We start from the raw sequence: 57671 nt of genomic DNA, 5'->3' as shown, positions 1-57671 counted from the left end.
CAGGCGATGTCGTCAATTATCAAACGGTAGGGGCCGATTTGCTTGAAATAGAACTTTTTCAGAGCAAAGCGATTGATGCTGAATTTGAGGTAGCAAGATTTAACGGTCGAATTGAACGAGACTGGTGGCTAACCTCATTTTCCGGTTTAACCCGAGGACACCGACACTATGGGATATCGGATCCTGACCGGTTAGATGCGAATCTTGCGTTGCAAGGCCAGGAGCAACAAAGTGTTGCTCATCAAATTGCTAAAGGCGCAAATACCGGTAACCTGCTGCACGATATTCTCGAAACGATAGAGTTTTCGGCACCTGACTGGCGCTGGGTTGAGACTCGCTTGCAGCACAGTAAAATCAGCGAGAGTGAACAACAAATCCAACAAATTTGTGATTGGCTGGATCAATGCTTACAACAACCATTGATTTTGTCTAACGGAAGTAGATGTTCATTATCCGCTCTAACGTCACGACAAACGTTAAAGGAGCTGGAATTTTATTTTCCCGTAAATCATATTCAACCCCGAGTGCTTAATGATTATCTGGCAAGATTTCGCAAGGCGCTAAATCCTGAAAACCCAGTGCAATTGCAAATACCCACTAAGGGCGATATTCAAGGAATGATGCATGGATTTATTGATTTAGTCTTTGAGCATGATGGAAAATACTACGTGTGTGATTACAAATCGTCATACCTGGGGAGTTCGTTAACGGACTATCAAGCCAATAAGTTACAACAACACATGTTTGAAAACTTCTACGATCTACAAGCATTAATTTACTCTCTGGCGCTGCATCGTTACTTGAAAACGCGTGTAAACGATTATTGTTTTGAACGTCATTTTGGTGGCGCGGTATATCTGTATCTGCGCGGGATGGGCCAGGCAAAATTGAATCCGCAACAGGGACCGAACCTTGCACCCGGCTCTGATACTGTCACCGCTAACACCGAATCTAGCACCGAATCTAACACCGAATCTAGCACCGAATCTAGCGCAAACTGTCACTCTAACAAAGCCAGCGCGCAATATGGGGTGTATTATCACGGCTTGTCTCGATCCTGGCTTGAAGCGCTGGACCGGTTAATTGACGGCGAACAAGATTTTGACTTCGAGGGGCAATCATCATGAATCAAGACGCTTTCTCCGGATTGACACGGGCACAGTCGGAAGATAAACGCGATGAATTATCTCAGGCAACTCAAGCAAATCCATTGGACCAGGAAATTGCGGTAATCTTAAATCAGCTCCCTGAACTACAAAGCGTGCAAAATCAACTCGCAGAAATCGAGGCGATTGATTACTTTATTGCCCGGGAAATGGTATGCGCATTGGTAAATGTGCCAGACGCCAAAATTTTAGCCTTTAGTGAGATACAAATTGCAACGTTATTTCATTTATTTATGGCGCTATCGCAGGCACAACGTCATGGCCATACGTGTTTACAATTATCGTTACTCAGTGCACAGCACTGGTTCGTCAGTTCCACTGACGGAGAGCAAGAACAACAGTATGATGGCTATGTGTTTCCAGATTTTAATACGTTATTACGATTAGTTAATGTATTACCGATATCTGCGGATAACGACGCTATGGTTGTGTTTGACAATGACAGTTTGTATTTGCGTCGATATTGGCTGTTTGAAAGAGAACTCGCGGATGCTATTACGCAACGAGTAGCGAATGCAAATGAGATTATAGAGAGTCAAATAAATGACCAAAAACAGCGATTAACTCAGCTGTTTCCAGAGTCATTGCAAAATGATATTGACTGGCAAAAGGTCGCAGTGGCGAATGCACTGAACAAGTCTTTTAGTATTATCGCCGGCGGTCCTGGTACCGGGAAAACCTATACCGTGACCAAATTGATCGCTGCGTTACTGATGCAAGCAGATAAAACCTTAGATATACAGCTCGTTGCTCCGACAGGAAAAGCCGCACAACGATTAAGTGAGTCGATTAGCGCCGCAGTTGAGAGCTTTCGTAAAAGCCAACTCATTGAAGAACAAATACTGAATCAGATACCAACCATCGGACTAACCTTGCATCGACTTTTGGGTGTTATCCCAAACAGCCCGAATTTTCGTCACGACAAACAAAATTTATTGCATTGTGACGTTGTGATTGTCGATGAGGTCTCGATGGTCGATTTACCGCTGATGACCCGACTGTTTCGAGCACTGCCTACAACATGTAAAGTTGTCTTGCTCGGTGATTGCCAACAGTTACCTTCGGTGGAGACTGGCAGCGTACTGGCGGATTTGGCACCCCATAAAACGACGCGTTTTTCGACGGGCAATGGACAGTATCTGGCGCAAGTTTGTGCGGAGTCTTTTGGTTCTGAAGTGATTAGCTTGAACGAATCAGCTTGTGACTATCTGACTTATTTAACCCAGTCTCGGCGCTTTACCGGCAGTGGCGGGATCGGTCTTTTGGCGAAGGCTATTATTGCTGGTGACAGTCTGCAGGCTTGGCAATTGTTAGCAAATAATACTGAGCAATTACGGTTAAGCAAAGAATCTTCATTAGCCAGTTACCTAGTGCAATTAACCAATCAGCATTATTTACCGGTATTTCAGTCGGATAATTTGCAGCAAGCCTATCAGGCGTTTCAGCAGTTTCGGATTTTGAGCCCTTGCAAAAGCGGCGAAGGGGGCGTGGAAAGCATTAATGAACAGGTTGAAAAAGAACTTCAAAGTAAGGGATTTATCCACTTCTCCCAGGCTCTTTATCGAGGCCGGCCAATCATGATCACTCAAAATCACTATAAGTTACAGTTGTTTAATGGTGATATTGGGATGTTGTGGCCTGATCAGGATGGTAACTTAAAAGCGTACTTTCCAAGTGGTGACGGGTTTAGACAGGTATCCATTCCGAGATTGCCTCCATTTGAAACTGTCTATGCAATGACGATCCACAAAACCCAGGGCTCCGAATTCGATCAGGTCGCTATGGTGATTCCGCAACAGGGGAGCGCAAAGCTTTTGACCCGTGAACTCTTATATACAGGTTTAACCAGAGCAAAGTCGCACTTTCAGCTGTTCTCTCGCAAAAAGGAGTTTACGGAAGGTGTTAACAAGCAGGTTCGACGTTGTTCCGGGCTTGAACAAAGGATGCTCTAGTTGCAATTGTATGGATTTTTTACAGTATTCGTTGTTGTTATGCTTTTATTTATCAATGTGAAACATTCGCTTGTGTTGCCATGGTCTGACGAAATTCAACAAGTTAGCTAGGCCATGGTCAATGTTGTTTCAAAAAATGGGTGGCTTGAGCCGATTATGATTGCTTCACTCTAGCAATTTCTTCACTACACTTAATTGAACAAAATTCAGTAAAACCTTGGTCTGTTAATTCAAGCAGGGCAACTCTAAACCGTTTTGGGTAATCCATTCCCGTATAGTCAGAGGGCGTTTTATGGCCAGTATTTCCTATCTTTTAGACGACTGGGTAGTATATCCCGAGAAGTCGTTGATCGAAAAAGATGGGGAGGTGATCCACCTTGAACCAAAAGTTATGGAGGTTTTAGTTTATTTGCTGGAAAATTGCAATCGCGTAGTATCGAGAGAAGAATTAAATGAAAAAGTATGGAAATCTCGCTATACCTCAGATGATGTGATTACCAGAGCGATATCGGTATTACGCAAAAAATTACACGATCAGGGTAAAGTACACCAATACATTAAAACCATTCCCAAACACGGCTATCTGCTCGATTATACGCCTTCGAGAAATGAACAGCATTTACCGTCTTTAGATGAACCGCCAGCCGACTTTATTACCGTCAAATTTAAAAAGCTTTATGTTTTTATTGGTCTATTGGCTCTGATATTGACCAGCTTGGCTTGGTTTATTTTTCATGACCAAGGTTCTAGAACCGATCCAGTTAAACTTAGGATCGATAATTTTACTGCCAGCGACAATCTTGATGAAAGCATTTTAGTCGCGAAATCTTTAACCCAGCAATTAATCACCACCTTAGGCAATTCTGAGCATGTTCAGGTAAGTTTAAATAATCAGTTTATTGATGCTGAAGCGGTAAATTTTGACTATTTTGTTGGCGGTGCGGTGCGTCGTATTAATCAGGATTTTCAGGTCAGTGTCCATTTCGCTAATGCCAAAGAAGGTGAAGTGATTTGGAGTCAAACCTTTGCCGGTAATGTAGCCGACTGGCACCTATTAGTGAATAGTGTTGCTAATACACTGGACTATTTTATTGAGGTGGTAGATCGCGATGGTCTGGATCTGGATGAGATGTCCATTGAAAGTATGCAAACTGCTTTGCTTATCCACCAGGCCAGGCAACTACGAATGGTTAGTAGTCAAGAAAATTACCTGCTTGCGATCCAGCTTCTTGAAAATGGTGTACGGACGTATCCTCAGTCAGAGCAATTGCCCGTAGAACTGGGGATTGCGTATTATCGAGCCGCAATATTTTTCGATAACCCCGAGTATTTTGTCAAAATGCGCAGCCTTTGGGGCAATGGAAAACAAGACGATATTCGCCTCGAAATGGCATTTGTTCAAGGACTGTATCGACACGCCAATGGTGAATTGACCTTGGAGCAAGTCATCCAAGTCGCGGAACAATCTGCCAGCAGTATGGCGTCTCAGCCAGAATATCACAGCTATCTAGCGTCTTTTTATATGAAGAATGAACAATACCGAAAAGCGCAACGACATTTACAACAAGCGCTTAAACTTGCTCCGGGTTTTTCCGTTGCGACATTCTACTATGCGAAGTTACAAAGCATAATGGGACAAAATCAATCTGCCATTGATACCTTAACCACTTATCTAAATTTCAATGGACAAGATTATAGTGCCAGATACCTTCTTGCCTGGTTACTTGTTGAAACAGGGCGATTTTCAGAAGCAATTAATTTCCTTAATCAAAGCGTGATTAAGGATGACAGTAAAGAACTCAAGGTATTGCTCGCACAAAGCTATTTCTATTTGGATATGCCGTTAGTGGCAAAACAACACTATCAACAATTGCTAAGGCAATCGGATGCGATAACCAGTGCGCAGATTGAATGTCAATTAGCAATTGTCCTTAATCAGGGTGGGGAAGCAGCGTGTGTGTTGGCAAATTCGCCGCACACAGCGCTAATTTTTGGGCGCTATCAGATGCTCCTGGGAAATAATAAACAGGCTTTAGAAATTTATCAGCAGTTCTTTTCTGGTCAACAACCTTCACAAACCACAATGAGACTGATGGACTGGGTGGATTACGTTTGGTTACTGTTCAAAACTGGCGACGTTGATAAGGCGCAAGGTTTTGCTCGTCAACTTTTAGAGAATACTTCGGAACAACAGATCATTGGGTATGACGGTAAAGGGGTGAGCGATGTGGTTTTATTGCTTGTTCTGCAGGATGTTGATGCAGCAATTGCTGCATTTGATAATGCGATTGCAGAAGGTTGGCTACATTTGCATAAATGGCAGTATGGCGGTGTTCATCCAGCGTTAGCAACGATTAAATCGAAAAAACGCTATCAGGAAGGCGTCGCATACATAGAACAATTATTGGAAAGACAAAAGCAACAGTTGCTAACAAAGAAAAGCAACAACCCTTAGGCTGCTGCTTAATTTTCTTCTATCCTATTCATTCTCAATCCTAATCCGCTTTCAATCGAGATTAATAATTCACGTGGATTTTGTCTTGAGATTGCAATGCGACATCTTCAATGCTGACATCTTCTAAGCTTTCATTCAGACGTTCCGCGGTTCTGTAGGCACCGTGAGTCGCTGCAAAATCGGGAATATTCTCACCATTACATACAACCTTTAAAGCAACCGTTTGGGTTTTTAAACGATACTCCTTCATGGTTTTGTTAAAGCGTACCAGGTTATTAGATTCTGCAGAACGACATACGTCAATTAATGCGGTTTCCATATAAGAAGACATAGCATCGGCTGAAGCTGTAGTCGGTGCGATTGCCAGGCCACAAACTGCCACGACTGCGGCCATTGTTGCTGGCACTTTAAGTGATAATTTATTCATCTGTTGTTACCTCAATTAGCAGTTAACCAAGCGTTCTTACTTGATGTGTCGTGCTTTCGACTCTTTAAGTTAAGGATATTTGCCTATAAAAAACCTGAGGAAAAGCTGAGGAATGTCTGTTTTATATCTCTATGAAAGGCGAGTTATCAATGAGTTAGAGTTTAAATTATGAAAGTTCTTAGGAAATAGCGAGGATCGACAAGGTTTACCCCTTAACGACAAGTCTCTCATTAACCTGGGTTTAACACATTGCATAAATATGCTAGTTTGATGCAATATAGAATTTGCAGTTTGTCGTTCTTTGACGTTCGACAATTAGCAGAACTTATTGGCTGAAAACGTTGTCCGTGAACGGTTGATAGTTCGATAGATTTGCAACAATACGCTGGGGCTTGGAATAATTCGATATTCCGCCCCCGAATTAAAGCCATAACAAGAGTTGTTTGTCATGTTTCGAAAAGTTATTTCTCCCATGTTTTTCACTTTATCTTCTGCTTCATTATCAATAATTATGGGATTGTGCTTTGCGCATGCCGCAAATTCTGAGCCAACAACGCCATTTGCCATTGCCATTCATGGCGGCGCCGGAACCATTGACAAAGGTAATTTCACACCTGATCAGGAAGCTGCTTATCGAGCCAAACTCAAAGAAGCCATTGATCGTGGTTACTTGGTTTTAGAAAAAGGCGGTAACAGCACCGACGCAGTCATTGCTGCGATCCAAATTCTCGAAGCGAGCGAGTTTTTTAATGCGGGTATTGGTTCCGTGTATACCTATGATGGAGAGCACGAACTTGATGCTTCGATTATGGATGGTGAAACGTTGGACGCCGGAGCCGTTTCCGGAGTGAAACATGTTGCCAGTCCAATTGCATTGGCGCGCGCCGTGAAAGATCATTCACCGCATGTGATGTTAAGTGGAGTCGGTGCGGAAGAATTTGCCAAACAACAAGAATTACCCATGGTAGAAAATCATTATTTTGACACCCCACATCGAAAGCTGCAATTGGATAAGGCAAAACAAAAACTGCGCCAATCTGAGCAGATATCGGACATGAAATCGGCATATAACGCTCTGGATAGCAATTTCAAATATGGTACCGTTGGCGCGGTAGCGGTAGATAAATATGGTAATCTGGCGGCGGGTACGTCCACCGGAGGCATGACTGCAAAACGTTTTGGACGGGTTGGCGATGCACCCATTATCGGTGCTGGGACTTATGCCAACAATCAATCTTGTGCAGTGTCAGCGACAGGTCACGGTGAGTATTTTATCCGTTATCATGTGGCAGCGGATATCTGTGCACGTATGCAGTACCAAAATATTCCTTTGCAACAGGCCGCTGAAACCGTAGTCAATCAAGTATTGGTAGATGCTGGTGGGAGTGGTGGAGTTATCGCGATGGATGTCAAAGGCAATATTTCAATGCCATTTAATTCTAAAGGTATGTACCGAGGTTATCGAAAACAAGGTGAAGCGACTTACGTGGCAATTTTTGCATCGGAGTAGTGTTTTGCCTGAGCGCGATTATGTGCGCGACTACGTGCGTGATTAAGTAGATGGCTGGATTGCCAATTTTGTGATTTTTCAGCTAACCTTAACGTTATAGAAGACAACGAGTTTTCTCGTTTACGCAATAGGGCAAAGCGATGGAATCACTTCAAGTTAAAGATTACATGAATTTGTATCCGGTCACATTTACTGCTGACATGGCGGTAGAAGAGGCGTCTCTTCGGTTCTTGAAAACAAAGCAAATCGGTGGTCCTGTTATTGATAACAATGGACAATTGATTGGATTTTTATCGGAATCCGATGTACTGGCCAAGATGCTGCAAACGAGTTATTACGCGGAGCACATGGCCGATGTTAGCGAATTGATGCGAACCGAAGTTCTGACGATGAAACCTTATACGAGCATCGTCGAATTAGCGCAGACCATGCTTTTGCAAAAGCCCAAGGTGTATCCTGTCACCGATGACGATGGCAATCTGTTAGGTACGATTTCACGTAATGACGTTCTTAGAGCCATAGATTTGCATATTCGTTCCAGTTTCCATGAATCAACCTGGCAGCCCAAAGAAAACCAAATTCAACGCTAGATTGTCAGACACTACAAAACTTATCACCCAGCAACGCATTGGTTTTTGGTGTCTTGTTGTACTGATTTTACTTTTTTGAAGTGGTAAGATAACGCAACTTTTTTGTCTTTCTGTTCAGGTTTTTTATCTCCGTGTCATCCCCAACCGCCACTGACTGTTACGCTTTGCTTAACCAAACCCGCCTATGTGATAAATTTTTGCTTAAGCGCCGCTTGCAGGGCATCAATAAAATCACCAATGACGATAAACAACAAAAAGCGCTAGTAAAAATCGACCAGGCGATTTCTGAGTCGATAGCGATGAAGCAGCGTCTAATTGCGCAGCGCCCAAAGGTGACGTACCCCAACGGCCTTCCCGTCAGTGAACACGTTGATGAAATCAAACAAGCAATTGCCAATAACCCTGTTGTAATTATCGCCGGCGAAACGGGCTCAGGTAAAACCACCCAAATTCCTAAGATATGCTTAGAGCTAGGGCGCGGTGTCGAAGGGATGATTGGACATACCCAACCAAGGAGGATTGCGGCGAGAACCGTTGCCAATCGTATTGCCGAGGAACTGCAATCTAAGCTTGGTGATGTGGTCGGTTATAAAGTTCGATTTACCGATCAAGTGAGTGATCGCAGTTATATTAAATTAATGACCGATGGTATTTTGTTGGCGGAAATGCAAAAAGATCGATTATTACGTCAATATGACACCATCATTATCGATGAAGCCCATGAGCGTAGCTTAAACATTGATTTTATTCTCGGTTATCTCAAACAAGTATTGGCAAAACGTCCCGATTTAAAAGTCATTATTACCTCCGCGACGATTGACCCGGTCAGGTTTTCAAAACACTTTGATAATGCACCAGTCATTGAAGTTTCAGGTCGCACGTATCCGGTAGATATTCACTACCAACCACTGTCTGAGCAATACGATTACATTGGTGGCATTATTCGCGCTGTCGAAGACTTACAGCAACTGCCACCGGGCGATATTCTGGTATTTTTAAACGGTGAACGAGAAATTCGCGACGCCGCTGCGGCCCTGGAAAAAGAGCAATTTCGCGACACCAATATTCTGCCGTTATTTTCGCGGTTAACCGTTGCCGAGCAAAACAAAATATTTGCGCCCCATCGTGGTACCAACGTCGTGCTTTCTACGAATGTCGCAGAGACGTCTTTGACGGTACCTGGCATACGTTATGTTATCGATACGGGCACCGCAAGGATATCTCGCTACAGTTATCGAACCAAAGTCCAACGATTGCCGATTGAACCGATTTCCCAGGCAAGCGCAAATCAACGCTCTGGACGCTGTGGTCGTGTTGCTAAAGGCGTTTGTATTCGATTGTATTCAGAAGAAGATTTTCTGTCTCGCCCTGAATTTACCGACCCAGAAATATTAAGAACTAATTTGGCTACGGTGATTTTGCAAATGTTGGCGCTTGATTTAGGCAGTATTGCCGATTTTCCATTTGTACAACCACCGGATCAACGCAATATTAATGACGGCATGCGTTTGTTACTGGAATTAAATGCCGTTAAAGAGTCCAAATCCGGTCCGGTAAAATTAACGCCTGAAGGACGTAATCTCGCGCGTCTGCCAATTGATCCTCGTCTGGCGAAAATGCTGATGACCGCCAGTGAATTTGGCTGTGGCCAGGAGTTAGCGATTATTACCGCAGGGCTGACAATTCAGGACCCGCGTGAGCGACCGATGGAAAAACAACAAGCGGCAGACCAGTTTCATAACCGCTTTAAAGACAAAACATCGGATTTTATCAGCCTGTTAAATCTCTGGGTTTATATCCAACAACAGCAAAAAAGTCTGAGCAACAATCAGTTTCGAAACATGTGTAAAAAACAGTACCTGTCCTATTTGCGCATCCGTGAGTGGCAGGACATCGTTTCCCAGCTCCGTTTGAGTTGTAAAGAGCAGGGCATTGTGTTGTCACAATTCACACCTTCAGTAAAAATTGCCGATGATAGTGGACAACTCACTCTCGAGATTGGCAATCATGACTCAATTCACCAGGCGATATTGTCTGGTTTGCTAAGTCATCTTGGTAACCTTGATGAAAATAGAGAATACATAGGCGCGCGTAATTCTCGTTTTTCCATTTTTCCCGGTTCTGGATTAGCAAAGAAAACACCGAAATGGGTTATGGCAGCGGAACTTGTTGAAACCAGTCGTTTGTTTGCGAGATTTTGTGCCCGAATTGATGTTGACTGGGTTGAACCCTTAGCAAAACATTTGGTAAAACGAACGTATCTCGAGCCTCATTGGGAGAAAAAGCAAGGTGCCGTGATGGCATTTGAACAGGTGAGTTTGTACGGCTTAGTGATTGTCGCCAAGCGCAAAGTGAACTACAGCAAAGTTGATCCACAAACCTGTCGACTACTGTTTGCCAGGCACGCACTAGTGTTAGGTGAAAGCTCGATTAACGAAGGTTTTTTGGCCAAAAATAGAAAGATGATTGAAGAAATCATCGATATGGAAGATAAGTCGCGTCGACGCGAATTTCTTGTAGATGAAGAGCAATTGGTGGACTTTTACTTACAAAAGCTGCCAGAAGCCATTTGCGATCAGGCAAGTTTTCTAAATTGGTGGAAAAAAACGAAGCGGCAAACGCCTGAACTACTCACTATGAGTAAACAAGATGCGCTGCAAGATGATCGGGATGATATTAATGTTCAGGATTACCCAACTATTTGGCGTCAGGAAAACTTGAGTTTGCCGATAAGCTACCATTTTGATCCAGGTAGCATTGATGATGGCGTGACTATCAATATCCCAATCTCAGTACTGAATCAAATACAGGATGTTGATTTTGATTGGTTGATACCGGCTTTACGCTTGGAAAAAATTACTGCCCTTCTCAGGGGATTGCCGAAACAAGTAAGAAAGAATTTTGTACCGGCACCCAATTATGCTCAGGCATGTTTTAACGCGATATCCCCAGGTGAATTGTCGTTAACACAAGCAATGGCCAAACAGCTATTGAAAATGAGTGGAATGCGCATTGAACCTGAGTTATGGAATGATAGTGAATTGGCAGCACATTTAAAAATGAATTTTAAAGTGGTCAATGAAAAAGGCAAGTTGCTGGGACAAAGTCGAGATATTGTGCAATTAAAGGAGCAATTGCAATCTCAAGTGAAAAAATCGATAAAAGCGGTTGCCGATAAAGGGATAGAAAAACAGCACCTTACAGACTGGAGTTTTGGTCGCTTACCGAAAAGTTATCAAAAGAATACGGCGAATATTACTATTCAGGCTTTTCCTGCGTTAGTCGATCAGGGCAAAGACGTTTCCATAGAACTTTTCGAGACCGAGCAACAAGCGACGGAAAGTATGATTAAAGGCGTCACGCGATTGGTGTTATTAAGTATTCCTTCACCCATTAAATACTTAGAACAAAAACTGCCTAATAAATCCAAGTTAGGGCTTTATTTTAATCCCTTCGGCAAAATTTCCGACCTTTTAGTCGATTGCATTCACGCCAGCGCGCGGTCGATAATCTCGAAGCAAGGTGAGCTACCTTATGATGAAACTCGTTTTTCAGAAACAAGAGACAAGGTAAGGGCCGACATTTCAGATACGGTTTTGCATAGTGCGATTAAGCTTGAACAGATTTTGTCTTTGCATCATCAAATCCAAAAACAGCTTAAGGGAAACCTAGGGTTCGCGGCGATTCAATCCCACGGTGATATTAAAGAGCAGTTAGCTCAGTTGGTTTTTAAAGGTTTTGTGACGGATTGTGGCATCGATAAATTAGATGATGTTCTTCGCTACCTCAAAGGTATCATACGACGTTTGGAAAAATTGCCGATAGATCCTAACCAAGATCGATTGAAAATGTTGGAAGTAGAAAAATCGCAAGCGATGGTGAAAAATTTGCTTGAGCAAAGTCGCAATGGAGCATCGGAAGTCGATATTCACCAACTCAAGTGGATGGTAGAAGAGTTTAGGATTTCTCTGTTTGCACAAAATCTTGGTACTGCTTATCCGATTTCCTTAAAAAGAATTAAAAATCATATCGCAGAACTAAACCGCAGCTAAGTAAGAGCTAAACAACAATTAATTCCTGGCAAGCTATAGACTGCGCGGACAGCGGTTTTGGTTAGGGTTACGATTGAATCTGTTTAGTTGTAAGAGTTTCGCGTGAAGTTTTTGACAAAAGATCTGAACCTACCTATAACAAAGGAGAAAGTTATCGGTTATGTTTCCGGTAATGAAGTCTACAACAAGGACTATGGCGTGAGTGCAATCCAGGAAAAAAGAGCAAACTATCGAAATCTGCTCAACAAACCGATTCAATTGATTCTTGATGATGAAGAAGATGCGGTGAAAGTGCAGGGCACTTGTGTGGATGTCAGTGATGGTGGCATGGCCGTTGAATTAATGCATCCGGTGGCCACAGGGACTTTGATCCGAGTTGAAAACGAGTTTGATTTACAAAGTGAATTAGCCGTTTGCCTCGAGCAAGGTAAAGTGATTCGCTGCCAAACGCAGCCAGATGAACGATACCTGCTCGCAATTAGTTGGTTACAAGACGATTTTTAGTCACCCGAAACCGGTTAATCCATATAACAAACCAGACCTTTCAAATAATACCCTTCCGGAAAGTTGGTAGCTATGGGGTGATCACTCGCCTGTTGCAACCTTTCAATGATCCTTGCCTGACGTTTTGCATCTAGGGCTGCATCCGCGACCACCTTTTGAAATAGGTTCGCTTCCATTAGCCCAGAGCAGGAAAATGTCAGGAGAATGCCATTAGGGTTGAGTAACTGCATCGCTAACATATTGATATCTTTGTACCCTCTACAAGCACCATTGAGTTGTGCTTTGGATTCCGCAAATTTTGGCGGGTCGAGAATTATCATATCAAAACGCGTACCTTGCTCTCGATATTTGCGCAGTAATTTGAAAACGTCCGCTTGAACATGATCTACGACTTCCTCAGAAATTCCATTAAGTCGAAGATTTTCTTTACTAAGCTCGATTGCAGTTTCGGAAACGTCGACATTGGTGACCTTTTTGGCCCCCTGTTTAGCGCAATGTAATGAAAATGTCCCTGTATAGGAAAAACAGTTTAATATGGTTTTATCTTTTGCGTACCGACCTGCAGCAATCCGTGAATCGCGTTGATCAAGGTAAAAGCCGGTTTTATGGCCGGTGTCGACATTCACTTGAATTTGTACGTCGTGTTCGGTAATGGTGGCGATGGACGATTCATCCGCGGGAGATTTTATCCAACCGCGAGTAAGCTCTAATCCTTCCTTCTTTCGAACCTCTACATCACTGCGATCATAAATACTGTGTGTAGGAAAAAGAGTTTCCAGAGCTTTTAATATTAAGTGACGGTTAAACTCTGCACCGGCACTAAGTAATTGGCAACTAATAATAGAATCATAGATATCAATTGTAACTCCGGGTAATCCGTCAGATTCACCGGCAATTAATCGATATCCAGTCAGGTTAGCGGCTTTGATCGTATGTTGTCTAAGTTGTAACGCTGACGTCATTTTATCGAGGAAGAATTGATCATTTACCTCCTCCTTCTGAATAAAGCTCCAGACTCGGATTCTTATTTGTGAATCCGGTGAAAAAGCGCCTTTTGCCAGCCATTTACCTTGGCTATCAAACACATCGACTGTCTCTCCAGAGATAGGTTTTCCGATCACTTTCTTAATTGCTTTGGAAAATATCCACGGGTGACGACGTAAAAGCGATTTTTCTCTTCCTGGGTTTAACAAAACTCGTGCAGACATACTATATTCTTAAATGAGTAAAAGAGTACTGATTGTAAGCAATGGTAGCTAGCTAAACAATGAATTATGCCAATCGACTTTACGAAATAATCTTTAAGAATGGTTTATTTCTAGAATCGAATTGGTAATCGGACGCAATCGGACGAAAATAACAAATAACTAAGGTACAGATATGAAAGTTTGCTATATAGCGACCGTAACGGGCCTTGTTCAAGGCGTTTATTTTCGAGCAGCCGCCCAAAATATGGCCATAGACTTAGGACTTAGTGGCTACGCACATAATCAGGAAGATGGCAGCTTGGAAGTGATGGTGTGTGGGCCCGAAGAAAACGCTCAAAAAATGCTTGCGTGGTTAGAGCAAGGACCGGAGGAAGCAGAAGTTGAAAGTGTAGAGGCCGAATCTACGCATGCCAGGGATATCAATCATTTTTCGATTGGTTAATATTAGAAAATGCCGAAGCACCAGCTTTGGCATTTTAGTATCTATCGAAAATCTAATCTAGCGCTTGGTTTGTCGAGGGCTTGTTCTGGACAGTCTGGAATGAGACGGCCTAGTGTCGCTTAATCGTCGACTTTTACAAACCGGGGTTGCTCTAAACCTTCGTTCTCAACTTTTTCAATAAACATTGAAAGAGGTCGGATCCACACACTCATATCACCGTATAGCGTCTTGTAAACAACAAATTCTTCTTCTGTTTCACTATGCTTGGCTACATGCAGAACTTGATAAAAGGGCCCTTTGTAATGTTGATATTTTCCGATGGGGATAGACATGGGAATGTTCCTAAATTTCAAAGACTAGAACTTTGTCAGACAATTGAGATTTACACAAGTTGAAACAAGGGTTTTTGATAAAAGCTTTAAGGATGATCGATTGGCAAATGGGAATATTACGCTTACTTGCGCATTTCGAATGATTTTTTTGTTTAAGAAGGTTGGTTGCGGGAGCCAGATTTGAACTGACGACCTTCGGGTTATGAGCCCGACGAGCTACCAGGCTGCTCCATCCCGCGTCCGAATGACCTACTATTATCGTAGGAAAGCCTCAAATTGTTTTGATTCTATTTGAAAAGAATTGGTTTCGGGAGCCCTGATTTTGTATTAGCGAACTGACGAGTCAGTTGTTTAATACGCTTACTCAGAATTCCTGCTCTTTCTTTATTAAAAGAAAGTTGGTTGTGGGAGCCCTGATTTTTGTATTAGTGAACTGACGAGTCAGTGGCATAATACGCTTACTCAGAATTCCTACGCTTTCTTTATTAGAAGAAAGTTGGTTGCGGGAGCCAGATTTGAACTGACGACCTTCGGGTTATGAGCCCGACGAGCTACCAGGCTGCTCCATCCCGCGCCTGTGTTACGTTTTCAGTATACTAATTTTCTTTATAAAAGAACATTAGTTGTAAGAGATCTGATTTTGCATTAGCGAACTGACGAGTCAGTTGTTTAATACGCTTACTCAGAATTCCTACACTCTCTATATTATAAGAAAGTTGGTTGCGGGAGCCCTGATTTTTGTATTAGCGAACTGACGAGTCAGTTGCTTAATACGCTTACTCAGAATTCCTACACTCTCTATATTATAAGAAAGTTGGTTGCGGGAGCCCTGATTTTGTATTAGCGAACTGACGAGTCAGTTGTTTAATACGCTTACTCAGAATTCCTACACTATCTTCAATTCAAGAGAATTGGTTGCGGGAGCCAGATTTGAACTGACGACCTTCGGGTTATGAGCCCGACGAGCTACCAGGCTGCTCCATCCCGCGCCTGAAATCGAAGCGTACTATAAGGATTGCCCACGGACAATGCAAGCGATAAACACACAAATATTATAACAAAGTGTAATCTTGAGCGATTAACACACAAGCTGACGCTTTATTGTCCGAATTGCTATTCTTATTCATAAGTTATGATTAACTTTGTCTCTTTTATTAGCAATTCATTCAGGACAAAAACACTGTCTTTGTTTATAATCCACGCCATTGAACTCCCGCGACAGATATTATGCAAAATTTTTTAGCGTTAACCTCCTTTGGAATCGAACCCTTACTTGCTGAGGAAATCACTGCCCTTGGCGGCCAACAGGTTGTGCAAAAACCTGAAGGTGTTTATTTTCAGACAGAATTTGAAACCGCGTATCGAATTGTTTTAAAAACTCGATTGGCAAGTCGTGTTTTATTGCAACTATCTGAACCTGCAGGGGTGCAGTCAAAAGAAGACTTATATAATGCAGCATTGGATATTGTCTGGCCTGAACAGTTTGATAGTGATGCGTTATTTGCCGTTGACTTTGTCGGTAAGAACCAGGCAATTAGGGATTCTCAATTTGGTGCACTTACCGTTAAAGATGCGATTGTTGATCGATTTCGAGATGCGGGTTTAGAACGACCTAATGTAGAAAAATCTCGTCCAGACATTCGCATTCAGGCACGCCTTATCAAGAATCAGGTACATTTTTACCTGGATTTTTCAGGACGCTCTCTATTTAACCGAGGGTATCGCGAACATACTGGTGCCGCTCCGATGAAAGAGAACCTGGCTGCAGCATTGATTCTTCGCAGTGGTTGGTTAGAAGACACTAGTAAGCCTTTGGTTGACCCTATGTGTGGGTCAGGTACGATTTTGCTGGAAGCCATCGCAATGGCAGCAGATCTTGCTCCAGGGGTTAACCGAGAACAATGGGGCTTTGAATACTGGCATGGACATCAAGCCCAGTTATGGCAATCCATTCTCGCGGAAGAAGAATCACGAAATGCGCAACAGTTTAGCAAATTAACCAGCAAAGTTTATGGCTTTGATATGGATGCGCGGGTGTTGAAAACCGCAAAAGCTAACGCGCGTAACGCCGGCTTTTCCGATCACATTGAGTTTAAACTCGGCAATGCGGAAGACTTACAGAATCCATTTAACTCTACGGGTCATATCGTTTTTAATCCTCCTTATGGTGAGCGTATTGGTTCTCTACCGGAGTTAGTTGCAACGTTTACGAAACTTGGTCAACAAATCAAAAAAGAGTTTGTTGATTGGAAGATGGCCATTATTAGTGGCAACCCTGAAACGTTAAAGTTATTAAAGTTGGCGAGCCATAAGCGCTATAAGTTTAAGAACGGGCCTCTCGATTGTATTTTTGCTCTTTACGAAATTAGCACCGAGCAAGCAGAGCGGGGGGCTGGTGCAGCTATCGATACGAGCCAACCAAGTGCCTTTGCAAACCGACTTAAAAAGAACCTGAAAGGTTTGAAGGGCTGGCTGAAGCAAAATGCGATCAATTGCTATCGCGTTTATGATGCCGATATTCCTGAATATAACGTCGCCGTCGATGTTTATGACGATCATATTGTCATTCAGGAATACGCGGCACCTAAGAACATTGAAGAATCCAAAACTGCAGCCAGATTACAAGAAGTTATTTTTTGGGCACCACAAGTGCTTAATGTTGTACCTGAGAAAGTGTCATTAAAAACTCGGGAAAAGAAAAAAGGCAAGAATCAGTATCAAAGCTTAGGTAAAACCGACCGCTCTATGGTGGTTCAGGAATATGATGCTCGATTGAAAGTCAATCTTTGGGATTACCTGGATACGGGATTGTTTCTCGATCACCGTAAAACACGACAACTGGTTGCCAAAAAAGCGTCAGGGAAAAGCCTGTTGAACTTATTTGCTTATACCGGTTCGGTATCCGTTCAGGCGGCAATAGGTGGAGCGGAGCAGGTCACAACTGTCGATATGTCTCATACTTACCTTGATTGGGCGCAGGATAATTTTGAGCTTAATGGTTTGCGCTCGCATAAATACCGCTTTGAACAATCGGATTGCCTGCAATGGCTAGAAAAGAACCAAAGCAAGTTTGATCTTGTATTTATTGATCCTCCTACGTTCTCAAACTCTAAACGCATGGATAAAACGTTTGATGTGCAAAGGGACCACGTCGAACTCCTCAGTATGGGAATGAAAGCGGTCGCTGAGGGTGGAGAACTTATTTTCACCAACAATAAGCGTCATTTTAAAATGGATCATGAAGCGCTTGCGGCGCTAGGATTTAAGGCCGACGAACTTACTGAGAAAACGCGAGATATGGACTTTAAACGAAATAAACATATTCACAATAGTTGGATCGTTACCCGTAGATAAACCCGATGAATAAAATTTATTTGTATGGCACCGCTGGGTGCCACTTGTGTGATTTGGCGTTAGCATTGTGCAATCAGAGTGCAAGTATTGATCAAGAACAATTGGAATATCGCGATATTGTTGATGATCCTGTTTGGTTAGAAAAATTTAAAAATACGATACCGGTAATCGAAGTTCAAGGCCGAGACCAAGTATTGGGCTGGCCATTTGATCTAGAGCAGTTAAACGAGTTTATAGATGGAAATAATTAGAATAACAAATGCCGAATTAGCGTTTGGTGACGACAAAATTCTGGCCAACACTGAGCTTAGGATTAAATCTTCAGAACGGGTGTGTCTTGTAGGGCGCAATGGTGCGGGTAAATCTTCGTTATTAAAAATCATTAATCAGGATCAATTACTCGATGATGGTCAGTTGGTGTTTTCTAATGAAATAACTGTCGCGATGCTTGCCCAGGATCCGCCACAAACCTCTGAACAAAGTATTTTTGACTACGTTGCCGAAGGCTTGAAAGCCAATGGCGACTTAATTCGTGAGTATCATCAGCTCACTACGTTAGTAGCTCACGACCCATCAGAACAGAACCTTGCTCGATTAACCGATATTCAAGTGAAGCTTGAAAGGAACAACGCTTGGCAAGATGAACAACGTATCGAACAAGTATTAAGCAAACTTGCATTAAATGCTGACGACAGCGTCAATTCTTTGTCTGGTGGTTGGTTACGTAAAATTGCGTTGGCTCAGGCGCTTGTCAGGGATCCGGATGTTCTGTTGCTTGACGAACCAACCAACCACTTGGACATTGAAAGTGTACTTTGGCTGGAAACGTTTTTAAAAGGCTTCAATGGCACCATTATTTTTATTAGTCATGACCGCGCGTTTATCCGTTCTATGGCAAACCGAATTGTTGATTTAGATCGTGGCATATTAACAAGTTATCCCGGGGATTATGATAAATACCTGGAGATGAAGGAACACGACTTACAGGTCGAACAGCAACAAAATCAGTTGTTTGACAAACGTCTCGCCGAAGAAGAAACCTGGATTCGCCAGGGCATTAAAGCTCGCCGAACTCGCAATGAAGGCCGAGTCCGTGCATTAGAGAAGTTACGGGTAGAACGTAACCAACGAAGAGATGTGAAAATGCAAGGGCAAATGACGTTCGCGAAAGGGGATAATAGCGGCAAAATGGTCTTTGAAGGGGAAGGGGTTGGTGTAGCCTTCGGTGAAAAAGTTATTATTCGCGATCTCGAATTGTTAATTACCCGAGGAGAGAAGCTTGCCTTGATTGGCGCCAATGGTACTGGTAAATCAACCTTGCTTAAATTGATCACAGGGCAATTAGAAAACACCGAAGGAAAAATGCGACTTGGCGTTAATTTGGAAATTGCCTATTTTGACCAGCACCGCATGCAATTGGATGTGAATCAAACGGTACAAGATGCAGTCTCGGAAGGAAAACAGGAAATAACGGTTAACGGCCGAACACGTCATGTGTTAGGTTACTTACAGGATTTCCTATTTAGCCCAAAACGAGCCCGCACTCCAGTGCGAGCATTATCCGGGGGAGAAAGGAATCGGTTATTATTGGCGAAGTTGTTCCTCAGGCCCAGTAATTTACTCATCCTCGATGAACCGACGAATGATTTGGATATTGAAACATTAGAACTGCTGGAAATGGTCATAAACGACTATCCAGGCACGGTATTGTTGGTCAGCCATGATCGGGATTTTGTGAATAATTGTGTGAATTCATGCCTTTATTTTGATGGTAGTGGTACAATCAACCAAATTTTTGGTGGTTATTCTGATGTTGAAAAATATTTAGCAGATAAAGCGGAACAAAAGAAACAATTTGACATCAAAGCCAATACTAAAGTAAAAACGAGTTCAGTTAAAAAAACAAATACTAAGTTATCTTACAAAGATAAACGAGAATTAGACGCCTTACCCGCACTATTAGAAAAACTGGAAGGTGAGGTAGAAGCGTTACAATTGCAAATTAATAGCGCTGATTTTTTCAATCAGGACAGTACAATTACCCAGCCAATACTCGAAACATTGCAAGCGCAGGAACGTGCGTTAGAGAATGCCTATGAGCGTTGGCAAGAATTAGAAGAATTTCAAGAGAAGAGTAGTTAATGAAAACCTTATGTAAATCCTTGATCACCTTAGCGGTGACCTCTGCGTTTTTCGCTCAGCAAGCTCAGGCTGCTACCTATGAAGTGGATGATCTCGGATTAGTTGATACGGTAAAAAACACCTTTGGTATTAAACAAAATAATCTGGGTGAAGCCGTTGTTTATGGTAACAGTTCTTATAATTTTCCTGTTCAATATGACCTATTGGACGAAGATGATTTTGAAAGCATTCGCAAGCTTGCGGAGAATCAAAATGAACGTTATTTGTACGCGTATGAAATTACCGACCAACAATTTGAAGACCTAAAAGAGGGCAATCCTGATGCAAATGCATTGTGGTGGACCGTAAACTGGCTTCGAGGTCAATCCTCACAGCTTTATCAAAGTGTCGCTGAAACTTATATCTTCAAATATGATGGTGCCTTCTCGCAACCTATCACTTTGTTTGATAAACCCTTTGAAGGTACCGATGAACTAACACGTTCAACTGCAGAAACACCGTCGGGGATCACGGATAATGGTTGGATCTTTGGGCAATCTTCGGCGCCATTTCTCCCACTCGAACCATTTTTACCGGAAGATGCCGGTGATGATGAAGAGGCCGTTCAATACTGGGTACGAGATTTTGATCAACGCGGTTTTATCCGTTTTAACGACGACACCGTGGTTGAATTAACGCCTGTAGAGTCATTGTACGGTGGTATTTCACAGATATATGATGTCAACGTACATGGTCAGGTCGTAGGTAGTAGTTCTGTTGGTATCAATGAAACAGAACTCGAAGATTTGGAAACCAAATGTATTCTTGATGAAATTGACGGTGTTGTTAACGACGATAGAATAACCGATATTCCACAAGAAATTTGTATTTCCCGTGAAAAAAGTACGATTTATCAGCAACGTGCAGTTCGTTGGGAACTTGACTCTTCCGGTCAAATTGTTGGCGAGCCTGAATTGTTAGGAACCGCCGTCGATGATAACCGTCATCCGGAAGATGAACGTACATCAATCATTAGTATTGCCAATGCGATTAATGATTCAGGCATTGCGGTCGGCCTTACGGCAGCCTGGTTGGATGATGAGACAACCGATCCCGATGACGATGAACGCTATGGCTATTTCGCCGGTATTTTTAAAGGCGATCAGGTGATTGAGTTTACAGACCGCGATGATTTTTATAGAGGTTACGGCTATACAACATCGGAAGGTCTGGCGATCAATAATAACGGGATCGTAACCGGTTATGTCAATAAGCTTGTAAACGGTACTTTGCGTACTAAAGTGTATTTCGCGGATGCCAATGAAGAAGAAGTGTCAATTAACCTTATTGATGATTTCTTCCCGGGATCTGCCAGTATCGGTTTTGCGATAAATGACAATGATATTATTGTTGGAGAAGGCGAATATGAAACCTTTAATGATCGTAGTAACACCCGTCGTCGTGCAGGATTCATGTACAACATTAAAACCGATGAGTTCCATAATCTTAACGACTTATTAAGTTGTGACTCAAAGTACACCATTATTGAAGCTCGCGATATCAACAATGAAAATGAAATTGTTGCAACGGCACTTGTGAAAGAACCTTTGCGCGATGCAAAAGGCGAGTTGGTAGTTGACGATAGTGGCAACCCTATTGAAGAAGACGTATTCCGTGCCGTTTACCTTCGCCCAATAGAAGGCGAAATTGAAGACTGTGGTGAAGAAGATAATAAAGTAGAACGCAAAGGTGCAGGACTCAACCTATTGTGGTTAGCAGGCCTTGGTTTATTAACCTTATTCCGCCGCCGAAACTAGTTTTGCCTATGACCAAGGTTAGAAAACATGCCGTCAATGTCATTTACTCATTGTAGGCCCTGTTAGACGCTAAGCGCAGTACTTCTGATCTCAAGTAACTTAACTGTAAACAGATAAGATTGAGTACATAAAGCGTGTCAACCTAATGACCAGACGCAAAATTGAGTAAAAAAAAGGAGAGCATACGCTCTCCTTTTTTATTGATAATCGGTCAAGATTAGAATTTAGACGTATCAGTAAACAAACCAACTTTTAAATCGGTCGCTTTATAGATTTCGCGGCCATCAACTTCTACGATGCCATCCGCAATCCCCATAAACAGTTTACGCTTGATCACACGCTTCATAACAATTTTATAGGTAACTTTTTTCGCCGTAGGTAAAATTTGACCAGTAAATTTCACTTCCCCTACACCCAACGCTCGTCCACGCCCTGGACCATCGGACCATGCCAGAAAAAATCCAACCAATTGCCACATAGCGTCAAGACCCAGGCAACCTGGCATTACCGGATCACCTTTGAAGTGACAATCGAAAAACCAAAGATCTGGGTTAATATCCAGTTCCGCGATAATTTCGCCCTTGCCAAACTCACCGCCGTCATCGTTGATTGATACGATGCGATCCATCATCAGCATATTGTCAGAAGGCAGTTTTGAATTGTCTTCGCCGAATAATTCACCCGTGCCGGCTTTAATTAAGTCGTTTTTGTCGAAGGATTGTTGTTGTCCCATAGCGTTTATTGAAAACCTCTGAATGTTATGAAAAGCAAATAAAGGCAAGGAGGAGTGGTGTTTTAGTCTGATGAAAAAAACAACTCCTCCGACCTCAGTGTACACGTGTACACTAAATATGGGGCTACTTTAGCGAACAGGCGTACACGAGACAACTAAAAAATTCGATTTGTTGCTTTTTTATTGGTTATGCGTAACCATGGGGTTGAATTCAAAAAGGTGAGAGCAATGGCGAATACAGACAATTTTGAAGATGCCTTAAATGAACTGGCGAATAGTACGGACTCAAGCAAGAAAGCGCCCCTTACCAATGCTGAAAAGCAAAAACGCTATCGGGAGCGCCAGAAGAACCTCGGGAAAAAAGAGGTTCGGGGCTATCTCAATGACGAAGCATTGAAATGTTATGAGTTAATTAGTGAGCAAACTGACTGGACCGATAGTAAGATATTGACCAATGCATTGAGGTTAACGTACGCCGCATATAAAAACGGGCAAATCGGTTTATTAAGCAAATGGCTACAAAAAAACAATTTATAGTGCTCAATTGTCAGGGAAACTGATAATCTTTATTGGTACTAACGGATAAAAAATTAAAGACGTAAAGGAGAGAGCCTTGATTAAGGTGTTATTAGTTGATGATCATGATCTGGTGCGCACTGGGGTCCGTCGTATTTTAGAAGATGTTAAAGGCATTAAAGTGATATCTGAAGTTGCGACCGGTGAGGAAGCCGTGCAATTTTGTCGGCAAATTGAACCAGACGTGGTGCTAATGGATATGAATATGCCGGGCATAGGCGGACTTGAAGCCACAAAAAAAATACTCCGCTACGTACCTGATTGTAAAATTATTATGCTGACCGTGCATGTTGAAGATCCCTATCCAGCCAAAGTTATGCAAATTGGTGCAAGTGGATTTCTCTCAAAAAGTGCAGGATGCAATGAAATGGTACAGGCGATAAAAGCGGTAAATGCGGGGCAACGATATCTACCGGCCTCAATCGCGCAAAAAATGGCGCTAAGTCAGTTTGATTCCGATAATGATAATCCTTTCAATGCGCTGTCTGAACGTGAATTACAGATAATGCTAATGATAACTCGCGGTGAAAAAGTAACCGATATCTCTGAGCAATTAAGCTTAAGCAGTAAAACTATCAATAGTTATCGGTATCGTATGTTTGAAAAGTTGTCGGTGACCAATGATGTTGAATTGACGCATTTGGCGATCCGCTATGGTTTGGTTAATAGTGAAGCTTTGTAGTCAATGAGTGAATCGAACGACTTCGATTATCACGCCTTCTTGAAAGTTACCACCGAGCAAAATGGCGTATATCGGATGTATGACGCCAATTCTACGGTTATTTATGTTGGCAAAGCGAAAAACCTTAAAAAACGTTTAAGCAGTTATTTTCGTAAAGATGTAGGCTCAACCAAAACTCGCGCTTTAGTGGCGCAAATTCGTGCCATAGACGTTACGGTAACGCACACCGAAGGCGAAGCACTGATACTTGAGAATAACTACATTAAAAAGTATCTGCCAAAATACAATATCCTGCTGCGCGATGATAAATCCTATCCTTATATTTTGATAACCGATCATCAACACCCTAAACTTGGTGCCCATCGGGGTGGAAAAAAAATCAAAGGCGATTATTTTGGACCGTTTCCGAGCGCTGGTGCGGTATGGGAAAGTCTCAGGCTAATGCAACGCTTGTTTCCCATTCGACAATGTGAAGATAGCTATTACCGGGCTCGTTCTCGACCATGTTTGCAATATCAATTAAAACGCTGCTCGGCTCCTTGTGTAGGTAAAGTGAGTGATGACGAGTATTCAGAGCAGGTAAAACTTGCGAAACTATTTTTGCGCGGTAAAAACGATCAGGTCATCGAAAATTTGGTCGGTAAAATGGAGCAAGCCAGTGAAAAGCTGCAATTTGAGCAGGCGGCGAGTTATCGAGATCAAATCGCCACCTTACGAAAAGTACAGCAGCAACAATTTGTTTCCGGGATGACCGCCGAGTTGGATGTTCTTGGTTTTTACCGACTAAAAAATCAAGCCTGCATCCATCAGCTATTTGTTCGTGATCAAAAAATACTGGGTAGCAAGAGCTATTTCCCTTCTATCCCTGCAGACACTGAAGATACGGATATTATCGAGGCATTTATTAGCCAAAACTATCTGGGACAAAGCGTAGAGCAGGGCAACATTGCCAAAGAAATCGTGCTGCCAATGACAATACCTGACAAACAGCAATTACAGTCGTTATTGTCCTCAGAGGTTGGCTATGACGTAAAGCTATTGAGTAATGTACGTACGGAGCGAAAGAAATACCTGGCATTAGCATCGACCAATGCGGAAACTGCATTGCGGGTTAAAAATTCCCACAAGGAATCGATGCAGGCCCGATTCGAGCAGCTAAATGCGTTATTCGACTTATCAACACCGATTGAACGTATCGAGTGTTTTGATATCAGTCATACCATGGGCCAACAAACGATTGCATCCTGTGTGGTTTTTAACCCTGAAGGTCCATTAAAGAGTGATTATCGCCGCTATAACGTGCATGGTATTACGCCAGGCGATGATTATGCTGCGATGTCATTTGCGCTGAAAAAGCGCTATGGCAAATTAACCGCCGAGGATAAATTTCCGGATATTGTCTTTATTGACGGGGGGAAAGGCCAATTAGGCAGGGCAGAGCAGTTTTTTAATGAGTTAGAGTTGCCGAAAACACCATTGTTGGTGGGGGTCGCGAAAGGAGAATCAAGAAAACCAGGCCTGGAAACATTAATCATGGCCGGCTCTCATCAATTAATCTCGCTTGAACCAACGTCTTCAGCATTACATTTAGTGCAACATATTCGTGATGAATCCCATCGATTTGCCATTGCGGGCCATCGGGCTAAGCGCGCTAAAGTCGCCAAAAAATCGAGTTTAGAGGATATTCCTGGAATTGGCCCCAAACGTCGTCAAGCGATGCTAAAATATCTCGGTGGCTTGCAGGAAGTTAAGAAAGCCAGTGTCGAAGAATTAGCGAAAGTTCCCGGGGTAAGTTTAGAGCTAGCAAAAAATATTTTCGAAAGCCTGCATGACAACTGATCCCTTTAATGTAAAATAGTAAAAAATCCTGATTAATAAGAATTATGTGGACTATTCCTAATCAAATAACCTTGTTTCGTATTTTGTTGATACCGGTGTTTATCGTTGTTTTCTATTTACCCGTGTCCTGGTCTCATTTTGGTGCTGCCTTTGTATTCTGGCTTGCATCGATTAGCGATGCACTGGATGGCTATCTGGCAAGGCGCTTAAAACAGTCGAGTAAGTTTGGCGCGTTTATCGATCCAGTGGCGGATAAACTCATGGTTACGGTGGCGTTGGTGCTAATTGTCGCCGATTACCAGGTGTGGTGGGTTACCGTACCAGCGTTAATTATGATTAGCCGGGAAATTGTGATTTCTGCGCTACGAGAATTTATGGCGGATCTCGGTAAACGAGACAGTGTCGCGGTATCTTCACTTGGCAAGTGGAAGACTGCCTGCCAAATGTTAGCGTTAATGGGACTGATCTGGAAACCGGATTATCCGATCCCTTTAGTTTTGTTTGATGTGCCTGCGATGGTAGTGATGTGGGCTGCCTGGGCGTTTTACGCATTGGCGACATTCTTTACCTTTATTTCCATGTTTCAATATCTTAAAGCTTCATGGCCACAATTAAGTGGTAAAAATTAACCAATAAAGCGTTTGTTGAGTTAAAAAATCAGCAGTTTAGCTGTTATTTAACCAGTCAGCAGAAAAATGATATTTAACTGTTGACTCATAATAAATTCGATGTAGAATGCTCATCCGTTGACAGGGAGTCAACACAGGAAAGCGGCTGTAGCTCAGTTGGTAGAGCATCACGTTGCCAACGTGAATGTCACGAGTTCGAGTCTCGTTAGCCGCTCCAAAGTTTTCAGGGAAATACATCACCAACTTGTTGATGAAATAGGCGGGTTGGCAGAGTGGCTATGCAGCGGATTGCAAATCCGTGGACCTCGGTTCGACTCCGGGACCCGCCTCCATTCTGCCCGGGTGGTGGAATTGGTAGACACAAGGGATTTAAAATCCCTCGTCTTAACGGACGTGCCGGTTCAAGTCCGGCCCCGGGTACCATTTCTTCTCAATTTGGGATGTAATAGAATATAAGTGTAAACTTAAAGATATGCGGCTGTAGCTCAGTTGGTAGAGCATCACGTTGCCAACGTGAATGTCACGAGTTCGAGTCTCGTTAGCCGCTCCAACTCTTTAAGTATTGCATTTCGAAGCGGCTGTAGCTCAGTTGGTAGAGCATCACGTTGCCAACGTGAATGTCACGAGTTCGAGTCTCGTTAGCCGCTCCAACTCTCTTTCTAATTTCATTGAAACGTACTAGGCATAGTTAATGCCCGGGTGGTGGAATTGGTAGACACAAGGGATTTAAAATCCCTCGTCTTAACGGACGTGCCGGTTCAAGTCCGGCCCCGGGTACCATTTCAATGAAGGATTTATGCGGCTGTAGCTCAGTTGGTAGAGCATCACGTTGCCAACGTGAATGTCACGAGTTCGAGTCTCGTTAGCCGCTCCAATTCTATCTCAATCAAATTACCTATTTTGCGGCTGTAGCTCAGTTGGTAGAGCATCACGTTGCCAACGTGAATGTCACGAGTTCGAGTCTCGTTAGCCGCTCCAATTTCATCTCCTCTAAATTTTACGCGAATTAAGCGTCGTTTATTCCGGTCTAATTTCCTAAGATTCTGTTAATCTATTAACCAGTTAGGGTAAATAGTTCCAATATGGGCAATTGCCACATATTATTAATACATTACCTTGGTAATTTTTTACCGAGCCGTTTTTTAAGGAAGGAGCAACGATGAAACGATTACTCGTAGTTAGTCTGGTAGTTCTGCTGAGTGCCTGCGCAAGTAGCTACAAGCCGGAAATTGATTACAATCCAGAGTACAATTTCTCACAAATTAAAAGTTTTACAGTACTTGATGCAATGCAGGCAACAAAAGAAGACAATCAAGCATTCAATATGCATTTAAGTGATTTGGATAATGACCGCATCATTCGCGCGATTAATATCAACCTTGAAAACAAAGGGCTTGCGGCACAGTCAACCGAGCAAGCGGATATTCAGGTGCGTTATCAGGTGGTTACTAAAGATAAAACCCGCATTCGCAGCTATAACACCTCCTTTTATAGCTGTTGGAGCTGTGGCCCATACTATGGCGGGTACAATTACGGTGCACCCGTTAATCAAGTGGACGTCCAGGATTACGTAGAAGGTACGTTGATTATCGATATGATAGATCCTAAATTGAAAAAATCGATTTGGCGCAGTCAGGTTTCCGAAGCGGTAAAAGACAATATTCCAGTTGAGGAAAAGCAAGCCAGGATCCAAGAGTTGGTCGATGCTATGCTTGCCTCGTTTCAATCGCCATCGGTAAACTAATATTTAGCGTTCAATTTAGGGCCAGTTATACTGGCTTAATCTTATTTTTCAAACATCGTACCCTTAAATTGAACTAGGGGCGGTGTTTTGTTTTATCACGCGCGCAGGAGTCGCTATGAGCGAAGAAACCATTTTTTCGAAAATTATTCGTCAGGAAATTCCAACCGAACTGCTATATCAAGATGATCGTGTAACAGCATTTCGCGATATTACCCCAAGAGCGCCGACTCATATTCTTATTGTTCCTAATATCTTGATCCCAACCATTAATGATGTTGAAACTGAGCATGAAGTGACCTTAGGGAGGATGGTTGTCGTTGCCAGTAAATTGGCAGCACAAGAGGGGATTAGTGAAGACGGGTATCGGTTAATTTTCAACTGTAATCAGCATGGTGGACAGGAAGTATTCCATATACATATGCATTTGCTTGGTGGTAAGCCGCTTGGTCCAATGCTTGCCATTTAGACAATCGTTGCCGGTTAAGGATAGAAATTGACAGCTCGTGAACAATTGATTGCGCAACGTATGGCGCAATCAAAAAGCTTCCAGACGAAAACGGTATTTCCTGGATATACCAATCATCACAATACGCTTTTCGGAGGTCAGGCAATGGCCTGGATGGACGATATCGCATTTGTTGCAGCAACCCGGTTTTGTCGCAAACCTCTAGTTACTATCTCTACGGATCGTATCGATTTTAAAGAAGCCATCCCGAGCGGGAGTTTTTGTGAACTGGTTGCTGAAGTGGTAAAAGTTGGCAAAACCAGTTTAAAAGTTAAAGTCGATATTTACCTTGAAAATATGTACGAAGACAATAAGCATCACGCCATTAGCGGCACGTTTAGTTTTGTGGCACTCGATGCCGACCGCAAACCAACACCCGTGTTAGACATTTAATTCCACGCTTTTAGGCACTTATCATTGCAAACCTCGGTAATTTGCGACAAATATCCCTTAACTCAAGATAAGTTACAGGGTGTTTTGTCACTCAATAAGAGATACTTTTGGGGTATGACTGGCAATAACTGCCATCAAATCGCTTAATACTGGGAACACTTTGAACTGGCAACATTTAATCGAAGATAGAAACCGTTTTTTCTGGCTATTGCATCTTGGTGGTTGGATTGGTTTTGCCATGGTGCATTATTTAGGCTCTCTATTACATGATCTTCGCGATGTTTTCGTGTGGATCATCTTGTTTCGGGCATGGGCCGGTGCGCTAATATCGCTTGGGCTTCGCTATGTCTATCAAAAAGCCTGGAACCTATCACCAGCGAAAATCGCGCTGGTGGTTATTGTTTCATCCTATGTTGCGGGAGTGGTGTGGCAGGTCGTCAATAACATTACCTATTGGGAAATATATAAACACGGGTTCCGCCCAGACTTCTGGCTACTTTACACCAAGTCTAGTGTTTGGTCGTTTTACATCATGCTCGCCTGGAGCGGTTTGTACTTTGGGATAAAATACTACCAAATGCTTCAGCAGGAACGTCAGAAAGTACTAACGGCCAATAACATGGCAAATCAGGCGCAGTTAAAAATGTTGCGCTATCAATTAAACCCGCATTTTTTATTTAATACGCTAAACGCGATATCGACATTAATTCTGATTAATGAAAATAAAACTGCGAATGCCATGGTCACTAAGTTGAGCGAGTTTTTACGATATTCATTGGATAAAGATCCGATGAAACGCGTCACCGTCACCCAGGAGTTAACCGCTCTACAGCTGTACCTGGATATTGAAAAGGTTCGGTTTGAAGAAAGGTTACAGATTAAATTTGAGATACAGAATAATTGCCAGAATGCTTTGGTACCATCAATGATATTGCAACCTCTGGCAGAAAATGCCATAAAGTATGCGATTGCGGCGCGAGAAGAGGGTGGTACTATTGAAGTGAAGGTCAGCCGTTTCGCCAATGATTTGCAATTGGAAATTAATGACAATGGCCCTGGTGCTGAAATTGTTGATGGCAATTTGTATCGGGAAAATGGTGTCGGTCTGGCGAACACCCGGGAAAGGTTAGCAACGCTGTTTCAGGAGTATTCTTTAGTGGTGAGCGAAAACATCCCAAATGGTTTAAAAATAAATATAAGAATTCCCTTTCAAACTGAGGTTGAATGAACAAATTAGCGACCATAATTGTTGATGATGAACCATTAGCACGCAAAGGGTTGGCGGTGCGATTACAGGGTTTTGATAATGTCGATGTGATTGCCCAATGCTCCGGTGGTAATGAGGCCATCGAGCGAATCAAATCCTTATCTCCCGATCTCGTCTTTTTGGATATTCAAATGCCGCAAGTCGGCGGCTTTGATGTTGTTCGTCAATTATTGAGCGATAACGTATCGATGCCAATCGTGGTGTTTGTTACAGCATTTGATCACTATGCGGTGCAGGCATTTGATATTCACGCATTAGACTATTTGTTAAAACCGGTCGATCATAAGCGCTTAGCGCAAACGATAGAACGTGTCGAAGCCTTTATCGGCCAGAAAAAAGCCAACACCCATAAACAGCGTCTTATCGACGTGGTAAGCCAAGTTACTGGCAGCGATAGCGGTACCATCATCGAGCAACTCGAAGAAGACAAACCGGTTTCGACAAGCCCCTACTCGGACGTGCTTGCGATTAAGGACATTGGGGAAACGTCATTGGTGCCAACCAAAGACATTATCTGGATTGATGCGGCGGGGGATTACATGTGTGTTCATACGATAGAAAAAACCCATATCCTGCGTAAGACAATGAAAGAGTTAGAGCAATTGCTGGATCCTAAGGTTTTTATCCGAACCCATCGTTCGGCGATGGCCAATAAACGTTATATTAACAAGTTCGGTAATCAGGTAAATGGCGAGTATTACCTGATTTTAACTAACAATAAAGAACTCAAAGTTTCCCGTAGTTACAAAGACAAAGTCAAAAAAGCGATTTTAAGTTAAGCATTTGGCTTACCGTAAATCTTGCAAACTTTCCTGAATGTCTAATAAGTTTTGATTGACGCCTTTGTGGTGTTCTACGCTTTCGGACAATGCAATGGGTTTACAAAATTGCCCTTCAATACCAATCATAATGTCACTGTTCCCTGCCAACAATTCCTGTATCGCGTGTGCACCCATATGGGTTGCGAGAATTCGATCTTTTGCAACGGGATCACCACCGCGCTGAATATAACCTAGGATACAGGGGATGCATTCGATCGCAGCATAGTCTGCGAGATCGCTGGCCAACTTATTTGCGCCGCCAGGATATAAGTTTTCCGCGCTTACAATCAAATGACTGCATTTACCCCGGTGTTTTTTGATGCGCTCAACCTTAGTTGCGATGTGCTGGAGTTCAATTCCCGGGTTGGAAAAGTTCTCAAAAGTGATGATATGTTCTGCTGCGCAAGCTACACCGACATTTAATGCCAAAAAGCCACTTTTTCGGCCCATGACTTCGACGACGAAAATCCGTTCAAATGCATCTGCCGTATCCCGGATTTTATCAATCGCATTCACCGCAGTATCGACTGCAGTTGCAAAACCTATGGTGTGATCGGTGCCATCAATATCATTGTCGATGGTGCCTGGAATACCGATCGTTTGACCAGAATAGAACTGTTTAAATTTTACCAACCCTGCAAACGAACCATCGCCACCAATCACGATGAGCGCATCAATGTTCTGTGCGGATAAGTTTTTCGCAGCTTGCTTCATACCTTCACAAGTCTTGAACTCTTCACATCGGGCACTTTTTAAAATGGTGCCACCGCGACCAACAATTTCCCTAACGGACGGTTCGTCCAATCGGATGAACTCATTGTTAATTAATCCGTTATAGCCATGACGAAATCCAATCACTTCAATGCCATGGTGCAGGGCATACAATGTCGTGCTGCGAATGGCGGCATTCATACCTGGTGCATCGCCACCACTGGTGAGTAATGCTATTTTCTTAATTGTCTTTGCTTGGCTTGCTGTCATCGTCGCTAATCGAAACCTAAACGCTTATCTTTGTTTCATTAGCTTAAAGACCCAAGATCAAAAAAGCCAGCAAATCGCTGGCTTTTTAACGATAACAAACTGTTAGCTTATTTGATGGTTAGCACTTTCATTGTATTGGTTGCACCAACGGTTTCCATCATGTCGCCGTGGGTAAACAATACGATATCGCCAGATTTAAGCTCTGAGTGTTTCTCGACTTCAGCAAGTACTTCTTTTGACAGGGTGTCATTGCTACTTTGAGTCGAATCAAAATATACAGGATACACACCTCTAAAGATTGCGGATTTATTTAACGTTTTTTCATGTCTTGATAACGAATAAATCGGTAAACCAGAGGTAATACGAGACATGATTTTCGTTGTTTGACCAGACTCGGTTAAGGAGATAATCGCTTTTACCCCTTTCAAGTGGTTAGCCGCATACATTGCTGACAATGCGATAGTTTCGGAGACTTCCTCAAACATCAATTCGACACGGTGCTTAGAAATATTCACCGAGCGTTGTTTTTCGGCGCCGATACAAACGTCAACCATTGCTTTGACGGTTTCTACCGGATATTTACCCGCCGCCGTTTCCGCACTCAACATCACCGCGTCGGTGCCATCAAGTACTGCGTTTGCCACATCCATCACTTCCGCACGAGTTGGCATTGGTTGTGAAATCATGGTTTCCATCATTTGTGTCGCGGTGATCACGATACGGTTTAACTGGCGTGAACGGGCAATGATATGCTTTTGTTTACCAACCAGCTCTGCATCACCAATTTCAACACCCAAATCACCACGGGCAACCATAACAACATCAGAGGCTAGAATAATTTCATCAAGTACATCGTTATCATTTACCGCTTCTGCGCGCTCAATTTTTGAAACCAATCTCGCATTACAATTAGCTTCGTTTGCTAACAAACGTGCTTCACGCATATCTGCGGCATCGCGCGGGAAAGAAACAGCAAGAAAGTCAGCATCAAGCTTCGCGGCAAGTTTGATGTCTTCTTTGTCTTTTTCAGTTAGTGCTGCAGCCGACAAACCACCGCCTTGACGGTTGATGCCTTTATTATTGGATAATGGACCGCCAACGGTGGTTACCGTATGGACTCTGCCACCTTCACTTTTTTCCACTTTCAGTTGCACGCGACCATCATCAAGTAACAAAACGTCACCGGGTTTTGAATCTTCCGGCAATTGCTTGTAGTCAATACCAACCGCTTGCTGATTACCTTCGCCTTTCGCCATATTGGCATCGAGGATGAACTTGTCACCAATTGCCAGGGTGATCGGGCCATCTTTAAACGTCGAGATACGGATTTTCGGGCCTTGTAAATCGCCAAGAATGGCAACATAACAGCCAAGCTCTTTGGCGATAGAGCGAACCATGTTGGCTCGATTAATGTGATCTTCAGGAGCGCCGTGTGAGAAGTTCAAACGAACGACATTAACACCGGCTTTGATCACTTCGCGTAAAACATTGATATCATCAGTTGCCGGTCCAAGGGTGGCAACAATTTTGGTTCTTCTGGGCATGAAGTCTAAACCTTATTTTAACTAACTACTCTTTCCGTTCAAAACGGGAACTACGTAAACTGTCTTTCACTTTCTTGAGATTATCTCGAAATTTTGAGCCACGACGCAGAGTAAATCCTGTCGCGAGAATATCAATCAGTGCAAGTTGTGCGATCCGCGATGCCATCGGCATATATAAATCTGTATCTTCGGCAACGGTAGGGGATAGCACGATATTGCATTCTTTCGCCAATGGCGACCCAGCATCGGTAATACCAATAACTGTAGCATCATTTTCACGCGCTATACTCGCCACCTCGACCAATGGTTTGGTTCTGCCAGTATGGGAGATAACCACAACAACATCACCTTGTGAGCTGTTAATGCTGCTCATGCGTTGCATCAGTATGTCATCGAAATAAACCACCGGCACATTAAAGCGAAAGAACTTGTTTTGGGCGTCGTGAGCAACGATTGCGGATGCACCAAGACCAAAAAAGGAAATCTTTCGACCTTGAGTTAATACGTCAACGGCGCGATTGATCAAACTGGTGTCTAAACTTTTACGAGCCATTTCAAGGTTGGCTAATGTCGATTCGAAGATCTTTGTTGTATACTCATCAGCAGAATCATTCTCATCAACATGGCGATTCACATATGGTGTACCGTTAGCAAGACTCTGCGCTAAGTGCAGTTTGAAATCGGGGTAACCTTTGGTGTCGAGCCTTCGACAGAAACGGTTTACCGTTGGTTCGCTAATATTTGCCTGTTTGGCTAACGACGCGATACTGGCGTGAATGACTGTCGCAGGAGATGCTAAAATGACTTCGGCAACTTTTCGTTCTGATTTACTGAAAGAATCAAATTCGTTAGTGATTTTTTCTAATATATTCATAACAAGCCTCGTGTTGAATTGCTGTTACTGTAAATTATTTTAACAGAATATAACAGTATTTATGTAAATTTATTTCATAATCTGATCGTTTTATAAACTGCATTACAGGTGTGTATAAATATCAAAAGCTTAGCTAACCACCATTATAAAGGGATAAAACCTAATTTTTAACGGAATTAGGGGATTATCGTCGTGTAATTTTATTACAATATTACTTTACCTTATGCCTGCTTAGGTTTAAATTATGGCTAAATGTAATTTTTTTTCATTGTTTAAAGAGAGTAGTACCACATGACTCAAAACAATCTGCAATCTGCGGAACAAATTGTACTCTTTGGTGCGGCAGGCGATTTGTCTCGCCGTAAATTGTTCGCGGCCCTTTACCATCTAGAATCAGAGCAACTTCTCCATGGCGATTTAAAAATTATCGGTGTCGCGCGTAATGATTATAGTGATCAAGAGTTTCAAAAGTTTGTTGCTGACAATCTTGCCACATTTATTGGCAGCGAAGTTACCGAAGACGTTGTTCAGCGTTTCACTGCTCGCTTTACATACCTTAAGTTAGACTTTTCCGACCAGTCTGGTTATACCAGACTCAAAGCAGAGCTGAAAGAAGAAGCAACTACGTTGTATTATCTGGCTACGCCTCCGGCAATATACGGAATGATCTGTGAAGGATTGAACGCCCATCAACTTGCAAATGATTATGCTCGCGTTGTTATGGAAAAACCGATCGGTCACGACTTGGCGTCTTCACAGGTGATTAACGACCAGGTGAACCGTTTCTTTAGCGAAAGTCAGATTTACCGTATTGACCATTACCTTGGGAAAGAAACTGTCCTCAACCTATTATCGCTTCGGTTTGCCAACTCATTATTTTCAACCAACTGGGACCACAATTGTATTGACCATGTCCAAATTACTGTCGCAGAAAGTGTCGGTATCGAAGGTCGTTGGGGGTTTTATGATGAGACTGGTCAGATGCGCGATATGGTCCAAAATCACTTGTTGCAAATCTTATCGTTATTGGCGATGGAGCCACCAACGGATTTAAGCGCAGAAAGTATCCGTGATGAAAAACTGAAGGTGTTAAAAGCGCTGCGGCCAATTAACAAAACAAATATTCACGAAAAAGCCGTTCGAGGTCAGTACGCGAAAGGTTACCTAAATGGTCAGGAAGTTCCCGGATACCTCGAGGAAGAGGGGGCCAATAAAGAAAGCACCACCGAATCCTTCGTTGCGATAAAAGCAGAAATCGATAACTGGCGCTGGGCAGGGGTACCATTTTACTTGCGTACCGGTAAACGTATGCCGCGTAAACATTCCGAAGTGGTGATTTATTTCAAACATCAACCGCACAATATTTTTTCCCATAGTTATGCACAATTACCAGCGAATAAGCTGACAATTCGTCTGCAACCGGATGAGGGTGTGGAATTGACTGTGATGAATAAAATACCGGGTATTTCCAACGAGATCGAAGTAAAGGAAACAAAACTGGATTTAAGTTTCTCGCAAATTACTGAAAATACACGAGTGATCGATGCGTATGAGCGTTTGTTGTTAACCGCAATTGATGGTAATCAATCCTTGTTCATTCGCCGTGACGAAGTGGAGCAAGCCTGGAATTGGGTTGACGGCATTATGGATGCCTGGAACTCGACCAATGAATTACCAAAATCATATGCTGCAGGTTCATGGGGACCGGTAGCATCTATTGCGTTAATCGCGCGTGACGACCGTAATTGGGACGAATAATGTACCATAAACAGATTTTTAAAAGCAGAGCTGAGCTTGATCAGGCGTTTGCGACACAAGTCGCTTCGCAATTACAAACCGTTATTGATGCTAACGGAAAAGCGTCTATCGCATTTTCCGGCGGCAGCACGCCAAAGGGTTTTTTTGCCGCATTATCGAATCAGGATATCGCCTGGGATAAGGTTACCGTGACTTTGGCGGACGAACGCTGGGTTGACTTTGACGATAGTAATTCCAATACCCGTCTTCTGAGTGAAAACTTATTGACCAATAATGCAGCCAAGGCAACATTGTTCCCATTAAAACTTGACGGTGAACTGAACGAGCGTGCTGTCGTTAAGTTAAATGAACTTGCTGGTAACGATGTTTTACCTTTAGATATTGTGATTTTGGGCATGGGTGAAGATGGTCATACCGCTTCATTGTTCCCTTGCAGTAAGGAAATCAGAGAAGGACTCGACCAAGGTGCTGCTCCTGGTTTACTAAAGGTCGTACCGGGCAGTGCGCCATTTGATAGAATTAGTTTCAATTTCAACGCATTGGTACAAGCTTCCCATCTTTATTTACACCTTGTTGGTGAAAGTAAAATGCAAGTGCTTGACCAGGCGATAGCCAATGAAAACAGTATGGAAATGCCAATCCGTGCTTTCTTACACCACACGTCAAAAACCATCGACGTTTTTTGGGCGGAGTAGTTATGATAAACCCTAAAATAGCAGCAGTTACCGATCGTATTATTGAACGCAGTCGTGATGCCCGTAAGGCGTACCTTGAAAAAGTTGACCGTGAATCATCGCAAACTGTCCACCGTGGGGCGTTGTCCTGCGGTAATCTGGCCCATGGCTTTGCCGCCTGTGGCAAAGAAGAAAAAGATGTTCTAAAGCAACTAAATCATAGCGATATCGCCATCGTCTCGGCGTATAACGATATGTTAAGTGCACATCAGCCCTATGAAACCTATCCTGCGATTATTAAAAAAACGATCAGCGAAACTGGTGGGGTAGCACAGTTCGCCGGTGGCGTACCGGCCATGTGTGATGGCGTGACTCAAGGCCAACCGGGTATGGATTTAAGCTTGATGAGCCGCGATGTGATCGCGATGTCATCTGCTGTGGCACTATCTCACAATATGTTTGACGGTACGTTAATGCTCGGTATTTGCGATAAAATCGTGCCTGGCTTATTGATTTCCGCGATGACATTTGGTCATTTGCCAACGGTGTTTGTACCTGCAGGTCCAATGCCATCGGGCATTCCAAACAAAGAAAAAGCACGTGTTCGTCAACAATTTGCCAAAGGTGAAGTGGGTAAAGATGAGTTGTTGGATGCGGAATCTAGCTCTTATCATTCTCCTGGAACTTGTACCTTCTTTGGTACTGCAAACTCAAATCAGCTAGTTGTTGAAGTGATGGGCCTACACCTTCCGGGTGCGTCTTTTATCGCTCCGAATACTCAACTTCGTGAAGAGCTAACGAAAGCCGCCGCTCGTCAGGTAACCCGTTTGACCCAGCAATCCGGTAATTTCCAGCCAATTGGTAAAATGATCGATGAGAAAAGCTGGGTGAATGCCATTGTCGCGTTATTGGCAACTGGCGGTTCCACAAACTTAACCATGCATCTGATCGCAGCGGCCCGTGCTGGTGGCGTGATTATCAACTGGGATGATTTCTCGGATTTAAGTGATGCAACGCCACTAATGACACGTATCTATCCTAATGGTTTTGCGGATATTAATCAGTTCCAAGATGCGGGTGGTATGGCATTGCTATTCCGTCGCTTAATCGAGCAAGGTTTGTTGCATGAAGACGTACACACGATTTGTGGTGAAGGTCTGCAAAAATATACCCAGCAACCGGTTCTCGAAGATGGTGAGTTAAAATGGATTGATGGGCCAACGGAATCTGGCGACCTTGAAGTTATCGCCAATGTCGACAAGCCGTTTAAAAGTGATGGTGGTTTAAAGGTACTTGATGGCAACTTAGGCCGCGCGGTATTGAAAACCTCGGCGTTAAGACCAGGCGCAGAAGTGATCAAAGCACCTGCGGTTGTTTTCGAAGATCAAAACGATCTAGAAAAAGCATTTCAAAATGGTGAGTTAGAAAAAGATTTTATCGCGGTCGTTCGTTTTCAGGGACCCAAAAGCCGTGGTATGCCAGAATTGCATAAGTTAACGCCACCACTTGGCGTTTTACAAGACAAAGGTTTTAAAGTGGCATTAGTTACTGACGGCCGTATGTCGGGTGCCTCAGGTAAAGTTCCAGCGGCAATTCACTTGGTTCCGGAAGCTCTGGATGGCGGATTGATCGCCAAAGTTCAAAATGGCGACATGATCCAGGTCGATGGCTATAGTGGCCGTATCAACGTATTGGTAAGCGATGAAGAATTGGCCAAACGTGAAACGGCACAGTTTGCCGGGCAAATGCAGCATCAGGGCATGGGCCGAGAGTTATTTGGCTTTATGCGTGGCAATTTAAGTGGCGCAGAATTAGGTGCTTGTTCATTGTTTAAAGAGGACCACTAAGCTATGGCGTCAAATTCTTCCATGGTAAACATCGTAGCCGACATCGGTGGTACTAATTTACGTATTGGTATGCTTGATGGCACGGGTTCGGTGAAAAACCTGCATTTGTATCAATGCGCAGAATTTTCTGGTCTACAAACCGTTTTAGAAGATTATTTTGTTCAACATCAAATTGATTCAAGCCAGGTCAATGCTTGTCTGGCTATTGCTTGTCCCGTAGATAAAGATTTGATCAGCATGACCAATCTTCCTTGGGAATTTAAGCAGTCTGAGCTTAAGGCCAATTTGAATCTACGCAGTTTGTACATGATTAACGATTACACCGCGATTGCGATGTCGATTAACAGCCTGGACGATAGCCAGAAAGTTAAAATCGGCGGCGGTCAGGCTGTTGCTCATAAACCAATCGCGATTTGCGGGCCCGGCACCGGGCTTGGTGTTGCAAACTTGTTCGAATATCAAGGGCAATGGATCAGTGTCGGTGGTGAGGGCGGTCATGTAGATTTCGCGCCAACCGATGATACTGAAGTTGCCATTCTAAAGTTTCTTAACAACAAATATCCACGGGTTTCGGCGGAACAATTGCTATCCGGTCTAGGGATAGAACAAATATACCAGGCACTGTGTGATCTAAATCAGATCCCGGCAAAGCCTTATCAAGCCAAAGATATTTCTGCCAAAGGCGTTGCTCAACAATGTGATATTTGCCATCAGGCAATGCAGCAGTTTTGCAAAACCTTGGGAAGTTTTGCCGGTAACCTGGCTTTAACAACCGGTGCTTTTGGCGGTGTCTATATCGCCGGTGGTATTGCACCACGCTTTTTAGAGTTCTTAGCAAAGAGTGATTTTCGTAAACGATTTGAAGCGAAAGGGCGTTTTGAAGGATTTAATCAAGCGATACCAACGTATGTAATTACTGAACCACAACCTGGCATATTAGGTGCCAGCGCCTTTCTAACACAACAAATCAATAATGAGGTCGTATGTCTGTAACAACCAATTGGCAATTAAAGCCACAACAAATTTTTGCCATGGGCCCCATTGTGCCAGTGCTGGTTATTGAAAATGTCGATGATGCGGTACCAATTGCTAAAGCATTGATGGCTGGTGGTATCAAAGTGTTAGAAGTGACTTTGCGAACCCAAAATGCGTTACAAGTGATCAAAAAAATTGCTGACGAATTGCCAGAAGCCATGGTTGGTGCCGGTACTGTAACGAATCCAGAAACGTTACGTCAGGCAGAAGATGCCGGTGCGAAATTTGCGATTAGCCCGGGTATGACTCGAGAACTATTGCAAGCATCTGGAGAGTCAAGCATTCCATTGATCCCGGGAATTGCGTCGATTTCAGAATTGATGGTCGGTATCGATGCCGGGTTAGATCACTTTAAGTTTTTCCCTGCGGAAGCCATTGGCGGTGCGAAGGCGATTAAGTCTATCGCTGGTCCATTCCCAGATATTCGCTTTTGTCCAACGGGTGGTATCAATCAGGATAATATGGGGAGCTACCACGCATTGAAAAACGTCAGTTGTATCGGTGGTTCCTGGTTAGTTCCTGAAGATGCTGTCGTCAGTAAAGATTGGGATCGAATCACTGAGATCACCAAGCAGGCGGTTGCGGCGGTTAATGCCTAAGCATTAAGCTGAGTAGTCAATCGAATAAAGGGAGCGGAAAGCTCCCTTTTTTACAACTCGAGCGAAATGCTGAATCGTTGGCAATGAAGACTGCCATCATTGTTGGTTCTCTTAGCAACTATGTTGCTGATTATGTTTTTAAATATCTCCCTTACGATCATAATAAATATTTACATCACAATTCACTTAACTACCGAGTGCACTATCTACTTTGTCATTACCCATACTCAATGAAAGCATCGGCGCGTTTACTACGCTTGTAATCGTTAGGGCTGCAGCATTTTTTGGTTACCGATTTTTTCAATTCGCACATAAAAATGCCGATAAAACACATTAAAAATTTTCAACCCTATAAATCCTTGTCTATAGTGTAATTAAGCACTTTGCTTAGTATTTTGATGGAACTTTATAAAGATAACGGTCGTGTTCAGTTATTTATCTTTGATGCTTTGAATTTTCATTTCGTGATGGTCGTTCTCTAATTATCAATAGGGTTGATAATTCTTGAATTCATAAGATAAATTTCAATGTTAGCGAAACAGTAACGCAGTGTTTTTTAGTTTTTCGTTTCAAATATCAAAGGTCGTTGTTAACGGCTTTTAGCTCAATAATTTCAGGAAATTACAAACTCTTGTTGAATTTTCGTTGACGATATAAATACGTATCGTCGATAGGAGCGTCGAATGAAGATTGTTGTTTTGTTGAGCCTGATATTTTTTATCACATCCTGCTCTGTCGTAACCGAAAATCCGTCTGTTGCAGACGGTATTAACTATTCCTCTGTAAAAAATGTTCAGCCTTTGACGTTCGAAGAGTTGGACGAAGAAGTGAATCGGTTAAACCCCGTCATAGGCATGTACCCACCCAGGTTTAGCAATGAGAAACATCGTGAACAGGTGTTTGTTAACTGGATTGAACTGGTCGATGAAGCGCAACGATTTCACCAACAACAGCAAGAAGAAAAAACATTTTATATGTTAACCGAGCTCTATCGCATGGGCCATAACATGCAGGTATCCGGTAGTGGTGAAAATGCTTTGCAATATCTAACGGATTGCCTTGAGATGTATCCTTCTTCTGTTGCTTGTAATTTTTCTGCGACGTATTTCTATTTGACCGCAGGTCGTTATTATCTGCGAGATGCGGAAAAGAGTCTGGATACATTGCGTGCGCATTATCTTCCCGCGCTAAACCATGAAGTGGAAAGTGGTTTTGTGTTTTTGTATCTGTTTCAACAAGACTCCCAAAAAGCGAAACAGCAAATAGAGTATTTTATCGATGCGTTTCCGGAAAGCCATCAGGCGGATGAGTTTGCTCAAATCAAAAAGGCATTGGCAGAATCACCGTAACAATGGGGGATTCAATACCCCCCATGATCCTTTCAGATTTCAAACATTGCTGATTAATTTTCAATGGGTTAGAGTAACTTGATAAGGTAAGCGATACTTTATGCAAGCCAGAATCAAGACATTGAAGGAACTCTAATGGAATTTTCCACCATCATTTTTTGGGTAGTACTTGCTGCCCTTGTATTTTTTGTCATTTCTATTTTCAACCAATTGGTTGCGCTAAAGAACCGTTATCAAAACGCATTTGCGCAAATTGAAGTGCAATTAAAGCGCCGGTACGATTTGATCCCTAATTTAGTGGAAACCGCCAAAGGTTATATGAAACATGAGAGAGAAACCCTTGAAGCGGTGATTTCAGCGAGAAATGTCGCAGCCAAGGGCTTGGAGGCGGCGATGCAAGCACCAGGTGACGCCTCTGCGATGCAATCCTTAGCGGGAGCAGAGGGGATGTTGTCGTCAGCGCTAGGCAAATTGAATGTAGTTATGGAAGACTATCCTGATCTCAAAGCCAATGAAAACATGTTACAAGTCAATGAAGAACTGGTGAGTACGGAAAACCGTATTGGCTTTGCCCGTCAGGCATTTAATGATCAAGTCATGAGTTATAACACCTATAAGCAACAATTCCCGCAAAACTTCTTTGCCGGCCCGTTTGGCCATGCTCAGGATGCTTCCTTGTTAGAGTTTGACGACAGCGCAGAGATCCAGGCTGCGCCCAAGGTTGATTTTTAACCGGTAAACGCAGTTATGGATTTTTTTAAAGCTCAGGAACAAGCGAAACGTTCAACTGGCATACTCGTACTGTTATTTGCTGCTGCGGTGATCACTTTAGTGGTATTTACCAATATTATTGCGATGGCAGCGCTGGGCTATCTGAATTTGGAAGCGGATAGCGAAGTTAATCTTCAATATCTGCTCAGCCAATTTGACTGGCGCATGTTTGGCTTTGTCACCACGGTTGTCGGGTTTGTTATCTTTAGTGGTAGTGCATATAAACAAATTTCATTGCGCCAGGGTGGCAAAGTTATTGCTGAAGCTATGGGTGGTGTTGCCATTAATCCGGCCTTGGCAAATCGTCTCGAAAAACGTCTGCTAAATGTCGTTGAAGAGATGGCAATCGCCGCAGGAACGCCCGTTCCGCGCATTTACCTGATGAAAGATGAACCTGGGATCAATGCCTTTGCTGCGGGATTTACCAGTGCCGATGCGGTAATCGGCATCACGCAAGGAGCGATAGAAAAACTCGACCGAGATGAGCTGCAAGGAGTGATAGCCCATGAGTTTAGCCATATATTAAATGGTGATATGCGCCTAAACTTACAGGTATTAGCGCTACTCCATGGTATTTTAGTCATCGGTTTTATCGGTTATTACCTGTTACATGCCGGGCGGGGTAATAGTAAAAATGGTGCCGCAATTTTTGGATTGGGTTTTGGCCTGATATTGATTGGTTACGGAGGTCATTTTTTTGGCAATATCATAAAGGCTTCAATCAGTCGCCAGCGGGAATACCTTGCCGATGCGTCTGCGGTACAATTTACTCGCAACAATCAAGGTATCACCCAAGCACTTTATAAAATAAGACAATCGTCTTATGGTTCATATATTGAGCAACCGGACGCGATAGAATATACCCACGGTTTTTTTTCAACGGGCGTTAAATCATTCGCCTCCAGGCTCTTTGCTACTCACCCTCCGTTAGACGATCGAATCAGCAAAATATCCCCGCATTTTCTGCTAAACCAAGCGAATGCCGACCACAAGCCTATGCGCAAAGTTAGTAAAACAAAAAGTGCGAACGACACTTCGAAAGGGAGTCAGGCGGAAAAATCGTATGCTGGCTTCGGTGTCGAACAAGTTGCCATTTTGTCCGTGTTGTCCCAGGCCGGTAATATTGATCAGCAGCAATTGGATTATGCCCACACGCTAATCAATAATATTGATGACACCCTTTACGCTGCCAGTCATAACGTCGTAGGGGCGAGGGCGATAGTCTGCTGTTTGTTGTTGTCGAAAACGTCCGATGTGTTAACCAAGCAGCTAGCAATCATCCGAAGTTTACAGGACACACAGCTGATAGATTCGGTATTTGCGTTACGCAATGAAGTTGATGTCTTGCCTATTGGCTATCGTTTACCGCTGGTAGATTTGTTAAACCCGGCATTAAAACAGCTAAGCGCCACCCAAATCAAACAGTTTAAAGACCTCGTTGACAGCTTAAGTTATGCCGATCAGCAATTGGATCGGTTTGAATGGATATTGCAACAGGTCGTCTTTAACCATATCGATAATAGGGCGACAGATGCTGGGGTGAAAAAATATTTATCAATTAGCAAAGCTTCGGTAGCAGTCAACGGAATCTTATCTTTGGTATTGGCCGCAACTGAACATCAGTTGTCTGATGCGAATCACAATAAATTGCAACAGTTTACGGATTTAACGCAACTGGAAAAATTACAGAGTGATGCAACGGATTATCAACGTGCCAGCGAGTATTTAGACACGCTGAATCGTCTTGGTTTTGGTGACAAAGAAAAGGTTCTAAGAGGATGTTTATTTATTATCAGTATTGATGGCATCTGTAGTATTAAGGAATATGAGTTGGTCCGTGCAATAGCGGATGTTTTAAGGGTTCCGCTGCCTGGGGGCTTAAGCATTGGGCCAATTAGCTAATACGCAATGCGCATCGAAAATAGGCGGGTTTTACACTAACAACGCTTTTAGCGTTAAATAGTTTCGATAAACGTAAAAAAGGCGCCTATTTGGCGCCTTGTTGTTAAAAGGGGTCTACTTATACCGATATAGGTTTAATCGGTAGATCCCGATAACGCTTTCCTGTGGCGGCAAAAATCGCATTGGTTAGTGCCGGTGGGAATGGAGACACTCCGGGTTCACCTAACCCTGTAGGCTCTTTATCCGAGTCAATCAAATGAACCCGGACATTCGGCATTTCATTGATTCTTAACACGGGGTAATTATGGAAGTTTGAGTTCACGACCTGTCCGTCTCTAAATACAATTTCGGTATAGAGTGATAAAGACATGCCCATCACAACCGCACCTTCCATTTGCGCAGTCGCGCCATCGGTGTTGAGGATCTGACCACAATCGACCGCACAATCGACATTAAGCACTTTGATGTTATCGCCATCGACGTCAACATGAACGGCCATCGCGACATAGCTGTTAAAACTGTAATGCACTGCCAGTCCAATCGCTTGCCCCTTTGGTAACTTATCTCGCTGATGATAGCCACTTTTATCCGCGGCTAGTGCCAGTACAGCTTTTGACCGCTCAATTTGTTCTGCTTGTTTTGGGTTGGTGTTATTGTCATAGAGTTTATTTAAAAACTCGAATGGATCCATCCCGGCTTTATGCGCCAATTCATCGGCAAAACTCGAAAATGCAAAACCATAGAAGATGGCATAAACCGCTCGATACCAGCCAATACGAGTATGAGCCAATGCTTCACCACTTTCGACCTGCATGTTTTCAATGCCAAAAGGGTGGTTAAAGACATCTTTTGTCGCCCCTTTCGGAGCCCGCTTAACCGATTTATCGAACAACGAATTGATCGAAGGAAACGCAACGCGCTGTAGCCAACTGTCGACGTTGCCTTCATCATCAAAACCTGCCTGTAAATGCTGAGCGCTGGTAGAATGGTAGTACCCGGTGCGCATATCTTCTTCACGTGACCAAATCAATTGTACTGGTGCTTTGACCTGTTGTGATATTGCTGCAGCTTCATGGACATAATCGCATTTAAACTTACGCCCAAATGCACCTCCAGCCATCATTACATTAACTTTGATGTCTTTGGGTTTTCTTTTTAGAAACTGGCCTAAAACCTTTTGGATATCTGCAGGACTTTGCGTCGAAGCCCAAACCTCACAGCTGTCATCCTGAACCCATACAACACTGGCGTTTGGCTCCATAGGGGAGTGACTTAAATGACCACCGGTATAAGTCGCACTATGGGTGTTTTTCGCGTTTTTAAGGCCGGTTGTTGCATCACCTCGAGCGTCCATCACTTGTGCTGGTTTTTCAACATTCGCAATCAGTTGTTGCTTGTATGTTTTGGTATCATAGATACCATTTTTACCAGCGTCCCATTCCACTTTCAGGGCTTTTACCCCTTGTTGCGCAGTCCAACTATTGTCGGCAACTACGGCAACACCACCTAAAGATCCATAAGGTACATCAAGCCTTTCGATCTCGACAACATCTGAGACACCTTTAATGGCAAGCGCCGCAGATTTATCCACGGATTTTAGTTTGCCGTCAAGAACCGGGCAATGGACAATGGCCGCATATTTCAATCCAGGTAATTTAGTGTCCACACCATAGGTCCGTTTACCAACGACAACATCGTCCTGGTCGTGACGTTTAAGGTCTTTACCAATATAGGCGTAGTCTGATTTTTCTTTGAGCTTGGGATTCTCCGGCGCAGGCATGGTCGCAGCAAGGGAAGCCAGCTCTCCGAAACTTAACTTTTTATCGCTGTTTTTAAGGAAGACAAAATGCTTTTTGGCGTAGCAGTTTTTAATATCGGTATCCCAAGTCTTCGCGGCAGCCGCTTCAAGCATAAATTTCGCTTTCGCACCCGCTTCGCGCATCGGGATATACATTAAGCGAATACTGGCACTTCCACCCGTCGCTTGCGGGCCATATTTATCTTCGTTACCTTCAGCCTGTAATACTGTCACTTGCTCCCAATCCGCTTCCATCTCGTCGGCAACGGCCGCGGGTAGGGCAGTACTGATCCCTTGCCCCATCTCGCAACGACCACAATAAATGGTCGTTTTGCCATCTTCGGTTAAATGGATAAACGCATTGGGATTAAACTCGTCTTGCTTAAATGGCTTGTCTTTTGCGAGCGCACTAGCAGGAATGGTGATACCTAACATTAAACCGGACGTACCAGCCGTTGCAGACTTTAAAAAGCTTCTTCTCGTAAGGTTGCTCATGTTAGGCCTCCTTTGCCAATTCATCCGCGGCATCCCGGATGGCTTTTTTGATTCTCTGATAGGTTCCACAACGACATATGTTACCTTGCATCGCCATTTCGATATCTTGATCACTGGGCTGTGTATTCTGACTTAACAGGCTCGCAGCATTCATGATCTGACCTGCCTGACAATAGCCACATTGTGGCACTCGATTATCTAACCAAGCTTTTTGTAAGGGATGATCGCCATTGTCAGATAGCCCTTCAATGGTGGTAATTGACTGGTCGGCCAGGGAGCCAACGGGCGTGACGCAGGCGCGAATTGCCTGACCATTCAGATGGACAGTACAGGCGCCGCATAGGCCACTGCCACAACCGAATTTTGTGCCTGTAAATTCAAGTCGATCGCGAAGAAACCAGAGTAGTGGCATACTTTCATCGACATCAATCGATACGGTTTCACCGTTTATTATTAAGGTCTTAGTCATAAATTTTACCAGTAATTGTTAGGCTATCGACCTGATTCTAACCAGAACACAAATTATTAACAAATATTAAACCCATTAAAGTTTGTAACGATTGACGAATCCGCCAATTTAACTAGATGCACCTGGCGGGTTTTGGCAGGCCGGCTATTTTGGTGGCTTGTTTGGCAGGCCCCTTGGGAAACAAACGATACAGATATCGGCTATTGGCTTTCTCTTCGGGAAACTCAGCTTTCAGGGCTTTAATCAGGGCTCTGATCGCCGGTGATGTTTTATATTCTAGATAGAAATTACGAACAAAATTAACAACTTCCCAATGGTCATCGGTTAATTGGATATTTTCAGTCTCTGCGATAACCTTTGCCAGTTCGGGTTGCCAGTCGTCAACACGGGTTAAATAACCTTCTTTATCTGTTGTGATTGACTGACCGTTAAATTCTATTGCCATGTTATTACCTTGTCTGAGCCGATAGTAAGCGCAACAAAATCGTCATATTGACACAGTTCTATGCCACTAGGCACTGGGGTTAATCCGCGCGCCTGTATATGGTCTTGTAAGGCGTAGACCTTATGCGTATTTAGTAGTGGCATCATGTCGGGGTGGCTTGCGTTATAAACCCCATCATCAATGAGAATTATCTGGTCAGCGGCCATTAAAGTTTGTAGGCATTGACGCAACTTGTTGTGAGTGAAGCCAGAGCTTCTTACTATGTGTAAATTAGCCATGTTTTAAAAGGTTAAAACCAAATCATAATTGTTTAAAGTTTGTTTGAACTGCGTTCGCGGTAAAATTTCAGCACCGTCGACGGACAGCTCTCCCTCGATCATTCTTTCTACCATATCTTCCTGACAAATATAGATGTCATCGATATCATAAAAACCTAATGCTTTGAAGGTTGCGATAAAATCTTTGTTGCCAATGCCTTCAGGGTTTTGGTTCGCCTTGGTCTGAAACACCCCATCGGCCATAAAAAACAATGCCACTGGCATTTCGTAGCTGGCAAATATCAGCGCCAGATCCAGGGCTTCTTTGGCTTTAAAATCATCGAAGGTGGTTGCGGTATTAACGATGGCAATACGATTATTACTGATCATAACTGAATCACCTTTTCGGCTTTATTGGTTAACACCACGAGTTCACCTAAGCCAGATATGGTGAAATTCTTTGCAATATTATGGGAAAAACCCGGTGTATTTGAGTCGGTAAGTCCGCGCCGCTCTGCGGCACTAATGCATAGGTGCATAGGGGTTTTAGTGACGTCATAAAACGCTTCCCAAGCGGTTAAGTGATTGATTTCATCCGACGGTGTCTGCAAGTAGACATTGGCATTAATGACACCATGTTGATAGAAGAATACACCTTCGATTTGATGGCCTTGCGTGAGAAGCGCTTGTGCGAATTTCAAAGCGGTCAATGTTCGATTGTCGGTTGGCGCAGTGCTGACAATGATCGCAAAAGTAGTCACGTTTTTTCCCTGAAATAAAAAAGCCCCGTTTCCGAGGCTTTATTGTTTATCTACCTGAATGATAGTTTAATCGTCACCACCAGCGAATGCCATCAAAAGATGTAATAGGCTAGAGAAGATATTGTATAAAGATACGAATAAAGTCACTGTTGCAACGATGTAGTTCGTTTCCCCACCGTTTACTATATCACTGGTTTGCTTCAGGATAATTGCTGAAGAGAACAGGATGAACAATGCGCTAATAGCTAGCGAAAGTGCTGGGATTTGCAGGAATATATTACCAATCATGGCAATGACAAGTACCCAAAAACCTGCGACTAACATACCATTTAAGAAAGACATGTCTTTCTTTGTTGTCAACGCATATGCAGACAAGCCGAAGAAAATAAGACCTGTACCACCAAGCGAAAGTACAACAAGATCTGCTGCTCCTGCGCCTAATGCATAGCCAACCATTGGCGCTATGGTGTAGCCGAGGAAGCCGGTGAATGCGAAAACCGATACCAGACCCATTGCTGAGTTTGCAGTTTTATAAACTAAAAACATCAAACCGTATACACCAATAAGGGTAACGATCAAACCCGGAGAAGGCAGGTTTAATGCAATCGCAGCAGTAGCGACAATTGCACTGAAAATAAGTGTCATAGCTAATAAGGTGTAGGTATTACGAAGAACCTTATTAATTTCTACAGTTGATAATTGTGAAGCGGTATTAAAACCTACAGGTGATTGCATCTGTATTTCCTTTTTAAACCAAAGTTAACTATATGATGGGGGTATTCCCCAATAGTTCCAAGTCGTTTTTTAACAAATTTTAACGCTAAACGGAATATTAATATAGAAAAACTCGTTAAATTACACATTTATTCCGATATTTTGCCAATTCGATTAACGGTTTTCTATTTCTTTTTTACGAAAGCAATCGCTACTGTGATCATTGACCATGCCACATGCCTGCATATGGGCGTAAACAATTGTTGAACCGACGAACTTAAACCCACGTTTTTTCAGATCTTTACTGATTTTATCTGAAAGCTCAGTCTTGGCAGGGTATTCTTCCAGGCAGGTCAGATGATTCACTAAAGGTTTATGATCGATAAATGCCCACAAGTAATCACAAAAACGGCCAAATTCCTGCTGCACTTCGATAAACCGTTGGGCATTATTGACCGCGGCGCGAATTTTTAACTGATTGCGGATAATACCAGGGTTTTGTAGAAGCGCCTGGATTTTCGCTTCGTCATAACTTGCGACTTTTTTTACATCAAAATTGTCAAATAACTTACGATAGTTTTCACGCTTTTTTAAAACCGTGTACCAACTCAGGCCTGCTTGTGCCGATTCTAAGGTCAAATATTCAAACATGGTTTGATCATCATGTACCGGCACACCCCATTCTTCGTCGTGGTATTTGACGTAATCTTGTTTGGTTAAATCAAGCCAGGGACATCGAATTAATTCTTCTTTTGCCATAGCGATTCTCTTTGAGTGCGTGCTAGTTAGTCTAACCCTAACAACACTTTCGAGCAAAAAAATACCATTTTGTTGGTTTTTTCAGCGCTCAGAAAGTTTATTTGAATTAACGCTTTACAAGGCCAAATTGAGACTATAATATTCGCACCACTTCAGGTGAGATGGCTGAGTGGTCGAAAGCACCGGTCTTGAAAACCGGCATACGTTTGTAGCGTATCTAGGGTTCAAATCCCTATCTCACCGCCACATTGAAAAACCCGCTTAATAGCGGGTTTTTTGCTTTTACGCCATCCATGGCGTGGCGGCATTCAAAACATCCATGTTTATAACCGCCATATAAGATAAAGGGTTCCGTAAGGGGCCCTTTTTCGTTTGGTGAGATAGATGTTGAACCCGTAAAGGGGTTCACAAAAATGACAGGATCATTTTTGCTCATACTATGTATGCCCAAAGGGTAAAATACATGGAGGTATTTTATCAAATCCCTATCTCACCGCCACTTTTTGAAAGCCCGCTAATTGCGGGCTTTCTTGCTTTTGCGCCATCCATGGCGTGGCGGCATTCAAAACATCCATGTTTATAACCGCTACATTGAAAAACCCGCTTAATGGCGTTTTTCTTGCTTTTGCGCCATCCATGGCGTGGCGGCATTCAAAACATCCTGGGTTTATCGTCATCATTTGGTCCATCCATGGAATGATGACATTCAAAACATCCATGTTTATAACCGCTACATTGAAAAACCCGCTTAATGGCGTTTTTTTTGCTTTTTGCGCCATCCTTGGCGTCGCGGCTTTCAAAAAAAAGCCGACTATGACTTCATTGCTAATTATCTATGTAAATTTCCTAAACCAAAGATCTACCACTGTATTTTTGTGTACCGGAAAGAGTTAACTCCTTGCTTTCAAATGTTAAAAACTACTTTACTTGTTCATTCAAAATGGCCGATATTAATACGGCTTCATTTTTAGCCTTATTCGTTAAACAGAAAATAAATAGGGAAAATAAGCTCATAGTTTCAGAACTTGAACTAACAAACTTTAAAAGGATTTTTATGTATAAATGGCTGCTGATATCCACTCTACTGGTCTTCACTTCACCCTCATATTCAGCTAAATCAAATGAAGAGTTGCTTAAAGAATTCAACAAAATATATTTTCCAGTTCACCAGGAATTGCAAGAAAAAAGCCTGTTAGAAAAAATAATTTTATTAGAAGAAAAGGTTAGTGAATATAGCGACAATCCCTTTGCATTTAGTACGTTCAAGCAGTTGTTGGCAACTGATAAATCCGTAGCCGGAGATTACTTGGGGGCGCTTGAAAGCTATGAATTTAAGCCCAAATTAGATGAACAAACGTTTTTAGATATGAAGAGCTTTAAAGCCGTTGAAGCAATTAAAGCGATAACCGAACTTTCTAAAAACAGACAAATTGTAATGGTAAATGAAGCGCACCATTTAGCTCAACATAGAGTGCTAACATACGATTTGCTAAGTAATTTATGGGAGCAAGGATTTAGGTATTTTGCTGTGGAAGCATTAGCTGAAAATTTTGAAGGTTTTATAACCAGTGATCAAATAGAAGAAAACGCAGGCAGTACCTACATTGAAGAAACAACATTTGCGCAACTGCTTATACATGCCAAAAATATTGGCTTTAAGCTGATTTCATATGACTACGGAGATAAATCAACACGTAAAGATAGAGAGCGTTCAGCAGCTCAAAACTTATATGAAAAGATATTCAGCCATGATAAAGCGGCAAAAGTTTTGATTCATGTTGGGTATTCACACATTAAGGAGAAAGAAGGTTGGTTAGCTGAAATTCTGCGAGATAAAACAGCAATTGATCCTTTAACGATTAATCAGACTGATTTTGTCGAATACGCGAATAGAAGTGAAGAGCCTGATATCTATAAACAAATACTTGAAAAATATGATTTAGATACCCCTTTTATTTTAAAAAGCAAAGATACCTTTTGGTCTGTGAATAAAGATAGTTATGATTTGAACGTTATATGGCCAAGAACTGAGTTTAAAGGCAATAGACCTAAATGGGCCTATTTAAATCGAGAATCGAAACCAGTCGACTTATCCATTTGTGGTCAGGTTTTACCTTGTGTCATTGAGGTATATGATTCTGTTGCCCAAGAAGCACTGCCGTCAGATAGGGTTTTATTAACAACAAATAGACAAAAAGCAAGCGTGTTCATATCTAATCAAAGCAAGTACTTGAATGCTATTAGTACCGAACAGACCAAAAAAATTGATATTGACTCTTTAAAGTGAAGAACTTAACGGCAAAACTGAGTCAAATTTTTACTATGTCTTGGAAGAAGACAAAACATCCATGTTTATCGCCTTCATTTAATCCATCCCTGGAATGAAGACATACAAAACATCCATGTTTATAACCGCTATGTTCAGGAAGGAGTTTAGTGTTTCTGTACAATGAACATTTGGTACCCAAATTCTCCTAAATGTTGCTCGTACAGTTCAACTTCGCTAAGGATATCTTTCAATGCTTGAGAGTAGGGCATATCCGCTTTTAGCGCGACAGCACGTTGTTTCAAGGGCTGATAATAATTTTTCCATGCCTGTTCACTTAATGAAAAGTGATGAAGAATATCAAAACCCTCCTGACTAAACTGGTCATTTCTGGTGGCGACTGTCTGCATATCTGGGTATTCGTTGGAGAAAAAATCTTTGCTTTGCATGCCAGGAGCAGAGCTAAGCCATACCAGGTCGCTTAGCATCATCACACCACCGGGCTTTAATAAAGCACGCCATTCCTTAATGGCATTTTGGACTCCCATAATATAAGCACATCCTTCAGCCCAGATTAAATCGAAACTCTCTTTTGGAAAAGGTAAGTCGGTCATACTTGCACATACCGTATTAATTTGATCGTCTAGACCTTTACTGATGAGCGCCGTGTTAAGCGACTGTAGCGCATCAGGTTCATTATCTATGGCGGTTATTTTAGAATTGGTCACTGATGCTATTGCCTGAGTCGTTAGCCCTTTGCCACAGCCTATTTCAAGAATATGCTGTGGAGTAAACGGTACCAAAGAAAATGCATGCAGAGATTCTTGCTCATTGCCGGGGCCCCAGCGTTCGAGTTCCTGAAATACTCTCATGAAGTCTTTCATGTAAGATTCGTCTTGATTCATTTGTTACCTCAACCGCATTTTCGGATGTGCTTTACTGATGATTTTACTTGGCTTTCAGTAAACTTTGTATAACGATTGAACAAACGCGCTAAAAATTCGTTTTTTTTAAATATTTTTAACCGAATCCCTTTACATTGCCCAATTCAGCCATTAATATTCGCACCACTTCAGGTGAGATGGCTGAGTGGTCGAAAGCACCGGTCTTGAAAACCGGCATACGTTTGTAGCGTATCTAGGGTTCAAATCCCTATCTCACCGCCATATAAGATAAAGGGCTCCGTAAGGGGCCCTTTTTCGTTTGGTGAGATAGATGTTGAACCCGTAAAGGGGTTCACAAAAATGACAGGATCATTTTTGCTCATACTATGTATGCCCAAAGGGTAAAATACATGGAGGTATTTTATCAAATCCCTATCTCACCGCCACTTTTTGAAAGCCCGCTAATTGCGGGCTTTCTTGCTTTTGCGCCATCCATGGCGTGGCGGCATAAAAAACATCCTGGGTTTATCGTCTTCATTTAAACCATCCATGGAATGAAGACATACAAAACATCCATGTTTATAACATCCTGGGTTTAGCCTTGTGGTAAAACTAAAAACTTCTCACCTGTGGCTTGTTTGGCATAGGCACCTAATGATTCCAGTTGCAATACTTGTGCTAACGACACTTCATGTGTGTAGTGACTGGCAAATGTCGTTGTAATTTCAGCAGCAACACGCTTACGCATGGCGATAGTGGTTTCAATTCCAAGCTTGCCTAAGACGTTAAATAACAAAAATCCGTTTACTCCCCAGGCAAAGCCAAAGTTATTACGGTTAAGGGTAATAGGTCCACGGTCCAGAGCTCCATAAATATACACTTGTTTATAGGTATCAGAGCCATAGACGCTGTGCTCAGCCATATCACGTGATGCTGCCGCTTCCATACAGGTAAGGATGTCGCTTGTTAACGTACCACCACCAATTGGATCAAAGGCGATCGTAGCTCCAGTCTCAATTAGTGCGGCAGTTAAATCGTCATAAAAACTGTCGCTACTAGAATTAACCACGTATTTAGCGCCCATATTGCGCAGCAATGTTTCTTGTTCTGGCTTACGTACAATGTTGACTAAATCAATGCCATCGGCGATACAAATACGGTTTAGCATTTGTCCAAGGTTAGAAGCTGCAGCCGCATGCACAATAGCGGTATGGCCTTCAGCTCGCATTGTTTCTACCATTGCTAATGCAGTGAGCGGATTCACAAAAGATGATGCTCCTTCTTTTGCGGTGGTACCTGGCTCAAGTTCTAAACAATTTTGTACGTTAGCACATAGGTACTGGCGAAATGTACCTCCACCGATTACCGCAACCGTTTTACCCATTAAAGCTTGGGCAGCAGATGAAGATCCGGCAGCAACAACAGTCCCTGCGCCCTCGTTACCGACAGGTATAGATTTACCAACACGAGCTTTTACAGAAGACATATTTTGAGCAGGTACATCGGCGTTGAGCACCGGGCTTTGTGCGCTGCCTGTTTGGCGAGCTGTTGTCATATCGGCAGCCGCAAACATAACGGCTAAATCAGAAGGATTAAGTGGTGCCGCTTCAATACGAATCACTACTTCATCTGCACCGGGTTGTGGGATCTCGATATATTTAAGTGCAAGTTGCAGTGTATTGTCTTCGCTAATGGTGGAAGTAAGTTGTAAGTTTGTATCTGACATAGGGTTTTGCTCCTGCAAAAATACATTAACCAAATCAGCCTTGCTGGACTGCTGATTATATTCTGTGAATAATAAACGTATATCTAACGTCGTTACGGTGGTGAATTTCTTTCGGTCTTAGCCTGTGCTATTTGCTCTTTTACGTATTTCATAAACTCAGGCATGTTTGCCGCGCGGTCAGCGTCTACTGATTTAGCAATCGCCGATTTACTCATCGAGTTGTGCCACTCTTTCATACCTGGAATTTCGTCGAGAATATCCCAATTTAGTTGAGATGAGGCAAACGAGTCGACAATTGTGTTTACGTAATACACATAGATGTCGGCCATCGTGAGTTGTTTACCCGCGATCCAGGGAGAAAATTGGCATAAGCGCTGCATAGCACCAATGCCTCGATTTAATACCTGGCGCACTTCATCTTGAAGAGCTTCAGGTGCAGCAGTACCTGAAAGCGCATAGCGAATAAGTCGTCGGCTCGGTAGCTCCAAGTAAAGTTCTGCTATTTTCATGATTTGACGCACCGTTGCCCGTTCACCAGCCTCAGCAGGATAGAGCGGTTTGGCAGGATAAGCTTCCTCGATAAAATCACAAATAACGCTCGATTCGGATATGTGGTGGCCATTAGCGGTGGTTATTGCCGGTACTTTCCCCGCTGGGCTTATGGTCAATAATTTGTCACTTGTACTATAAATCAGGTTTTCCTGAAAAGGGATCTCTTTGTATAACAGTACGTGTTTCACTAAGTTGTAATAGTTACTGGCGGCAAACCCGTGCAAAATGATCATCTATCTGTGTCCTATCCTAGGGGTAAAGGTTTATTAAGTTTTGCATTCAATGTTCAACCTAACTTTTCAACATTTAAGTCGGACATATTATTACTGTGTTTTAAATGGGTATATATAGGGTAGAATGCTAAACACTATTGTTATTTAGACAATAATGTACCTAAGCTTAGCAATGGAGAGTGGCTATGGATCAACTTCGGGCACTACGTTACTTCATCAAGGTAGCAGAGACTGGCAGCTTTACTAAAGCGGCTAGTATGTTTTCGGTGCCACCTTCATCACTATCGCGTCGCGTTGCTGACTTAGAAAAAAGTTTGGGAGCGACTCTATTAAAACGTTCAACCCGGGTCGTGAAACTCACTGAAGTGGGTCGAATTTATTACAACGATGTTCAGAATATCCTGAATCAACTCGAGCTAAGCAATGAAACGGTGCGTAGTTATCAAACTACGCCAAAGGGGCGTTTACGTATTAGTTCAATGGTGGGGTTTGGGGAGCGTATATTAATGCCTTTGTTAGATGCCTTTAGTGAACAGTATCCAGACATTGTGCTAGATGTTAGTTTAAGTGATGAGCTATCGATGTTAGGGCGTGACGAAGTAGACATTGCCATTCGAGGTGGTTATGCACCGAACGAGCGGGTATTGGCTAAAAAATTAATGGACAACCGTTTTATCCCTGTCGCTGCACCTGCCTATCTGGCAAAACACGGTGTACCACAAAATGCGATTGAGTTACGTAAGCACGACGGCTTATATTTTCGGACTCCATCAGGTCCAACACCGTGGTTGTGCAAAATTGATGGCCAGTGGCATGATGTCACCGGGCGAACGGTTGCGGTGTCAAATAATGGTCAATGGTTAATAAAAAAAGCTTGCCAAGGACAGGGGATACTAATGTCTACTCGCTGGGCCTTAGCATCTTATATTCAAACAGGTGAATTACAGGAGTTAACGTTTGAACATGAGTTAGGCATTAACCAACACACTGATATGGCAGTCTATTTACTGTATCAAAAACAGCGTTATTTAGTCCCAAAAGTAAAAGTGGCGGTAGATTTTTTATTAGCAAGCATGAAAAATTAATTAATTTTATTCGAAAGTGCGAATTAAGCATCTAATGAATCAAAACTTTTGATTCCCTCAACACACAGCAAACAGCAAACAGCAAACAAAAAGCTAAATCTTCTATATATTAAAACAAACTCAGATAGGGAGCATACGGTGTTCATGGCATGGAATCATCTGTGCATCTTTTCACTTACCCCAACTTAACGCTGAAATTGTTGTCGGTTATTTGCTCGCCACCCAGTGAAAATAAATAACCTAATAAAAAAACTCCCTTTTTTAGTTTTAAAAACCATCAACTCGTGTATAAATAATAAACAGTCAGATGATTTTAAACGATCATTCCATAATAATTAAAAAAGTACTTTCAAAAAAGGGGAAGTCGTATGGCGACCAATAACAATGAACTTCTAATCCAAAATGAAAATTTATTTCGCGCTTTGGTGTGCGCTCCGGTGGCAGTCTTATTTGTACTGTTAGCGGCGAATTCGGTCACAACGTCTGCGATTGTGGTTATGCAAATCGTGTTTGTACTGTTGGCTGTCTGTTTTACCCTAAGCTCGCTAGCCTATGCGTCCTATTATACTAATGAACGTTCTCAAGGGGATGCTGAACCGCTTATTAAAAATCAAAATTTATCCAAGTCATTGGTTTTCTTACTTTTAACAATCTTGTTTGGGGCCATTGCATATAGTGCTGTCACCTCATCGACACACCTGATCTTTAAAGTCATTTCTGCGCTTCTTGCGATATATTTCACCTTAGGTACGCTGGCGTTCGCCGCTTACTTCA

Annotated in this window: 52 protein-coding genes and 13 tRNA genes (2 of these 65 cut by a window edge); 42 read left to right on the top strand and 23 right to left on the bottom strand. The window is 42.7% G+C overall.

What is annotated here, in order from left to right:
- The 3 genes from recB to FE810_RS05940 form a co-directional block, all read left to right on the top strand.
- A protein-coding gene (recB, locus tag FE810_RS05950; protein WP_138319118.1) for an exodeoxyribonuclease V subunit beta crosses the window boundary here: on the top strand, positions 1-1127 show its end. 2692 nt of this gene lie to the left of the window's left edge; 1127 of the gene's 3819 nt are visible here — the last part of the coding sequence; its start codon lies off the left edge, out of view; its stop codon occupies positions 1125-1127.
- Complete coding sequence (gene recD / locus FE810_RS05945) at positions 1124-3118, top strand: exodeoxyribonuclease V subunit alpha (protein WP_138319117.1); 1995 nt, start codon at positions 1124-1126, stop codon at positions 3116-3118. Before recB ends, recD begins: the two co-directional genes overlap by 4 nt.
- Before the next feature lie 292 nt (positions 3119-3410).
- Positions 3411-5573, top strand: coding sequence for a winged helix-turn-helix domain-containing protein (locus tag FE810_RS05940; RefSeq protein ID WP_138319116.1), 2163 nt, complete (start codon positions 3411-3413; stop codon positions 5571-5573).
- A 61-nt stretch (positions 5574-5634) separates the two neighbouring features.
- Here the strand turns inward: FE810_RS05940 and FE810_RS05935 are convergent, their stop codons facing one another.
- Positions 5635-6000 (bottom strand): DUF3718 domain-containing protein, encoded by a 366-nt coding sequence (locus tag FE810_RS05935; RefSeq protein WP_246036927.1) that lies wholly within the window; start codon positions 5998-6000, stop codon positions 5635-5637.
- A gap of 448 nt (positions 6001-6448) precedes the next feature.
- On the opposite strand from FE810_RS05935, the gene FE810_RS05930 reads away from it, so the two are divergent.
- From FE810_RS05930 to FE810_RS05915, 4 genes are all read left to right on the top strand, one after another.
- A complete protein-coding gene (locus FE810_RS05930) occupies positions 6449-7510 on the top strand; it encodes an isoaspartyl peptidase/L-asparaginase family protein (protein WP_370738917.1) in 1062 nt (353 codons plus the stop codon).
- 140 nt (positions 7511-7650) lie between these two features.
- Complete coding sequence (locus FE810_RS05925; protein WP_138319115.1) at positions 7651-8100, top strand: CBS domain-containing protein; 450 nt, start codon at positions 7651-7653, stop codon at positions 8098-8100.
- A 131-nt stretch (positions 8101-8231) separates the two neighbouring features.
- Positions 8232-12152, top strand: a complete 3921-nt coding sequence (gene hrpA / locus FE810_RS05920; RefSeq protein WP_246036925.1) for an ATP-dependent RNA helicase HrpA — start codon at positions 8232-8234, stop codon at positions 12150-12152.
- Between the two features lie 102 nt (positions 12153-12254).
- Positions 12255-12656, top strand: coding sequence for a PilZ domain-containing protein (locus FE810_RS05915; protein ID WP_138319114.1), 402 nt, complete (start codon positions 12255-12257; stop codon positions 12654-12656).
- A gap of 14 nt (positions 12657-12670) precedes the next feature.
- Here the strand turns inward: FE810_RS05915 and FE810_RS05910 are convergent, their stop codons facing one another.
- Complete coding sequence (locus FE810_RS05910) at positions 12671-13864, bottom strand: class I SAM-dependent rRNA methyltransferase (protein WP_138319113.1); 1194 nt, start codon at positions 13862-13864, stop codon at positions 12671-12673.
- 172 nt (positions 13865-14036) lie between these two features.
- Here FE810_RS05910 and FE810_RS05905 point away from each other — a divergent pair, with 172 nt between their 5' ends.
- Entirely contained in the window at positions 14037-14306 is a 270-nt protein-coding gene (locus tag FE810_RS05905) for an acylphosphatase (RefSeq protein WP_138319112.1), read from the top strand.
- Between the two features lie 119 nt (positions 14307-14425).
- Here FE810_RS05905 and FE810_RS05900 read toward each other — a convergent pair whose 3' ends face one another.
- The 4 genes from FE810_RS05900 to FE810_RS05885 form a co-directional block, all read right to left on the bottom strand.
- The gene (locus FE810_RS05900) at positions 14426-14638 is read right to left on the bottom strand and encodes a DUF1653 domain-containing protein (RefSeq protein ID WP_138319111.1); all 213 of its coding nucleotides are present in this window, start codon (positions 14636-14638) and stop codon (positions 14426-14428) included.
- 162 nt (positions 14639-14800) lie between these two features.
- A tRNA-Met gene (locus FE810_RS05895) sits at positions 14801-14877 on the bottom strand.
- Between the two features lie 258 nt (positions 14878-15135).
- Positions 15136-15212 (bottom strand) — tRNA-Met (locus FE810_RS05890).
- A gap of 338 nt (positions 15213-15550) precedes the next feature.
- Positions 15551-15627, bottom strand: a tRNA-Met gene (locus tag FE810_RS05885).
- Positions 15628-15865: 238 nt separating this feature from the next.
- Between FE810_RS05885 and rlmKL the strand changes: the two genes are divergently transcribed.
- From rlmKL to FE810_RS05865, 4 genes are read left to right on the top strand one after another with little or no spacing between them, the layout of a single operon-like run.
- The gene (gene rlmKL / locus FE810_RS05880; RefSeq protein ID WP_138319110.1) at positions 15866-17992 is read left to right on the top strand and encodes a bifunctional 23S rRNA (guanine(2069)-N(7))-methyltransferase RlmK/23S rRNA (guanine(2445)-N(2))-methyltransferase RlmL; all 2127 of its coding nucleotides are present in this window, start codon (positions 15866-15868) and stop codon (positions 17990-17992) included.
- A 5-nt stretch (positions 17993-17997) separates the two neighbouring features.
- On the top strand, positions 17998-18243 hold the full coding sequence (locus FE810_RS05875; RefSeq protein ID WP_138319109.1) for a glutaredoxin family protein: 246 nt from the start codon (positions 17998-18000) through the stop codon (positions 18241-18243).
- The gene (gene uup, locus FE810_RS05870; protein ID WP_138319108.1) at positions 18230-20134 is read left to right on the top strand and encodes an ATP-binding cassette ATPase Uup; all 1905 of its coding nucleotides are present in this window, start codon (positions 18230-18232) and stop codon (positions 20132-20134) included. Before FE810_RS05875 ends, uup begins: the two co-directional genes overlap by 14 nt.
- Positions 20134-21930 carry a DUF3466 family protein gene (locus tag FE810_RS05865; protein ID WP_138319107.1) on the top strand — a complete coding sequence of 599 codons (1797 nt, stop codon included), beginning with the start codon at positions 20134-20136 and terminating at the stop codon, positions 21928-21930. The genes uup and FE810_RS05865 overlap by 1 nt, the downstream gene beginning before the upstream one ends.
- 217 nt (positions 21931-22147) lie before the next feature.
- Here FE810_RS05865 and fabA read toward each other — a convergent pair whose 3' ends face one another.
- The gene (gene fabA, locus FE810_RS05860) at positions 22148-22663 is read right to left on the bottom strand and encodes a bifunctional 3-hydroxydecanoyl-ACP dehydratase/trans-2-decenoyl-ACP isomerase (RefSeq protein ID WP_138319106.1); all 516 of its coding nucleotides are present in this window, start codon (positions 22661-22663) and stop codon (positions 22148-22150) included.
- A 228-nt stretch (positions 22664-22891) separates the two neighbouring features.
- Between fabA and FE810_RS05855 the strand changes: the two genes are divergently transcribed.
- From FE810_RS05855 to FE810_RS05775, 17 genes are all read left to right on the top strand, one after another.
- Positions 22892-23200, top strand: a complete 309-nt coding sequence (locus FE810_RS05855) for a hypothetical protein (protein ID WP_246036923.1) — start codon at positions 22892-22894, stop codon at positions 23198-23200.
- A gap of 76 nt (positions 23201-23276) precedes the next feature.
- Positions 23277-23921, top strand: a complete 645-nt coding sequence (uvrY, locus tag FE810_RS05850) for a UvrY/SirA/GacA family response regulator transcription factor (protein ID WP_138319105.1) — start codon at positions 23277-23279, stop codon at positions 23919-23921.
- Between the two features lie 3 nt (positions 23922-23924).
- Complete coding sequence (uvrC, locus tag FE810_RS05845; RefSeq protein ID WP_138319104.1) at positions 23925-25760, top strand: excinuclease ABC subunit UvrC; 1836 nt, start codon at positions 23925-23927, stop codon at positions 25758-25760.
- Between the two features lie 44 nt (positions 25761-25804).
- Entirely contained in the window at positions 25805-26389 is a 585-nt protein-coding gene (pgsA, locus tag FE810_RS05840) for a CDP-diacylglycerol--glycerol-3-phosphate 3-phosphatidyltransferase (RefSeq protein ID WP_138319103.1), read from the top strand.
- Between the two features lie 141 nt (positions 26390-26530).
- Positions 26531-26606, top strand: a tRNA-Gly gene (locus FE810_RS05835).
- Between the two features lie 41 nt (positions 26607-26647).
- A tRNA-Cys gene (locus FE810_RS05830) sits at positions 26648-26721 on the top strand.
- 4 nt (positions 26722-26725) lie between these two features.
- Positions 26726-26812: transfer RNA gene (locus FE810_RS05825), tRNA-Leu, on the top strand.
- Positions 26813-26863: 51 nt separating this feature from the next.
- Positions 26864-26939: transfer RNA gene (locus tag FE810_RS05820), tRNA-Gly, on the top strand.
- Positions 26940-26963: 24 nt separating this feature from the next.
- Positions 26964-27039: transfer RNA gene (locus tag FE810_RS05815), tRNA-Gly, on the top strand.
- 43 nt (positions 27040-27082) lie between these two features.
- A tRNA-Leu gene (locus FE810_RS05810) sits at positions 27083-27169 on the top strand.
- Between the two features lie 18 nt (positions 27170-27187).
- Positions 27188-27263 (top strand) — tRNA-Gly (locus tag FE810_RS05805).
- A gap of 28 nt (positions 27264-27291) precedes the next feature.
- Positions 27292-27367: transfer RNA gene (locus tag FE810_RS05800), tRNA-Gly, on the top strand.
- A gap of 181 nt (positions 27368-27548) precedes the next feature.
- Entirely contained in the window at positions 27549-28133 is a 585-nt protein-coding gene (locus FE810_RS05795; protein WP_138319102.1) for a DUF4136 domain-containing protein, read from the top strand.
- A gap of 115 nt (positions 28134-28248) precedes the next feature.
- The gene (hinT, locus tag FE810_RS05790; protein ID WP_138319101.1) at positions 28249-28599 is read left to right on the top strand and encodes a purine nucleoside phosphoramidase; all 351 of its coding nucleotides are present in this window, start codon (positions 28249-28251) and stop codon (positions 28597-28599) included.
- Between the two features lie 60 nt (positions 28600-28659).
- Positions 28660-29031, top strand: coding sequence for an acyl-CoA thioesterase (locus tag FE810_RS05785; RefSeq protein WP_138319300.1), 372 nt, complete (start codon positions 28660-28662; stop codon positions 29029-29031).
- A 160-nt stretch (positions 29032-29191) separates the two neighbouring features.
- Positions 29192-30259 carry a sensor histidine kinase gene (locus tag FE810_RS05780; protein ID WP_138319100.1) on the top strand — a complete coding sequence of 356 codons (1068 nt, stop codon included), beginning with the start codon at positions 29192-29194 and terminating at the stop codon, positions 30257-30259.
- Positions 30256-31077 (top strand): LytR/AlgR family response regulator transcription factor, encoded by an 822-nt coding sequence (locus FE810_RS05775; protein WP_138319099.1) that lies wholly within the window; start codon positions 30256-30258, stop codon positions 31075-31077. Before FE810_RS05780 ends, FE810_RS05775 begins: the two co-directional genes overlap by 4 nt.
- 9 nt (positions 31078-31086) lie before the next feature.
- Here FE810_RS05775 and FE810_RS05770 read toward each other — a convergent pair whose 3' ends face one another.
- The 3 genes from FE810_RS05770 to FE810_RS05760 form a co-directional block, all read right to left on the bottom strand.
- Positions 31087-32100, bottom strand: coding sequence for a 6-phosphofructokinase (locus tag FE810_RS05770; protein ID WP_138319098.1), 1014 nt, complete (start codon positions 32098-32100; stop codon positions 31087-31089).
- Between the two features lie 107 nt (positions 32101-32207).
- The gene (pyk, locus tag FE810_RS05765; RefSeq protein ID WP_138319097.1) at positions 32208-33644 is read right to left on the bottom strand and encodes a pyruvate kinase; all 1437 of its coding nucleotides are present in this window, start codon (positions 33642-33644) and stop codon (positions 32208-32210) included.
- Between the two features lie 25 nt (positions 33645-33669).
- Positions 33670-34518 carry a MurR/RpiR family transcriptional regulator gene (locus FE810_RS05760; protein ID WP_138319096.1) on the bottom strand — a complete coding sequence of 283 codons (849 nt, stop codon included), beginning with the start codon at positions 34516-34518 and terminating at the stop codon, positions 33670-33672.
- Between the two features lie 291 nt (positions 34519-34809).
- On the opposite strand from FE810_RS05760, the gene zwf reads away from it, so the two are divergent.
- The 8 genes from zwf to FE810_RS05720 all read left to right on the top strand — a co-directional run bounded on the left by zwf (position 34810) and on the right by FE810_RS05720 (position 44453).
- Complete coding sequence (zwf, locus tag FE810_RS05755) at positions 34810-36276, top strand: glucose-6-phosphate dehydrogenase (RefSeq protein ID WP_138319095.1); 1467 nt, start codon at positions 34810-34812, stop codon at positions 36274-36276.
- Positions 36276-36971, top strand: a complete 696-nt coding sequence (pgl, locus tag FE810_RS05750; protein ID WP_138319094.1) for a 6-phosphogluconolactonase — start codon at positions 36276-36278, stop codon at positions 36969-36971. The genes zwf and pgl overlap by 1 nt, the downstream gene beginning before the upstream one ends.
- A 2-nt stretch (positions 36972-36973) precedes the next feature.
- Positions 36974-38797 (top strand): phosphogluconate dehydratase, encoded by a 1824-nt coding sequence (gene edd, locus FE810_RS05745; RefSeq protein WP_370738916.1) that lies wholly within the window; start codon positions 36974-36976, stop codon positions 38795-38797.
- 3 nt (positions 38798-38800) lie between these two features.
- The gene (locus FE810_RS05740) at positions 38801-39790 is read left to right on the top strand and encodes a glucokinase (protein ID WP_138319093.1); all 990 of its coding nucleotides are present in this window, start codon (positions 38801-38803) and stop codon (positions 39788-39790) included.
- On the top strand, positions 39781-40431 hold the full coding sequence (locus FE810_RS05735; RefSeq protein WP_138319092.1) for a bifunctional 4-hydroxy-2-oxoglutarate aldolase/2-dehydro-3-deoxy-phosphogluconate aldolase: 651 nt from the start codon (positions 39781-39783) through the stop codon (positions 40429-40431). Before FE810_RS05740 ends, FE810_RS05735 begins: the two co-directional genes overlap by 10 nt.
- A gap of 683 nt (positions 40432-41114) precedes the next feature.
- Positions 41115-41780 (top strand): hypothetical protein, encoded by a 666-nt coding sequence (locus FE810_RS05730; protein ID WP_138319091.1) that lies wholly within the window; start codon positions 41115-41117, stop codon positions 41778-41780.
- A 135-nt stretch (positions 41781-41915) separates the two neighbouring features.
- Positions 41916-42512, top strand: a complete 597-nt coding sequence (locus FE810_RS05725) for a LemA family protein (protein ID WP_138319090.1) — start codon at positions 41916-41918, stop codon at positions 42510-42512.
- Between the two features lie 15 nt (positions 42513-42527).
- Positions 42528-44453: a M48 family metallopeptidase gene (locus FE810_RS05720; RefSeq protein WP_138319089.1), complete on the top strand. Its 1926-nt coding sequence runs from the start codon at positions 42528-42530 to the stop codon at positions 44451-44453.
- Positions 44454-44571: 118 nt separating this feature from the next.
- Here the strand turns inward: FE810_RS05720 and FE810_RS05715 are convergent, their stop codons facing one another.
- The 8 genes from FE810_RS05715 to FE810_RS05680 form a co-directional block, all read right to left on the bottom strand.
- On the bottom strand, positions 44572-46746 hold the full coding sequence (locus FE810_RS05715) for a xanthine dehydrogenase family protein molybdopterin-binding subunit (protein ID WP_138319088.1): 2175 nt from the start codon (positions 46744-46746) through the stop codon (positions 44572-44574).
- A 1-nt stretch (position 46747) separates the two neighbouring features.
- Positions 46748-47215: a (2Fe-2S)-binding protein gene (locus FE810_RS05710; protein ID WP_138319087.1), complete on the bottom strand. Its 468-nt coding sequence runs from the start codon at positions 47213-47215 to the stop codon at positions 46748-46750.
- 112 nt (positions 47216-47327) lie between these two features.
- Positions 47328-47660, bottom strand: coding sequence for a TusE/DsrC/DsvC family sulfur relay protein (locus tag FE810_RS05705; protein WP_138319086.1), 333 nt, complete (start codon positions 47658-47660; stop codon positions 47328-47330).
- Positions 47651-47938: a sulfurtransferase complex subunit TusB gene (gene tusB, locus FE810_RS17285; RefSeq protein WP_138319085.1), complete on the bottom strand. Its 288-nt coding sequence runs from the start codon at positions 47936-47938 to the stop codon at positions 47651-47653. The genes FE810_RS05705 and tusB overlap by 10 nt, the downstream gene beginning before the upstream one ends.
- Before the next feature lie 3 nt (positions 47939-47941).
- Positions 47942-48307 (bottom strand): sulfurtransferase complex subunit TusC, encoded by a 366-nt coding sequence (gene tusC / locus FE810_RS05695; RefSeq protein ID WP_138319084.1) that lies wholly within the window; start codon positions 48305-48307, stop codon positions 47942-47944.
- Entirely contained in the window at positions 48304-48678 is a 375-nt protein-coding gene (tusD, locus tag FE810_RS05690; protein ID WP_138319083.1) for a sulfurtransferase complex subunit TusD, read from the bottom strand. The genes tusC and tusD overlap by 4 nt, the downstream gene beginning before the upstream one ends.
- Before the next feature lie 66 nt (positions 48679-48744).
- A complete protein-coding gene (locus FE810_RS05685) occupies positions 48745-49413 on the bottom strand; it encodes a Bax inhibitor-1/YccA family protein (RefSeq protein WP_138319082.1) in 669 nt (222 codons plus the stop codon).
- Positions 49414-49566: 153 nt separating this feature from the next.
- Positions 49567-50151 carry a DNA-3-methyladenine glycosylase I gene (locus FE810_RS05680; RefSeq protein ID WP_138319081.1) on the bottom strand — a complete coding sequence of 195 codons (585 nt, stop codon included), beginning with the start codon at positions 50149-50151 and terminating at the stop codon, positions 49567-49569.
- A gap of 155 nt (positions 50152-50306) precedes the next feature.
- Between FE810_RS05680 and FE810_RS05675 the strand changes: the two genes are divergently transcribed.
- Positions 50307-50397 (top strand) — tRNA-Ser (locus FE810_RS05675).
- Here FE810_RS05675 and FE810_RS05670 read toward each other — a convergent pair.
- Both FE810_RS05670 and FE810_RS05665 read right to left on the bottom strand, forming a co-directional pair.
- Positions 50384-50587 (bottom strand): hypothetical protein, encoded by a 204-nt coding sequence (locus FE810_RS05670; protein WP_138319080.1) that lies wholly within the window; start codon positions 50585-50587, stop codon positions 50384-50386. The genes FE810_RS05675 and FE810_RS05670 overlap by 14 nt on opposite strands.
- Before the next feature lie 49 nt (positions 50588-50636).
- Positions 50637-50951, bottom strand: coding sequence for a hypothetical protein (locus tag FE810_RS05665; RefSeq protein WP_138319079.1), 315 nt, complete (start codon positions 50949-50951; stop codon positions 50637-50639).
- A 140-nt stretch (positions 50952-51091) separates the two neighbouring features.
- On the opposite strand from FE810_RS05665, the gene FE810_RS05660 reads away from it, so the two are divergent.
- Positions 51092-52438: a hypothetical protein gene (locus FE810_RS05660; protein WP_138319078.1), complete on the top strand. Its 1347-nt coding sequence runs from the start codon at positions 51092-51094 to the stop codon at positions 52436-52438.
- Positions 52439-52584: 146 nt separating this feature from the next.
- On the opposite strand, the gene FE810_RS05655 is transcribed toward FE810_RS05660, so the two are convergent.
- On the bottom strand, positions 52585-53301 hold the full coding sequence (locus FE810_RS05655) for a class I SAM-dependent methyltransferase (protein ID WP_212744477.1): 717 nt from the start codon (positions 53299-53301) through the stop codon (positions 52585-52587).
- 191 nt (positions 53302-53492) lie between these two features.
- Here FE810_RS05655 and FE810_RS05650 point away from each other — a divergent pair.
- Positions 53493-53583 (top strand) — tRNA-Ser (locus FE810_RS05650).
- A gap of 313 nt (positions 53584-53896) precedes the next feature.
- On the opposite strand, the gene FE810_RS05645 is transcribed toward FE810_RS05650, so the two are convergent.
- Positions 53897-55027, bottom strand: a complete 1131-nt coding sequence (locus FE810_RS05645) for a zinc-binding dehydrogenase (protein ID WP_138319076.1) — start codon at positions 55025-55027, stop codon at positions 53897-53899.
- 92 nt (positions 55028-55119) lie between these two features.
- The gene (locus tag FE810_RS05640; protein WP_138319075.1) at positions 55120-55812 is read right to left on the bottom strand and encodes a glutathione S-transferase family protein; all 693 of its coding nucleotides are present in this window, start codon (positions 55810-55812) and stop codon (positions 55120-55122) included.
- A 185-nt stretch (positions 55813-55997) separates the two neighbouring features.
- Here FE810_RS05640 and FE810_RS05635 point away from each other — a divergent pair, with 185 nt between their 5' ends.
- Positions 55998-56897, top strand: a complete 900-nt coding sequence (locus FE810_RS05635; protein WP_138319074.1) for a LysR family transcriptional regulator — start codon at positions 55998-56000, stop codon at positions 56895-56897.
- Between the two features lie 368 nt (positions 56898-57265).
- Positions 57266-57671, top strand: the 5' portion of a protein-coding gene (locus tag FE810_RS05630) for a hypothetical protein (protein WP_138319073.1). Its footprint extends 20 nt past the window's final position; the window shows 406 of its 426 coding nt (coding positions 1-406); the start codon lies at positions 57266-57268; the stop codon falls past the right edge of the window.

Origin of the sequence: Thalassotalea litorea (assembly GCF_005843925.1) — a bacterium.
Lineage (GTDB): Bacteria > Pseudomonadota > Gammaproteobacteria > Enterobacterales > Alteromonadaceae > Thalassotalea_A > Thalassotalea_A litorea_A.
Note: the sequence above shows the minus strand (reverse complement) of the source record. Positions and strands in the feature narration are given on the sequence as shown.

Coding starts and splice junctions, on each gene's coding strand:
- FE810_RS05935 (WP_246036927.1), bottom strand. CDS start 6,000: ATGAATAAATTATCACTTAAAGTGCCAGCAACAATGGCCGCAGTCGTG.
- FE810_RS05900 (WP_138319111.1), bottom strand. CDS start 14,638: ATGTCTATCCCCATCGGAAAATATCAACATTACAAAGGGCCCTTTTAT.
- tusB (WP_138319085.1), bottom strand. CDS start 47,938: ATGGCTAATTTACACATAGTAAGAAGCTCTGGCTTCACTCACAACAAG.
- edd (WP_370738916.1), top strand. CDS start 36,974: ATGATAAACCCTAAAATAGCAGCAGTTACCGATCGTATTATTGAACGC.
- FE810_RS05925 (WP_138319115.1), top strand. CDS start 7,651: ATGGAATCACTTCAAGTTAAAGATTACATGAATTTGTATCCGGTCACA.
- FE810_RS05685 (WP_138319082.1), bottom strand. CDS start 49,413: ATGCAATCACCTGTAGGTTTTAATACCGCTTCACAATTATCAACTGTA.
- pgl (WP_138319094.1), top strand. CDS start 36,276: ATGTACCATAAACAGATTTTTAAAAGCAGAGCTGAGCTTGATCAGGCG.
- FE810_RS05875 (WP_138319109.1), top strand. CDS start 17,998: ATGAATAAAATTTATTTGTATGGCACCGCTGGGTGCCACTTGTGTGAT.
- FE810_RS05735 (WP_138319092.1), top strand. CDS start 39,781: ATGTCTGTAACAACCAATTGGCAATTAAAGCCACAACAAATTTTTGCC.
- zwf (WP_138319095.1), top strand. CDS start 34,810: ATGACTCAAAACAATCTGCAATCTGCGGAACAAATTGTACTCTTTGGT.
- FE810_RS05905 (WP_138319112.1), top strand. CDS start 14,037: ATGAAAGTTTGCTATATAGCGACCGTAACGGGCCTTGTTCAAGGCGTT.
- FE810_RS05855 (WP_246036923.1), top strand. CDS start 22,892: ATGGCGAATACAGACAATTTTGAAGATGCCTTAAATGAACTGGCGAAT.
- FE810_RS05645 (WP_138319076.1), bottom strand. CDS start 55,027: ATGTCAGATACAAACTTACAACTTACTTCCACCATTAGCGAAGACAAT.
- FE810_RS05705 (WP_138319086.1), bottom strand. CDS start 47,660: ATGGCAATAGAATTTAACGGTCAGTCAATCACAACAGATAAAGAAGGT.
- FE810_RS05715 (WP_138319088.1), bottom strand. CDS start 46,746: ATGAGCAACCTTACGAGAAGAAGCTTTTTAAAGTCTGCAACGGCTGGT.
- uup (WP_138319108.1), top strand. CDS start 18,230: ATGGAAATAATTAGAATAACAAATGCCGAATTAGCGTTTGGTGACGAC.
- FE810_RS05940 (WP_138319116.1), top strand. CDS start 3,411: ATGGCCAGTATTTCCTATCTTTTAGACGACTGGGTAGTATATCCCGAG.
- FE810_RS05865 (WP_138319107.1), top strand. CDS start 20,134: ATGAAAACCTTATGTAAATCCTTGATCACCTTAGCGGTGACCTCTGCG.
- FE810_RS05730 (WP_138319091.1), top strand. CDS start 41,115: ATGAAGATTGTTGTTTTGTTGAGCCTGATATTTTTTATCACATCCTGC.
- FE810_RS05785 (WP_138319300.1), top strand. CDS start 28,660: ATGGCGCAATCAAAAAGCTTCCAGACGAAAACGGTATTTCCTGGATAT.
- FE810_RS05720 (WP_138319089.1), top strand. CDS start 42,528: ATGGATTTTTTTAAAGCTCAGGAACAAGCGAAACGTTCAACTGGCATA.
- FE810_RS05660 (WP_138319078.1), top strand. CDS start 51,092: ATGGCCGATATTAATACGGCTTCATTTTTAGCCTTATTCGTTAAACAG.
- FE810_RS05770 (WP_138319098.1), bottom strand. CDS start 32,100: ATGACAGCAAGCCAAGCAAAGACAATTAAGAAAATAGCATTACTCACC.
- hinT (WP_138319101.1), top strand. CDS start 28,249: ATGAGCGAAGAAACCATTTTTTCGAAAATTATTCGTCAGGAAATTCCA.
- FE810_RS05795 (WP_138319102.1), top strand. CDS start 27,549: ATGAAACGATTACTCGTAGTTAGTCTGGTAGTTCTGCTGAGTGCCTGC.
- FE810_RS05760 (WP_138319096.1), bottom strand. CDS start 34,518: ATGAATATATTAGAAAAAATCACTAACGAATTTGATTCTTTCAGTAAA.
- FE810_RS05930 (WP_370738917.1), top strand. CDS start 6,449: ATGTTTCGAAAAGTTATTTCTCCCATGTTTTTCACTTTATCTTCTGCT.
- rlmKL (WP_138319110.1), top strand. CDS start 15,866: ATGCAAAATTTTTTAGCGTTAACCTCCTTTGGAATCGAACCCTTACTT.
- FE810_RS05680 (WP_138319081.1), bottom strand. CDS start 50,151: ATGGCAAAAGAAGAATTAATTCGATGTCCCTGGCTTGATTTAACCAAA.
- FE810_RS05670 (WP_138319080.1), bottom strand. CDS start 50,587: ATGAGCAAAAATGATCCTGTCATTTTTGTGAACCCCTTTACGGGTTCA.
- pyk (WP_138319097.1), bottom strand. CDS start 33,644: ATGCCCAGAAGAACCAAAATTGTTGCCACCCTTGGACCGGCAACTGAT.
- FE810_RS05710 (WP_138319087.1), bottom strand. CDS start 47,215: ATGACTAAGACCTTAATAATAAACGGTGAAACCGTATCGATTGATGTC.
- FE810_RS05640 (WP_138319075.1), bottom strand. CDS start 55,812: ATGATCATTTTGCACGGGTTTGCCGCCAGTAACTATTACAACTTAGTG.
- pgsA (WP_138319103.1), top strand. CDS start 25,805: ATGTGGACTATTCCTAATCAAATAACCTTGTTTCGTATTTTGTTGATA.
- tusC (WP_138319084.1), bottom strand. CDS start 48,307: ATGATCAGTAATAATCGTATTGCCATCGTTAATACCGCAACCACCTTC.
- FE810_RS05655 (WP_212744477.1), bottom strand. CDS start 53,301: ATGAAAGACTTCATGAGAGTATTTCAGGAACTCGAACGCTGGGGCCCC.
- FE810_RS05635 (WP_138319074.1), top strand. CDS start 55,998: ATGGATCAACTTCGGGCACTACGTTACTTCATCAAGGTAGCAGAGACT.
- FE810_RS05910 (WP_138319113.1), bottom strand. CDS start 13,864: ATGTCTGCACGAGTTTTGTTAAACCCAGGAAGAGAAAAATCGCTTTTA.
- recD (WP_138319117.1), top strand. CDS start 1,124: ATGAATCAAGACGCTTTCTCCGGATTGACACGGGCACAGTCGGAAGAT.
- FE810_RS05740 (WP_138319093.1), top strand. CDS start 38,801: ATGGCGTCAAATTCTTCCATGGTAAACATCGTAGCCGACATCGGTGGT.
- FE810_RS05775 (WP_138319099.1), top strand. CDS start 30,256: ATGAACAAATTAGCGACCATAATTGTTGATGATGAACCATTAGCACGC.
- FE810_RS05725 (WP_138319090.1), top strand. CDS start 41,916: ATGGAATTTTCCACCATCATTTTTTGGGTAGTACTTGCTGCCCTTGTA.
- uvrC (WP_138319104.1), top strand. CDS start 23,925: ATGAGTGAATCGAACGACTTCGATTATCACGCCTTCTTGAAAGTTACC.
- fabA (WP_138319106.1), bottom strand. CDS start 22,663: ATGGGACAACAACAATCCTTCGACAAAAACGACTTAATTAAAGCCGGC.